The sequence below is a fragment of the Mesorhizobium sp. WSM4844 genome (assembly GCF_055811775.1).
Map to the genome: position 1 here is coordinate 132,745 of NZ_JBVVQB010000001.1, position 42,722 is coordinate 175,466.

The following is a 42,722-nucleotide window of genomic DNA, read 5'->3' on the forward strand; positions in this document are numbered from 1 at the left end:
CCTACTATTTTTCGATCAAGACCGACAAGGCTCCGTGGGACAACGTCGAACTGCGCAATGCCATCTCCATGGCAGTCGACCGCGATTTCCTTGCCGAAAAGGTCTGGCAGAACTCAATGCTGCCCGGCTATTCGATGGTGCCTCCGGGCATTGAGGGCTATACGCCGGCAATGGCCAAATACGCCGACATGTCGCAGATCGACCGCGAGGATGAGGCCAAGAAGGTACTCGAGAAGCTTGGCTATACGCCCGAGAAACCGCTGAAGATGGAAATCCGCTACAACACGTCGGAAAACCACAAGAACACTGCAGTCGCCATCCAGGAGCAGTTGAAGCCGCTCGGCGTCGAAATCACGCTGCTCAACACCGACACCAAGACCCACTACTCCTTCCTTGAGCAGAAGGGCGACTACGACGTGGCGCGTGCCGGCTGGATTGCGGATTACAAGGATCCGGAAACCTTCCTCGGCATCTCCCGCAAGGCAAGCGGCAACAACTATTCGAGCTACAACAGCCCGGAATTCGAGAAGGCCATGGACGAGGCGGCCGCCGCGGGCGGCAAGCCTGAAGAGCGGATGAAAGAACTCGCCGAGGCCGAGCGCATCCTCGTCGATGACGTCGGCAACATCCCGCTTCTCTACTATAGTTACAAGGATATCGTTTCTCCGAAGGTTCATGGCTTCGAGGACAACGTCATGGATGTGCATCCGTCCCGCTTCATCTCCAAGGACTGATCTCCTTGGCCGGACTGCCGCTCCTTTACAGCGCCGCGCGTCCTTTGGGGCGCGCACAGGGCGCTGTAACGCCTTGATTTTGCACGTGATCCTCTCCGGACCTTCGGCTCGGGTCATGCGTTAGGGGCGGCGGTCCCGGTTTGCTAGCAAAGCGGGGAACCGATGCTGCGTTACGTATTCCGGCGGCTTCTGACCGCCATTCCGACGCTGTTGGTCATCGTGACCATGGCGTTCTTCCTGATACGCGTCGCGCCTGGCGGCCCGTTCAATCAGGAGCGGGGCCTGAGCCCCGAGATCAAGGCCAATCTCGAAGCGCAGTTCGGTCTCAACGACCCGCTCTGGCTGCAATATGTCCACTATCTCGGCAATCTGCTGCGCGGCAATTTCGGTCCGAGCTACAACATGCCGGATTTCACTGTCGGCGAATTGTTTGCCAGGGGCCTGCCCGTTTCGATCCAGATCGGCGCCTCGGCCCTGATCCTGGCGCTGCTGCTCGGCGGCCTCCTCGGCACCATTGCCGCGCTCAACCAGAACAAGCTTGCCGACTATTCGGTGATCGCTCTGGCAACCGCCGGCAGCACCATTCCGACCTTCGTCATCGCGCCGGTTATCCAGCTTCTGTTCGGTCTGACCTGGAAACTGCTGCCGATCGGCGGCTGGGGCGATGGCGCCCTGCTCAACAAGATCGGCCCTGTGCTGACCCTCGCCTTGCCGCAGATCGCCATCGTCGCCCGCCTGATGCGCGGCTCGATGATCGAATCGTTGCGCTCGCACCACATTCGCACCGCACGTGCGCTCGGCCTGTCGGACTGGTCGGTGGTCGTCAAGCATGCGCTGCGCGGTGCCATATTGCCGATTGTCTCCTTCACCGGCCCGGCGGCGGCGGCACTGCTCACCGGCTCGATCATCGTCGAGACGATCTTTTCCATTCCCGGCATCGGCCGCTATTTCGTCGAGGCCGCGCTCAACCGTGACTACACGCTGGTCATGGGCACCGTGGTGGTCATCGCGCTGTTCACCATCGTCTTCAACCTGATCGTCGACGTCATGTATGCCTTCGTCGATCCGAGGGTGCGCTATGACTGACATCGCAGCCACCGCTCCGGCCATCGTCGGCCGTTCCCTGTGGGGCGATGCCTGGGCGCGCCTCAAGGCCAACCGCGCCGCCATGTTCAGCCTGTATTATCTTGCCTTCATCGCGATCCTCAGCGTGTTCGGACCCTCTTTGGTGCCGCATCGATACACCACCATCTACGCCGACTATGTGCGCATGCCGCCGAGCTTGTCGGCCTATCCGAAGCCCGACAAGATAGAAACCGCGCTCAACGAAGCGATCAAGCGCATGCGTGTCGACATCAAGCAGTGGCGGCAGGAAGACAATCGCATCTTCGTTACCGTCACATCGCGCAAGCCGATCGACGACCGCAATGTCCGCTACCTCGACCGTTCCGATGCCTTCGACAACACCAAGATAGAGAGCAAATCGGCTGACGGCCTTGAAGCGGTGATGAGCGCTTCAATCAGGCAGCAGTATTTCCTGTTCGGCACCGACAATACTGGCCGCGATCTCCTGTCGCGGACGCTGATGGCCGGGCGCATCTCGCTGGCCATCGGCTTGCTCGCCGGGGTCGTTGCGGGCGTCATCGGCGTGCTCTATGGCGCTGCGTCCGGCCTTGCCGGCGGCAGGATAGACGAGGTGATGATGCGCATTGTCGATGTGCTCTATTCGCTGCCGTTCATTTTCTTCGTCATTATGCTGGTGGTGTTTTTCGGCCGGAACTTCGTGCTGATGTTCCTGGCGGTCGGTGCCGTGCTGTGGCTCGACATGGCGCGCATCGTGCGCGGACAGGCGCTGTCGATCCGGCGGCAGGAATATGTCCAGGCGGCGGAGGCGATGGGCATAGGCCAGCGCGGCATTCTGATCCGCCACGTCATTCCCAACCTGCTTGGCCCGGTGGTCATCTATATGACGCTGCTGGTGCCGCAAGTCATCATCCTGGAGAGTTTCCTGTCGTTCCTCGGGCTCGGCGTGCAGGAACCGATGACCAGCTGGGGCGTGCTGATCTCGACTGGCGCCAAGAACATCGGCACCGCCAACTGGCTGCTTTTGTTCCCAGCATTTTTCCTTGTCTCGACGCTGTTCGCACTGAATTTCGTCGGCGACGGCCTGCGCGACGCGCTCGACCCGAGGGATCGTTGAGATGGACACCTCCGAAACCATCCTCAGCGTCAAGGACCTTCGCGTCCGCTTCCGCACGCTTGACGGTGTGGTCGAGGCGGTCAAGGGCATCAACATCCACGTCAATGCAGGCGAAACCGTTGCCGTGGTCGGCGAATCCGGTTCCGGCAAAAGCCAGACGATGATGGCGGCGATGAGCCTGCTGGCCTCGAACGGCGAGGCGACGGGCGTCGTCGACTATCGCGGCCGCAACCTTTTGGCCCTGCACAAGTCCGAGCTCAACCAAGTCCGCGGCCGCAAGATCAGCATGATCTTCCAGGAGCCGATGACCTCGCTCGATCCGCTCTATTCGGTCGGCAACCAGCTGATCGAACCGATCCGCCGGCATCGTGGGCTTGGCGCGGCGCAAGCACGCGAAGAGGCGCTCAAGCTCTTGCGGCTGGTCCATATTCCCGATCCCGAGCGGCGGATGAAATCCTATCCGCACGAATTGTCGGGTGGCCAGCGACAGCGGGTCATGATCGCCATGGCGCTGGCCAACGATCCCGACATACTGATCGCAGACGAACCGACGACCGCGCTCGACGTGACCATCCAGGCGCAGATCCTCATGCTGCTCGCCGAACTTCAGCGCAAGCTTGGCATGGCGATCGTCTTCATCACCCACGATCTCGGCATTGTCCGGCGCTTTGCCGACCGGGTCTATGTCATGCGCTACGGCGAAGTCGTCGAGGAGGGCGAGGCGGAAGCGATCTTCGTCAATCCGCAGCATGCCTATACCAAGATGCTGTTGGCCGCCGAGCCGACCGGAACCAAGGCGCCGCCACCGCCAAATGCGCCCGTCCTGCTCGAAGGCAGGAATGTCGAGGTGACCTTCAAGATCGGCGGCGGGTTCTTGCCGGAGAGCCGCTGATCCTGCGCGCAGTCGATCACATTTCGATCCGGCTCAAACGCAACCAGACCATCGGCATCGTCGGCGAATCCGGTTCAGGAAAATCGACGCTCGGCCGAGCCCTGCTGCGGCTCCTGCCAAGCGATGGGCTCATCCGCTTTGGCGATCGCGATATTTCTGCCGCCGACCGCCAGGCCATGCGGCCGCTGCGGCGCGAATTGCAGCTGGTCTTTCAGGACCCGTTCGGTTCGCTGTCGCCGCGCATGACCGTCGGCCAGGTCATCACCGAAGGGCTTCTGGTGCATGAGCCGACCCTGTCGGGCAGGCAACGCGACCTCCGCGCCGTCGAGGCCTTGCGTGAGGTCGGGCTCGACCCGAATGCGCGCAATCGCTACCCGCACGAATTCTCCGGCGGCCAGCGCCAGCGCATCGCCATCGCGCGGGCGATGATCCTCAAGCCCAAGGTGGTCGTCCTCGACGAGCCCACGTCGGCGCTCGATCGCTCCGTCCAGAAGCAGATCGTCGAATTGCTGCGTAAGCTGCAGGCCGACCATGAACTGTCTTACCTGTTCATCAGCCACGATCTCGCCGTCGTGCGTGCCATGGCCGACTACATCATCGTCATGAAGCAGGGCAAGATCGTCGAGGAAGGGCCGACCGAGGCGATCTTCAGCAATCCGCAGGCATCCTACACGCAGACACTGATGGCCGCGGCCATCGACGTCACACGGTTTCGCTTGAGTGCATAGCGCGACCGGTCAGCAGCGGATGGTCGTTGAAAGGTCCGGAGGCGAATAGACCGTCGTCTGCAGCCACGGCTGCTATGGCTTCGATCTCGATCATCGCCTCGGGCGTTTAGAGCGCTATCATCTCGACGATCGTCTCCGCCGACAGGGCTTGAAAAAACTGCTTCCGGCGGAGTTCAGCGACCTCCTTGAACTTGCTCATGTCCTGCGCTGGATTCAACATAACGCCCGAAGTTGTCCAGGATCGCCTGCCAGCCGTCACGCTGCATGTCGATGGAGTTCTGCGTCTCGGCATCGAATATGGTCGTCACCTTCGTACCGTTGCCTGCAGCTTCGAAGGTCGTACGCGCCTTGCGCCCGTCGCTCATGGCGAATGCGATCGCCTTGTACGGCTCGACCTCTTCGTACACTGCCTCGAAATCGAAGCCGAAGCTGCCGTCCTTGGCTTCCATGCGCGCCTTGTAGCCGCCGCCCACCTTTAGGTCGGCTTCCGCGCTTGGGCAGCACCAGTCGTCGGAAGCGAAGTTCCACTGTGTGATATCGCCGGGCGTCGTGTAGGCCTCCCAGACGCGTTCGATCGGCGCGGCGATCGTGGTGGCAATGGTGATCTGCTGGTTGGTCATTTTGGTTTCCTTGTTGTCGCAGCCGGATGAGATCACGCAGACGGTTTATTGCGTGATTTCGGGCTCGACGAGGTGAGCAAGCTTGCGCAGCGACTCTTGCCAACCGAGATAACATGCCTCGACCGGGATCAGATCGGGCACGTTCTCCTGAACCACCGTCATCTCCGTTCCGACTGAAACGGCCGTCAACGTGACGGTCACTTTCATCTCGCCCGGAAGGTTCGGATCATCGAACACGTCGCTGTAGACGAGCGTCTCGCCGGGGACGAGTTTCAGATAGGTGCCGCCGAAGGAATGGCTTTGCCCGGTCGTGAAGTTTCGAAACGACATTCTGTGCTTGCCGCCTTCCGTCGCCTCAAGCTCATGCACAGTACAGGTAAAACCGAAGGGCGGGAGCCAACTCGCGACCGCGTCAGGTTCCAGAAATGCGCGGTAGACCTTTTCGGGTTTGGTGGCGAGAACCCGGTGCAGTTTAACTGTGTTGGGCATGATCATCTCCATTCGTTGAGTTCACCAGGGCGTCGTTGCTTTGGATCGGGTTAGCCTGCTGCTGCGGCTTCCAGCGCCGCGATATCGATTTTCTTCATCGTCATCATCGCCTCCATCGCGCGCTTGGCCTTGGCGCGGTCGGGACTGGTCGTCAGTTCCATCAGCCGCTTCGGCGTGATCTGCCAGGAGAAGCCCCACCGGTCCTTGCACCATCCGCAGGCGCTCTCGCTGCCGCCGTTTCCAACGATCGCCTTCCAGTAGCGGTCGGTCTCTTCCTGATCTTCGGTCAGCACCATCAGGCTGACGGATTCGTTCGCCTTGAAATTCGGGCCGCCGTTCAGGCCTATAAAAGACTGGCCGAGCACTGTGAACTCGACCGTCAGTTCATTGCCTTCCTTGCCGCCGGGATAGTCCGACGCGGCCGCATTCAGCCGATCCACATGGCTGTCGGGAAAGGTGGCGGCATAGAACTCTGCCGCCTTGCGTGCTTCGCCGTGGTCGAACCACAGGCAGGTCACGAGTTTCGTCATATCTAATCTCCTCGGTTCTTGGGGGTATTTGTTCGCGCCGCGACTGCCAGATCTCAGTCGAACCGGCCCTTGGGCGCCTCGCCAGCCAGAACGGGACCGATGAACACCATTATAAGGTCGGCCTTGATCACATCGTCCGCAGATGTGTCCGATGATCTAAGCTCTCTCACGGTTTTTTCACCTGGTCTCGTTGCTTCCTGTCCAAAGGACGAACAAGTGGTGCGCCTCCCGACAGCCAACCTGTTATTTTTTTGCCACGCGGCAAGGCCCACCTAACCCGAGTCGATCCATCCAACCGCCGGCTGGTAAGAGCGGGTCGGCGTAGGGCCGGGCCGTTTGCTTCAGCACCGGTTGTCCATATCACGAGGCGTTCGTGGAGAAGGCGCTTGAGATCCTCGGCGCGTTGATGCCCGCCGTTTTCGCGGAAACAAGCAACAACCTAAAGCGCGCCGCATGAGGCCGGTCAAACGCGACGCGCTTTAGTCGCCCGCCGTCGTCGAAGGTGCTGGTGCACGCTGATCGGATGCATCGCCTTCCCGAACAGGCCGGTTCACGGCAAGCACCGACAATTCATGCCGGCGCCCATCTCGCGCGGTCCACATGATCGACTGTCCGGCCGAGAGGCCGATCAGGGCCGTGCCGATCGGCGTAAGGATTGAAACCTTGCCTTCGGAGATGTCCGCATCGCCAGGAAAAACCAGCGTCACCGTTTTCGCATCACCGGTATCGGGCTTGAACGTCACCGTCGAACCCATCTGGACGGCGCCCGCGGAGATCAAACCATCGGAAACGATGCGCGCTCGCTCGAGTTCGGCGAGCAGGTCATCGGAAGCCTGCGGATTTCGTGCGGCCACGGTGCTCGCAAGCGCCGATAAACGCGCATGGTCCGATTTCGAGATGCGGATGGTCGGCTTGCGCCGCGCCTTGATGTTATCTTGCATTTTCGAATACTCGTATTCTCAGTTGAGCGGGCTGCCTCAAGCATGGTTTAACTGGCCAATTCGAGGCAGATCTTGCTCAAAACCGATGCCCCAGAGCCGGTGCTGGCCTGCCTACGTTCGATGTCGATTTTTAGTGGTTGCCCCGCGGCCCGGGGCATATGGCAGCCGAGCCGGGGGTTACGATCCCGCGATGGGGCAAACCCGGAAAAGAAAATCGCGACGGATCTTTTTTGTGGCGTTCATATAACCGTAGTTGGTGCCGAGATCGGGGAAGTCAAGACGACCCTGTAGCAAGGCGCGGCCTTCAGCCCTCTTCGGCAGATGCCCTAAGTTCGGGTAGACTAAGTTTCGTGGACTAAGGCACGGAGTTCGTAATGCGCATCGTCAACATCCACGAGGCCAAGACGCATCTGTCCCGCCTTGTCGACAGGGCAGCCAAGGGCGAGTCCTTCATCATCGCCAAATCCGGAAAGCCGATGGTGAAGGTCATCGCCATTGACGCTCCTGCGGCCGGCGAAACGCGTCGCGTCGGGTTTATGGCCGGGCAGTTTTCCGTTCCGGACGATTTTGATCGCATGGCCGGTGAGGAAATCGAGAAGCTGTTTGGCGGCGACGCGTGAAAGTTCTGCTCTATAGCCATCTTCTGCTCTGGGCGGCGGGCGAGCCCGACAACAGCGCTGCAAGTCTTGCGATTCGCCACTGACGCCACGTTCGCTGCCGATCGCCGGGCTGGGCCGGGGCAGGCTTTACAGTCGATGTGCGATTTTTGCGTCGGGACCCCGCTGCGCACGGCGGTCGTGATCTGGTTCGCCGACCTCATGAAGCAACTCTGATGTTGTTTCCGGTACCATCGTGGTGGTGCCAAGCCGGAACAATTCGACAGCCGGCGAGTTTTCAGGATGAAGGGCGATCTGTTTCGGAGGAAACTGCGATGAAACGCGTCCTTGCCCAAAACGCTGTACGGCTGATGCTGGGCGGCGTAACCGCCGGCTTGTTCACGATCGTCGAGATACCCAACCCGATGGCGCCCCCGGTGGCGCAATCGTTGCTTGTGTCCGAGGCGAGGGCTGCCACCGACGTTTCCATTTCGATCAGCACATTCTACGATGAACTGTCTGCCCACGGTGATTGGGTTTCGTACCGGGGAGCGACCGTTTTCGTCCCGGTTGATGTAGCTGACGACTGGCGTCCGTATACAATTGGGCATTGGGTCTATACCGAGCAGCATGGCTGGCTCTGGGTGTCCGACGAGCCGTTCGGCTGGGCGACCTATCATTACGGCCGCTGGGGCTATGCCGACGACATCGGCTGGTACTGGGTTCCCGGCACTCGTTGGGCGCCGGCATGGGTGAGCTGGCGGCGCGAAAGGGAGCACGTCATCTGGGCTCCGCTGCCGCCGCGCCGCGATCCCGATCTGATTTCAATCGAGGTGACCGTCGACACCACGCCGGATTTTTACTGGGTCGTGGTTCCCACCCGCGAATTCCTGGCTGACGACATTTCCGTCGTCGTTATCCGTGATGAGCCGGAGTTTGTGCGCATTGTCGAGGCGGCCGAGCCGGCCGGTGAGGTGACGATCCAGAACGAGGTTGTGATCAACAAAGTCATTGATGTTGATGTGATCGAGAAGGAGACGAACCAGCAGGTGACCGTCGTCGAGGTCAGCGAGACCGAGACGCCCGAGCAGGCCGGCAAAGTGGAAAACAATACGGTCACGGTCTTTGAAGCTGAAGTGAAAGCCGATCCCGAGGCCAAACCAGCTGAGCTCAAAGACATTGAGGAGGTGAAGCAGGTTCAGGCAGCCCGGAAGTCGAAGCCGACCGAAGGCGCAGCAACGACCGAACAGGCGCCGGCGACCGACGAAGAGGCTACGCCGGAAGAGACCGCCAAGCCTGAGGAGCCGACGAGCGAGGAGCAACCGGCCGCCGAGCAGGAGCAGGCCGAGCCCGAACAGGCGCCGGATGAAGAGGTCAAGCCGGAAGAGACCGCCAAGCCTGAGAAGCCGACGACCGAGGAGAAGCCCGCTGCCGAGCAGGAGCAGGCCAAGCCCGAGAAGCCGAAGGCCGAGGAGCAGCCCGCCGCCGAGCAGGAGCAGGCCGAGCCGAAAAAGAGGGCCAAGCCTGAGAAGCAGAAGGCCGAGGAGCAGCCCGCCGCCGAACAGCAGCAGGCCGAGCCCGAACAGGCGGCCGAGCCCGAGAAGCCGAAGGCCGAGGAGGAGCAGCCCGCCGCCGAGCAGCAGCAGACCGAGCCCGAACAGGCGGCCGAGCCTGAGAAGCCGAAGGCCGAGGAGCAGCCCGCCGCCGAACAGCAGCAGATCGAGCCGGAACAGGCCGAGCCCAAACCACAGCAGCAAGAAAACAAGGCGTGCGATCCGCAGACTGGGGCGAACTGCTAGGTGGGTGGGTACAGACTACAGGCACCGCGATCGTTCCACCGCGGTGCCTGCTGCGAGCCGAGCCTTCATTGGTCGCGGTTTTTGGCAACCCCGCCACCCGCCGTAAGCCATTTTGCATCGAACCAGCGGTCCGCTGGCCCGTCATAGGGCAGACGCGTGATATCCCAATGGCTGACGAAGCGCGCATAGGCGTCCCACACTGGTGGACCGCCGCCGATGAAGACGACGCGGCCGGCAAAGCGCTGGAGTGTGTCCTCGGGATCCATGCTGGAGCGAACGACGACAAGGTCCCGATCAGCGCGAGCAAAATCCGGAACGCTCGCGATCGTCTTGGGACCGGCGAGCAAGACATGTCCTCTGGTGAGGTCGAAAAATCGTGCAACGTCGGCGACGAACTCCGGCGACCGGTTGCCTTCCCAGGGAAGGCCCCCTTTGAGGCCGAGCTGCCCCGCTTGGCCAATGGCACAGACAACTCTAACGACAGTCTTCTTCATGCGTACTCCACCGATAGCCGGTCTGGTCGCATTCGCAACGCTTGCACGTCATGCTGCGCCACGCGCTTTTTGTATCAGACCCAAACAGCCTCGAACGCGCAGCCTTACTCCGCTGCGGCTGGCTGGTCCACCGCCTCGTTGAAGAGGTGGTTTTGAATGTCGTCGGCCGGACTATGGAACTCCTTCTCACAAGTCCATCCCGACACTGAAACAAACGAAACACTTCGAGTTCGGCGCGGAAAAACGCCTGAAACAGCGATGGTTTAAATCCAATGGCACCGCTGCATCCCGCGGCGCCAATCAATGGAGTATTGCGATGTTGAGAATGCGAGCAGCTTACCGCTCATTTCGGAATTACCGGATTCACCGCATGGCGGAACGGACCCTTGCGGCAATGGACGATGGCCTCCTGAAGGACATCGGGATCAGCCGGTCCGAGATTGGCTTGGTGGTCCGCGGCTTGCAGCGTGGCCAAGAAGACAAGACGGGCTGAGTCCATCGCCACCTTCTGGCGGCGTCGGCCGCCAATGCCCCATCTGGCGGCCTCCGCCGCCAATGCCCATGAGACGGGCGATCCGCGTTGCCAGGCCAAGGCGGCAGCGCTCAGGAATAGAGGTAACCCATGCCGCGGATCGTCCTGATCACCTCCGGCTTGGAGGGATCGGCCTCGATTTTCTTGCGCAGGCGCGAAACGCGAATGTCGATGCTGCGATCGAAGGGATCCCATCCGCGGTCATGGGCGAGTTCGAGCAGTTGATCGCGGTTGAGTACGCGTCCGCGATGTTCGCTGAATACTTTCAGAAGCCGGAATTCCATCGGGGTGATCGCTATTTCGACCCCGTCGGCGTTGTATAATTTGTGTGCGTCCGGGTCGAAGCGGCACTTGCCGAACTGGACCTGGTGAGGGCCCGAAGTACTCGCTTTCCCCGCAGCGCGTTCGCTCGCCGATGTTCGGCGCAGCACCGCCTTGACCCGCGCCAGCAGCTCCCGCAGGTCCACGGGCTTGGCGACATAGTCGTCGGCGCCAATCTCCAATCCGACAACGCGGTCGACGATTTCCGCCGATCCGGTCAGCATGATAATGGCGACGTCTGAGTGCTCTCGTAGATATCGCGCCAGGGAGAGGCCATCCTCACCTGGCATTCGGATATCCAATATGACCACATCGACGTGCTGGCTCTCAATAAGTTCACGCAGGGCAGGCCCCGCGTTGGCGGGCGTCACGGCATAGCCATGGTGCTCCAGATATTCCGCTACCGTGTAGCGGATATCCGGTTCGTCATCGCAGACCACTACATGTGCGTGCGTCGTCAAAATCGACCACCGAGCAACCAGCCTAATGGATAAGCTGCCTCTAAAGTGACGTGCAAATCAACGGGTCTGTCAAGCATTGTTGTTGACCAGATTTGAGACAAACGAACGGAGCTCGTTCGGTTTGATCGGTTTCTCAAGGTAGGGCCGTTTCGCGGCGCGCAGGAACATCTGCGCGTCCGGACTGATCGTGTCCCCTGTCAGGAAGGCTAACCTGTCGAGTTCGGCCGGATGGAGCTTGGCAATCTGGTTGAACAATCCCCGTCCGTCCATATCAGGCATTTTCAGATCGCTCAGGATCACCGCGAAAGTGCGGTTCTTGAGGTGCAGCAGCGCTTCTTCGCCGGATTTGGCAATGGTGACGTTGAAACCATCTCGCCTGAGCACCTCAGCAACCAGCTCACCCACTTCCTCTTCGTCGTCCACCACCAGACAGGCAATGCCGGTTGAATTCGGGAGCTCGTCTTCGGCCGTTTCGGTTCCTTCGTCGAGACGGTCCGAAGCAGGCAGCGAAAGTATGAAGATCGAGCCACCCCCCTCGGGGGATTCGACCTCGATGGTTCCGCCATGGGATTGAACGATCCGATGACAGAAGGACAGCCCGATCCCAGTCCCTGCCCCAATCTCCTTGGTCGTGAAGAACGGCTCGAAAATGCGGGGACGTATCTCTTTGGGAATTCCCGGACCCGTGTCGGCAACGCTGACGACTATGTTGCCGGTTGTGGGATGAAGCCGCGTTGAAACCGTGATTGTCCGTCGTGCTTCCCAGCCGTGCAACGCCTGTTCTGCATTGACAAGCAAGTTGATCAGCACCTGGCCAAGCTGATCGGGATCCGCCCAGATCGGCGGAAGACCAGGTTCAAGATGAACTGAAAGCCCGATGTCCGACGATCGAATCGAATAGCTCGCCACTTCGACCGCTTCGGAAATAATGTCATCGATCGCAACGTTTGAGGTTCGCGTCGGCTGCTGTCTGGCCATAGCCAGGAAAGTCTTGACGATCCTGGCGCAGCGTTCGGCTGCCTTGCTTATCTTGTCGGCGCGTTCCACGACCTTGGCGTCGGCAGCGGTCTCCTTCAACAGCGATGACAGGCCAAGCACCACCGAGAGCGGGTTGTTGAGCTCATGCGCCACGCCGGCCAGCAATCCACCGAGCGCCGACATTTTTTCGTTCTGGTGCAGCGTCTCGCGCTGCCGCTCCAATTCCTGCTGCATTTCGATACGGTCGGTGAGATCGTAGGCGTGGGAAACGATCACTTTCTCACCATGGTAATCGATCAGTCGAGACGAAATCGAGCACCAGCAGGTTCCACCGCCCTTGCGTTTGAGCTGGGTTTCGAAATCGTCGACCAATCCCGTCGCGAGCAGCCGCTCAACGTATCGCCTCCGCTCTGAAGGGTCGACATAATAGTCGACGGCGCTGGTGACGTCGCCGAGCAGATCAACGGTGGCGGGGCTGCGGTAAAGCAGCTTCCCGTCATGCGCACGGGTCATCTGGATGTTGACGGGGCAGGCTTCGAGGACTTTACGGACCAGTTCGTCCGCTTCCTTGGCGGCCTCCTCGGCCCGCTTGCGCTCTGTAATGTCGACACGGGTGACCACGAACCCGCCTTCGCGGGTCGGACAGTTCGAGACGAAAAACCAACGCCCGTCCGTATGACGGAATTCCTGTTGCCGGAATTCGCGGCGGTCCCTTGCCCTCTCGGCAAGCCAGTCGTCGATCTTGTCGCGTGGAACCGGAAACTGGTTGCGCTCTGCGGTCACGCGGAGGAAATCGAACCAGTTCACCCCGGGAACGAGCACATCCGCGCTTATCGCGTGCATCTGGCGGTACCTGCTGTTGGCCAGCACCAGGCAATCGTTCCTGTCGTAGAGGGCAAACCCTTCGGCCAGAGATTCGATGGCGTCGATCAGCCGCTCGTTGGCCTTGCGCGTTTCTTGCTGGGCGGTGATCATGTCGGTGATATCAGTCGTGTTCGACACTATCACCTGCCTTCCCTGGAAATCGATCAAGCGAGCGGAAATCGAAGCCCAGAAGGCCTTGTTCTCGGTGTCGTACTGCTGGACCCGAAAATCATCGATCCTGCCCTTTTCGATCAGGGTGCGCTCCAATATCGCGCTATTGTCTGGATCGACATACTGGTCGGTTATCCGAGGACGGTCGGCGTAGAGATCTCTGGTAGCAGGATTGCGGTAGAGCGTTTCTCCCTCGAACGTGGTCATGCGTATCGGCGAAGGGCAGGCATCGAGCACCTTTTGCAGCAGTGTCGTGGCGTCGCGCTCGAAAGCCTCGGCCTTCTTGCGCTCGCTGATGTCGGTGCGCGTTACGACGAAGCCGCCAAGATCGGTAGGATGTATCGATACCGAGTGCCATTTGCCGTCGGAGAGGGGGACCTCGAAATGGGAGTGGAACTCGATCCGGCTTTGGAGCCGCTCGTCGAGCCACTCATCCTCGCGCCCAACCGCATTGCGGTACACGCCGCGCCTGGCGGATTCGCGAAGGAGTTCGTTCCATTCCACGCCCGGTTCGACGAGATCCCGAACCGGGCGGTTCAGCTCGCGGTAAAGGCTGTTGCACATGACCAGGCGGTGGTCTTCGTCGTACAGCGCGAATCCCTCGGAGAGTGATTCAACGGCGTCCGCGAGCATCTCCCGCGCCGCGGCGACTTCGCCGTCACGCTTCTTCTGCTTGGTCACATCGGCGATGCCGGCGAGAACCACTCGCCGGCCCTGGAATTCGACGATCCTGAGATTGCCCGTGGCCCAGAACTCCTGGCCATCGGGTCTTTTGAGGAGCACCTCGCAATTTTCGACGACGCCCTTTTGCATGAGTTCCCGATTGATTTCCCGGTGCTTCTCGGGATCGACAAAGTAATCGCCAAGCCGCACCGTCTCGCGTTGCGCCTTCTTGCTCCATCCAAGCAGCCGTTCGGCAGCATTGCTCTGGTAGATGAGTTCCCCCGAACTTGCGTCGTTCATCCATACCGGCAACGGATGATGCTTGATCAGGAAACCGAACAGATCCTCGCGCTGCTTGCGTTCCGTGATGTCCAATACGCCGATGATGAGCGAGGGGCGCCCGCCGTAGACGCCGCGACGGCAGTTGGTCGAACACCAGACGGCCGATCCGCTTGTGTTTCTAAGCTGGATTTCGTGATCCCGGACGATCTCGCTGTTGCTGGCGAGAGAACTGATTTCATCGAATTCGCCAGAATTCACGAAATGATCCGTCAGGAACTGCGGCTCGTTCGGCGTCCATTTTCGGCCAAGCAGGTTGGACGCATCGAGGCTTTCGTAAAGGATCTGCCCGCTTCCCGCGTCCACCACCCAAACCGGCAGCGGGTGACTGTCCGTGATGCAGCGGAATATCTCAGCGTTCTCCTGGTGCGCGATCTGCGCCCGCTTCATCTCGGTAATGTCGACGCTTACCAGGGCCATGCCGCCATCCGGCCGAGGATGTGCGGTGAGCAACTTCCACCGGCCATCCAATGTCTCAGCTTCAACTGGAGCGTCGTCGATTTGCGTCCATCGCGCCGCGGCGCTTTCAACAAATGCGTTGCCCGGCTCGATGGGGCGGCCGTCGAAACTCTTTAGACGTGAGAGGGCTTCGGCGACTGCGGCAATGGCGTCCGTCGGCTGCATCTCGCCGCGGTCGAGCCACCGGCTTCCAAATATCTGCGGATTGCTGTCGACGAGAACATGGTTGGCGTCAAAAAGGGCATAGCCTGTGTGTGTGGATGGCACCGGATTATCAGGCCGCATGGTCGTTCCCTTTGTTCGCGTGATCCCGCGAGGGCGGATAATAGCCCCTCTTTGTTTCAGCACGCGTTCGGCCGACGCGTGATTTGTTTCAACTGTTTCGGCGCGTGGGAGACATCGCCGGCGCTGACGTGTCGCCTGTCATCCCCGTGGGGCGCGCGCTGAAACAAACGAAACACTCCCACCACACCACAGAAAAACGCCTGAAACGAAGGCGGTGTAGGACAAGAACAGCCGCAGATGCGGCAGATTCAACCGGCGAAGCGCAAATGTCCAGCGCCCAGGATGAACAATCTAGTCTTGGCGAGTGTCGACGCGTCTTGCTCTGAAACCTGAGGGTTCAATATGGATAAGCCAGTTACTTCCCACGATTTCCCCGACCGGCTCCTCGCGAGCCTTATTGACCAAAACCATCCGGCCTATGAAGAGGCTCGCGGGCTCTACAACGCCATGATCGACAAGCGGCCGCGCTGGATCATCCCCTGCGCCGAGGTCGCCGATGTCGTCGCGGCAGTCAATCATGCCCGGGAGAAGCAGTTGCTTCTTGCCATTCGCGGCGGCGGCCACAGCGGTCCGGGCTTCGGCAGTTGCGACGGCGGAATGGTCATCGACATGTCGTCGATGAATCGGGTCGATATTGATCTCGGGACCAGCACGGTCCGCGTCGAGGCCGGCTGCACCCAAGGCGATGTCGACCGCGCCACCAGCGCTCATGGGCTGGCGGTGCCGGCTGGCCTCGTCTCGTCCACAGGCATCGCCGGACTGACGCTGGGTGGCGGCACTGGCCATCTAACGCGCAAACACGGCCTCACCATCGACAATCTGCTTGCGGCCGAGGTCGTGCTGGCCGACGGCAGCGTCGTGACGGCAAGCGAGGACGAACACCCGGAGCTGTTCTGGGCGCTGCGCGGCGGCGGTGGCAACTTCGGCGTCGTGACGCGTTTCACATTTCAGGCGCATCCGGCGAAGGATGTCTATGCCGGGCCGATCTTCTTCGACATCGAGCATACCGCAGAGATCATGCGCTGGTACCGCGGCTTCCTGCCCGGAGCGCCGCGAGAGCTCGGGATATTCTTCGGCATCAAGACGGTGCCCTCCTGCGACCCTTTCCCGCGCGAGATCTGGGGAAGGCGCGTCTGCGCGCTGATCAGCTGCTACAACGGCGCGGAGGAGGACGGCATCCGGGCGATGCAGCCCGTGCGCGACGCGCTTCCCGGGCCACTGATGGACGGTATGATGCAAATGCTCTTCGTTGATCTGCAGGCGCTGTTTGATCCGCTGCTGCCGAAGGGCTTGCAGTGGTATTGGAAGGGCGATTATGTCGACGAGCTGTCCGATGCGGCCATCGCAGCCCATGCCGAGCACGGCTCGAAGACGCCGAGCGAACTGTCGCTGATGCATCTCTACCCCATCGACGGAGCGGCCCAGGAAGTGCCTCCGGACGCTACCGCCTGGGGAGCGCGGCGAGCGCGTTGGTCCATGGTTATCGCCGGCATCGACCCCGACCCGACGAAGGCGCCCGCGCTGAGGCGCTGGGCAAGCGAGTATTGGGCCGCGGTGCACAAGCACAACCCGCATGGTGGCGCCTATATCAACTTCATGATGGATGATGAAGGCGAGGCGCGTGTACGCGCCGCCTACGGCGCCAACTATGAGCGGCTCGTCGCGGCCAAGCGCCAATACGATCCGGCGAACCTCTTCCGCGTCAACCACAACATCCGGCCGTAAGCCGAGGCTGAGCCTGTCCGTCCTTGGGTCGAGCCGAGGCGGACAGGCCTGTGGCATGCGCAAGCCGGTGTCGCGCCATCGAGGACGACCATCCACAAAATGCGTCCCGCCCCGTCGCGCGTGCCTCTGAAACAAACGAAACACTCCCACCGCGATGCAGAAAAACGCCTGAAACGAAAGCGGTGTATGACAGTAAGATCCGAAGACGTGGAAGAATAAACCGACGAAACGAAAATATCCAGAGCCTAAGACCGAACATCTAGGCTTAGCGAGGGTCGACATTTTTTGCTCCGAAACCTGAGGTTCAAAATGCATAGGCCAGTTGCTTCATACGATTTCCCCGACCGGCTCCGCGCGAGCCTTGTTGGCCAAAACTACCCGGCCCATGAAGCGGCTCGCCGGCTCTTGCAACGCCATGATAGACAAGGGGCAGACGTCAACCCCGCTACGCGACGGCTGATCGGGAACAGCCGCCATTCGTACGGCCGCGCTGACACTGCCGATTGGTGATGATCTCGGCTGCCATTGGGCAGCCCACCGAACAGCGCACGAACGCAACAAGCGACCGTGCGCTGAACAACCTGCCGCCGCACATCCAGGAGGATAGCGGTTGGTCGGTTTGGCATGAAAAGACGGCCTCATCGATGCGGTGCGGGGCACGGCGCGTCGAGGCCAAACGCTAACCCTCAAAATGGAGAATTGAAATGCTCAAGATCGTTCTTGCCACTGCCACCTTGCTGTTTGCCTCCGGCATGGCTTTTGCCGGCAGCGACCACTATGGCTCCGACTACAGCCATGGCTCCTTCTATCCGAAGACCGGTGACCATTCGATGGCGTCCGACAACGGCTACGCGCTCGACCCGAGCGGCACAGCGAGTGTCGACACGACCGACAGCGCACCGACCTCGGCAGGAAAATCGATCTTCGATAAGCCCGCACCGGGTTACGGACAGGGGATGTGGGGCAGCCGATAACAGCGTTCGGCCACACGGTCGGGGTTCGACTTCCAGGCGGCGGGCTCGCCCGCCGCTTGGAATCACCTCACGCCCAGCGCAGGGAAGATCCTTTTCGATCTCGCACCGTGGGCTGGAGCGGGTTTGGTTGCGCAGCCCGATCGGGTGCGTTTCAGGAGAACTCTCCTCGGCCCAAGCTTTGAGAGCTGCATCATCATTTAATCTGAAGCCGCGCCCAGTCGTGAGTAAGCGCCGCCGCGCGCCACCAGTTCATCATGCGGACCTTGTTCGACAATGCCTGTATCGGCGACCACCACGATGCGATCGGCATTGCGGATCGTCGCCAGCCGGTGCGCGATCACCAGCGTCGTTCGGCCCTGCGCAAGCTCTGCCAGCGACTGCTGGATCTCCCGCTCGGTCTGCGTGTCGAGTGCCGAAGTCGCCTCGTCCAGGATGAGGATCGTCGGGTTCTTCAGGAACATACGCGCGATTGCCAGGCGCTGCTTCTGACCGCCCGAAAGCTTTACGCCGCGCTCGCCAATGATCGTATCGAGGCCCTCCGGCAGCGAGGCGATGAGTTCGTCGAGGCGCGCACGGCGCGCGGCCTCGACGATCTCGCTCTCGACCGCGTCCAGCCGCCCATAGGCGATGTTCTCGCGGATCGTGCCGCCGAACAGGAACACGTCCTGCTGCACGATACCGATCTGGCCGCGTAACGAGGCCAGCGTCATATCGCGGATATCCAGACCGTCGATGGTGATGGCGCCGCTGTCGACCTCGTAAAAACGCGGCAGCAGCGAGCACAGGGTCGTCTTGCCGGCGCCGGATGGCCCGACGAAGGCGATGGTCTGTCCTGCTGCGATGTCGAGATCGATGTTCTTCAAGACCGGCCGTTCGCCGCTATAGCCGAAAGTGACATCCCGGTAGCTGATGTCACCCCGGAGCGTCGGTGGGTCAAATGCACCGGGCCGATCCGCGATGTCCGGCTCAGTGTCGAGGAGGGCCGCATAGCGGCGAAATCCGGCGATGCCTTTCGGATAGGTCTCGATCACCGAATTGATCTTGTCGATCGGCCGGAAGAACACATTGACCAGGAGCAGGAAGCCAACGAAGCCGCCACTGGAGAGTTCGCCGCGCAGCACGAGGTAGCTTCCGGCGATCATCACCACCAGTTGGATCAACCGCATGCTCATGTAGCTCAGCGACGTGCTTGCGGCCATGATGCGATAGGCATCGAGCTTGGTTTTGCGGTAGCTGGCGTTGTCGCGCGCGAACAGGTTGCGCTCGTGGTCTTCGTTGGCGAAAGCCTGCACCACCCGCATGCCGCCGACATTCTCCTCGATGCGAACGTTGAAATCGCCGACCCGCCCGTAAAGCGCCTGCCAGTTGCGCGTCATGCGCGCGCCATAGCGGCTTGTCACCCAGGCGACCAGCGGCACAATTGCCGCCGTAATCAGCGCAAGCTGCGGGTTGACCAGGAACATCAGCGCGAAGGCGCCGATGAACGTCATGATCGCGATGAACAGGTCTTCCGGGCCATGATGGGCAACCTCGCCAATTTCCTCCAGGTCCTTGGTGACCCGGGCGATGAGGTGACCGGTCTTGTGATTGTCATAGAAGCGGAACGAGAGCTTCTGCAGGTGATCGAAGCTCTTCCGGCGCATCTCGGTCTCGATGTTGATACCGAGCATATGGCCCCAATAGACCACGACCGCCATCAGTCCGGTGTTCACGACGTAGATGGCAAGCAGGCCGGCCGACGCAGCAAGGATCAGCAGCCACTGCTGAGTCGGCAACAGCTCGTCGACAAACAGCTTGACGGCCATCGGAAACCCGAGTTCCAGCAGGCCAGACAGAACCGCGCAGCAGAAATCCAGGATGAACAGACCTCTCCAGGGGCGGTAGTAGGCGAAAAATCTGCGCAGCATGGGGACGCTTTTTCTGTTCGAAGGTCTGGCCTGCCAGGAAGCATGGCTATGCGAGGGCTGTCGTTAAAGGCATTTCTTGCGGCGACTGCTCAGCGCCGCCGAACTTGTCCGAACGGATAGCTTACGATAAGTGGAGTGTAAACATCATATTATGAGGTCTCCATGCTGACTGCGATCACGCGCTGCGAAACGCCGAATGCGGGCAAATATCTCCAGCAGCTTTGCAAGCATTTCGCGCACAAGGTCGAGGTCGCCTATGGCGATGGGCATGGGCAGTGCCGGTTCTCCTGCGGCACGGCTACCATGAATGCCGGTCTTGAACGGCTGGACATAGTGGTGGAAGCGGCCGACACCAAGGCGTTGACCGAGACCAAGCAGGTCATTGAGTCGCATCTCGTCCGGTTCGCCTTCCGCGAAAATCTCCAGCCGCTGGCCTGGCGCGATTGAAGCGTCGTTTGCGACACGGAGCATGCTCATGAGATGGCTCAAGTCGGTCCTGGCCTTGCCGGCATTGGCGCTTTTCCTCGTTCAGGCGTTCGCAACCGAGATCGAGACCGCGAAGGGCCCGGTAACGGTCGGCAAGACGCCGCAAACGCTCGCGGTGTTCGACATTGCGGCGGTCGATACGTTGAACAGCCTGGGCGTGAAGATCGCCGGCTTGCCCGATAAGCTCTATGTGCCCGAACTCGCCGGGTTGAAGGACGACGCGGAAATCGTCGGCACCATCTTCGAGCCCGATCTGGAGGCGCTGAGCGCGCTGGCGCCGGACCTCGTCATTGTCGGCGGGCGCTCCTCGCCGCAACTGGCGGCGACCAGCCGGATTGCGCAGAGCATCGATATGACGATGAATGGCGATGATCTGTTCGCGCAGGCGAAGCAGCGCCTGACGGCCTACGGCGCTCTCGTCGGCAAGCCGGCCGAGGCGGCGGCGCTTGCTTCGGAACTCGATGAGGCGCTTTCGTCGACACGTGCCGCCGTCAAGGGCAAGGGCACGGCACTGATCCTGATGACCAGCGGCCCGAAGGTGACCGCCTATGGCAAGGAGTCCCGCTTCGGTTGGCTGCATTCGGCGCTCCAGCTCACGCCGGCGGTCGAGGGTGTCGAGGCCGCGACCCACGGCGAAGCGATCTCCTTCGAGTTCCTCCGCGAGGCCAATCCGGACTGGCTTATCGTGCTCGATCGCGCCGCGGCGATCGGCTCGGGGGAGCAGAACGCCAAAGCGACGCTGGACAATGAACTGGTGGCCGAAACCACAGCCTGGAAGAAAGGGCAGGTGGTCTACATGCCGGCAGCCGATTTCTACATCGCCGCAGGCGGCGTCCAGTCGACGAAGCGCGTGCTTGAGATCATTCGAGACGCTTTCTCGCGGACCCAATGACCGCCGGATCGCTTGGCTCTCAAGGCTTCGCCTATCAGGCAATCGGCGCCGCAACCCTGCTGGCGCTGTTTGTGGCCAGCCTGTTCGTCGGCGTCGGAGAGCTTGCCATAGGCAGTCTGGCCTCCGATCCGGAAGCCTTGCGGCTGATCATGATCAGCCGCTTGCCGAGGACGTTGGCGGCACTTCTGGCCGGCAGCGCCCTGGCCATCGCAGGGCTTGTTATGCAGACGCTTGCCCGCAACCGTTTCGTCGAGCCTTCGACGGCTGGAACCGCGCAATCCGCGGCACTCGGCATACTGGTGGTGACGCTGGTTTGGCCCGATGCATCGCTTGGCTGGAAGGCAGCCGGCGCGGCGGTGACCGCTCTCGCCGGGACATCCGTTTTCCTTATGCTCGCGCATAGGTTGCCGCCGACACAACCTTTTCTCGTTCCGCTGTTCGGATTGGTCTATGGCGGCGTCATTGGCGCTGCCGCGATCTTTGCTGCTTGGCACCTGGACCTTCTGCAGTATCTCGAAGTGTGGATGACGGGGGAGTTTTCCGGCATCCTGCGCGGGCGCTATGAACTGTTGTGGGTTGCGGGCGCACTGGTCGTATTGGCCTGGTGGACGGCCGACCGCCTGACGATGCTTTCGCTGGGCAGGGACGTCAGCATAGGGCTCGGCCTGAATTATGCCGCTATGCTTCGGCTCGGCCTTGTCATCGTCTCGGCCATCACCGCGCTGACCGTGGTCGTCGTCGGTACGATCCCGTTCGTCGGCCTTGTCGCGCCCAACATCGTATCGCGCTTCGCCGGCGAAAACCTGCGCCACACCTTGCCGTGGGTCGCCGGCGGTGGCGCGGCGCTGGTGCTTGCCTGCGATATCATGGGCAGGCTCATCCGTTTCCCCTACGAGGTTCCGGTCGGCACGATCCTCGGCGTCGTCGGGGCGGTGCTGTTCCTCGTCCTGCTGCTTGGCCGAAACAGCAATGACTGAAGTTTTGATGCAACGCGGCCTGGTGCGGCACGAGGGCCGCCTCGCGATGATGGCGGCGGTCGCAGTGCTGGTCGGGGTGGCGTTCATGACGATCGGCCTGCGCGGCAATCTCGCCTTCGTGGTCGAACTGCGCGCAGCGCGGCTGGCTGCGATGGTTCTGGTCGGCGTGGCGGTGGCGGTTTCGACGGTGGTGTTCCAGACCGTTTGCGCTAACCGCATCATCACGCCATCGATCATGGGCCTGGATGCGCTCTACGTCTTCTGCCAGACGGCGCTGGTTTTTGCGCTGAGTGGTTTCGGCGTTGCCGGCATCGATCCGCGCCTGCACTTCCTCGGGAATTTCACGGCAATGACCAGCCTCGCACTGGCGCTGTTCCTGCCGATGCTTCGCCAGCGGTTCGACCTGACGCTGATGCTGCTGACTGGCGTCGTGCTGGGCGTGCTGTTCCGATCGCTGACGACGTTGCTGGCGCGGCTGCTGGATCCGAACGATTTCGCCGTACTGCAGGGTACGGTCTTCGCTAGCTTCAACGCGGTGGAACCCGATCTCCTGCTGTTGGCCGGCGCGATCACCGTGGCGGGTGTCGCCATCGCCTGGCGGGCGCGACATGTTCTCGATGTGCTCGCGCTGGGCACCGACACAGCCATTGGGCTCGGCTTGGCGTGGCGCGGCACGGCTGCCGGGCTGCTGGTTGTTGTCGCCGCGCTGGTGTCGGCGTCGACGGCGCTGGTTGGACCGATGGCGTTTCTGGGGCTGCTGGTGGTTTCGCTCACTGAGCGCATCGTCGGCACCAACCGGCACGCCATCCTTCTGCCGGCAGCCGCGCTCACGGCGATAATCGTGCTCGTCGGCGGCCAGACAATCCTCCAGCATGCTCTGGGCGGGGAAGGCAGCCTCGGCATCGTCGTGGAGTTTGTCGGCGGCATCGTGTTCCTCGCCATACTGTTTGCCGGGGGCCGGCAATGATCGAGATTGCAGGCGTCTCCCTGGCTCTTGGCGGCAGCCGCATTCTGGATAATGTCAGCCTGACCGTGCCGAAGGGCGGCGTCACGGCGCTTGTCGGACCGAATGGCGCTGGCAAGTCCAGCCTGTTGTCGTTGATCGCCCGCCTGCGGCCCCTGCAAAGCGGCCGCATCACCATCGACGGGCTGCCGGTCGATACGACGCCGAGCCGGCAGTTGGCCACGATCATGGCCATCCTGCGACAGGATCCCGGCGTCGCAAGCCGCCTGCGTGTCGCCGAACTGGTGGGGTTCGGTCGTTTCCCGCACAATCGCGGGCGGCTGACCGCGAAAGACCGCGAAATCATCGCGGCGTCCCTCGAACAGTTCGATCTCAGCGACCTGGCGCTGCGCTTCATCGACACCTTGTCAGGCGGGCAACGGCAGCGCGCCCTCGTCGCCATGACCTTCTGCCAGGGGACGGATTACATCCTTCTCGACGAGCCACTGAACAACCTCGACATGTTTCATGCAAGAAACCTGATGCGGACGCTGAGACGCATCGCCGACGAGCACGGCAAGACGGTGCTCATCGTGCTGCACGACATCAATCATGCAGCCTCGTACGCCGACCGCATCGTCGCGATGAAGGACGGCGCCGTCATCGCATCGGGCGAAACCGGCGACATCATCCGGCCCGATATACTGGAGAGCATTTTTGGCTTCGCGATGCGGGTCGAAAACATCGCCGGTCGGCTGACCGTCCTGCACCACGCCTGAGAATCTGCACCACGCTGAGAATGCTTCCGCGACTGCAGCGCTCGAAGAGCGCAGCAGTTACAACGGCTTGCATAACTGGATTTTTATTATCAAGTTTATTGCCGCAGCGCAACCGATGGGTTATGGCAGTCCCAACAGGCGCGGTTCGCGCCAGCCGGGGCTACCGTATTCGAGGGGATTTAGCCGATGTCATCAGATCTGTTGCGAGCGCTGACCGTCAGCACCGCGATGTCTATTTTCTTGTGTCCCGAAGCGCTGGCGCAGTCTGCCCCCGCCCCGGAAGCGGAAGCCGGGACGACCATGTCCGAAGAAAATGAAGAAGCCCAGGCTCCGGCCGGGGGCACGCAACTCGACACCATTCTCGTCGTCGACGTGGGGGCGGGCGCCAACGCGACGGCCGGCGCCAACCTGATCACCATCGACCAGCAGGAGATCGACCGCAAGAAACCGCAGGATTTGAGGGAGGTGTTCTCCGGTGAGCCGCAGATCGCCGTCGGCGGCGCGATCCCCAGCACGCAGAAGATCTACGTCAACGGCGTCGATGAGAACAATCTGGCCGTGACCGTCGACGGGTCGCGACAGAACAACAAGGTGTTCCACCACAACGGCACCTATCTGCTCGACCCGGCACTTCTAAAGGCCGCGTCGGTGCAGGCAGGCGTCGCGCCGGCCGACGCCGGTCCGGGCGCGCTCGCGGGCTCGCTTGGATTCGAGACCAAGGATGCGGTCGATCTGCTCGAACCCGGCCGCAATTTTGGCGGTTTCGTCACCGGCATATGGGACACCAACAGCGAGACGTTCACCACCGGGGTGAGCGGCTTCGGCCAGCAGGACGGCTTCGAGTATCTCGGCTACATCAATTACGGCCGTGGCGGCAATTTTACCGCCGGCAACGGCCAGGAGATGCCGGGGACCGGAACCGATCTGATCAGCGGGTTGGCCAAGATCGCCTATGAGAGCGTCGAGGGCCATCGTTTCGAGCTCAGCCACGAGCAGGTCCGCGACGATGCGCTGCGCCCCTATCGCGCCAACGTCTATATCGACCGAGGCGCCGAGCCTGAACTCCGGAACTATGATCTGCGACGCCAGAACACGGTCTTTACCTATACGGATACGTCGCCGGAAGGCTGGTGGGACCCCAAGATCGTACTCGCTTACAGCCGCACCCAGATCGGGACACTGGAAACGGACCGCACCGACGCCAATATCGTGTCGCCGACCGACGGCGCGACCAGCAGCTTCAACGGCAAGGTGGAGAACCGCTTCGCGCTCGACATCGGCAGCGTCACTGCCGGCTTCGATTTCTACAACGACAGGGCGGAGCTGGATTATCTCAACTCGACCGAGCCGTTCTTCACGGACGAGCGCGCCACCAATATCGGCGCCTATGCCCAGGCGCGCCTGGAGCCTTTCGACCGCACCAGGATTTCCTTCGGCGGGCGCGCCGATCACCAATGGTTCACCGGCGTAGACGACTCGGACTGGAACAACGCCGGTATCAGCGGCAACATTTCGGGCGAGTATGACCTTGTGCCGGAGTTCCTGACCGTAAAGGCCGGCACCTCGCATGTCTGGGGTGGCGTTCCGCTGGCGGAAAACTATCTGCAGAACCCGCTGTGGACCTATGGCGACGGCCCGGAGCCGGTGACCTCAAACAACTATACGGCCGGTCTGGAGGCGCGCTACAACGGTTTCACCTTCGAGGCGAACGTGTTTCGCACCGACATCAACGACGCGCGCCTGCCGGTGTTCGGACGTGGCGCGCCAGTACCTGCCTTCACATCGATCCGAACGCTCGATCTCGTTTCCAAGGGCTGGGAGATCGGCGGCCGCTATGATTGGGACGCCGGCTTTGTCAGTGTGAAATATGCCGATATCAATGCCGACGTCGACGGCAAACCGGCCGATACGGAGATCGGCCGCTATTTGACGACACCTCTCGGCCAGATCGTGATGATCGGCGCTGGCTACACATTCGACGATTGGGGCGTCAAAGTCGGTGGCGACATCGAGATCGCCTTGAAGACCGACAGGACGCTGGTGCGGCATCCAACCGATCCGACAAGCGAGAAGAAGGAACTGCCGGGCTATGAGGTGGTGAATGCCTATGTCGAGTGGACGCCGCCTTCGAAGCCGAACTTCACGCTGCGCGCCGACGCCCTCAACATTTTTGACGAAGCCTACACCGACCGCGCGGCCTACGGGCAGGATTTCGTCGGGGTGGCGCCGCACTACGATCCTGGCCGCTCGTTCCGGCTGAGCGCCACCGCGCGCTTCTGACGGCTGGTCCATCAAGATCGCGGCCTCGAAAGCCGACCGGCGCGCCGGCAACGCGAGCGGACGTACTCAACGGCTGTGAGGCTGATAGCGCCGAACATGGCTACCGTGTTCGGTTTACTGCCTTGAGGGATTTCCGGCGGGCCACGAACTCGCGAGCCAAGGGCAGGAAGAATGCCTTGCTGAATCGCCCGATCGGCGGATCGGGTTCAAGATAGAACGATTGGCCGACGATGTCGGTGTTGTACTCGTCGAAAATGATCCACAGTCGCAGCGCGGCATCAAGGCCGCCCCGTCGCTTCTCGATATCAGGCACCTCCACAGCAAAGCGGCCCGGTTCGGGTTGTTTGGTGGTGATCGGGAAAAACAGGATCAGATCGCCACCGGCGCGGACGAGGCGGACACCAACGACAACCGGACGACTTTTGCGACCCTCTGTTTCACCGCTCACGGCTTCCCGCGCCCAAAGATAGGGATAGCGGATAACGCTGGCTGTCTGGATGTCTTCGAAGCTCAACGCTGAACTGTCTCATCTGAATCTGCGTAGGCTTCGATGGCGTCCTCGAATTCCCCCAGCAGGCTATCGGGCATGGTGTCGATTGTGCCGACAGCGCGCTTGTCCGCGCTGTCGCGCAGGCGTCGATAGTCTTCGATGTTGAGAAGCACCAGGCGCGGCTTGTTGCGCTGCGTTATGGTGACGGGATGGCGCATGGCCTCAGCGATGATATCGCCGGATTTGCGTGACAGGTCGCTGGTCGAGTACGTGCCACTGGATTTCGGCATCACCCGTCTCCTGCATTTGCTGACATTGCTGTATAATACAGCACTGCGGTAGAATCTCAAGGAGCTGAATGTCCCCCGCCTTGCAGCAATACCGGGTTTGAGCGATGGAGCTTCGGGCGATACCGCCTTGCGCCTGTCATGTCATTGTTCGCGGTCGCTTACGCTACGCCGGCGCGAACCGGTGCTTCGCGGTCCGCCCGCAGCAGGCGCATGTTGCGGGCGTCGTTGGCGAGGATGTTGAAGCAGTCGCCGCCGAACCATTCCAGCGAGGCATCCACCTCCTCGCGCTCGAACAACTCGTCGAGGAATTGCAAATAATCCACCGCGCCGTCGAAAAGCGCGGTCATGCCCGTCCGCTTTCCGGACGCGGCATAGACGTTTGCCGGCTCGAAGACGGCGAGGTCGGCACGCGAGCGGACATTCTTCAGATGATAGTGCCGGATATGCGGCAACAAGGCGCGATGCGCGGCGACCGGATCGGCGCCGCCTTCCCAGACGTGCAAGGTGTCGAAATTGATGCCCAGCGCCGGATGGTCGACCTCCTCGAGCAGGCGCTGCGTCGACGACAGTGTATCGGCAAGCGTTCCCGGATGTGTCTCCACCAGGATCTCGCAGCCCTGGTCCTGCGCCATCATGCAGGCGTCCTTGAGCCGCGCCGACAGTCGCCAGCGCGCTTCGGGCGAGGTGTCCCGGCTTGCCGACTTGCCGGCGAACGTGCGCACCTTGCGGGCGCCCCAGCGGCCGGCCAGACGGCAGAGGTTCGACGTGGCGTGACGCAGCGACGCCAGATCCTCATCGAGAGGCAGATAGTCGCTGAGCATCGGCACCGAAAGGCCGAATGCCGCCATCCAGTCGGCGTTGCGGTCGGTCAAATGCTGCATGTTGCGCGCGTGTGCGCCCCAGAGCTCGATGCCCTGGAAGTCGTTCGCCTCTGCCCATCGCGCGATGTCCTCCAGCGACAGCAGATGATGGCGGAAGGTGATCGTGCAGAGCGACAGCCTCATGCGACGGCGTCCTCGACATCGTGGCGCGGCGCGTGCAGGAGGCCGCGCGTGTCGCACCACACCCGATAGGTTTGGGCAAGGCGGCGCTTCAGCGAGCGCTCCATCGCGTCCAGCATATCGAGTTTCTCGAACACCCGCGACGCGAGGGCTTCGTCGCCTGTCTGGCTGAGTTTCATGATGGCGTAGTGAAGCGTCTTGAATTCCTGGATCAGGGATTCGATGTCGTCGCAGATCGGGTCGAACTCGGCGTTGGAAAGCTGCAGCGATCGCCAGAAAAAGGCGAAGCCGTGCTCCAGCGCGTATTTGCGGATCGAGATGACCGGCAGCTCGCGCAGCGCCATCGACAAATCGGGCAGTTTCACGCCGTCGCGGCCTTCCAGATGCGCCCGAACGACTTCGCGCGTTGCGCGCGTCAGCAGATTGTCGTCTTCATGGAAACAGGCAAGGAAATAGTCGCGCAGGTCGACGGCGGACGGTTTCCTGATGTCGGCAGCGTCGAAAATGAAGCCGCCGGCAACGGTCGGCTGCATGATCGCATTGATGACTTTCTGCTTCTCGATCCTGCCTTCCCAGCGGAAATCCGGATCGAGGACCATCCACACCGCCGGATCCTCGGTGTGTTCCAACATCAGATAGTGCGGGAACGGGTTCTGGTTGAACTTGTTCTCGCGCTCCGGCAGGTGGAAGAGATCGAGCATGACCATCAGGTACTCGCTCTGCTTCTTGCACTCCAGAAGCTCCAGCATCGTCGCCAGGTTCTCTACCTTGGCGGAGTCCGGCCGATACCATTGGCGGACCTTGGCGCCGTACAGGCGCTCGAACCAATCGCGGAAGAAGTCGTGGTTGATTTCAGGCGCGTGATACGCCAGCCGCCAGCTTTTATCGACGGCGAAACCCGCATCCCAGACGCCGAAGAAGAAAGGTCGATGATCGAGCTGCCTTTGCTTCACCGCGTGGCAGACATTGCTGACGAAGCAATGGACCTTGATGTCGACGAAGTCCTCGCCATGCACGCCGATCCGCTCAGCCGCTTCTTGTTCCGCGCGAGCGAGAACAAGTTCATTAGCCGGCTTAATCAGTGTTCCATTCTGTTCCGAGGCGTTGACGAACAGCCGCGCCAGGTCGCCCACCGTGTCCAGATCCTGACGGCTGACCACCTCCTCGGGAAGCGCGACACCGTGGTCGAGTTCAAGCGCCAGCATGAGTTCGAGAATGAGCACGGAATCGAGATACAGATCCTCGTTCAGCCTGGCTTGCGGTGCGAAGCTATCCATGTGCTGGTTGTCGAGCTTGTCGCACAGGATCGTCCCGATCGCGTCGACTATTTGATCGTAGGTCATCAGGCTGCCTCCGTCCGTACCGGCGCGAATTCGCCCGTGCTATAGCGCGCAGCCACGTCACGCCGGCTGATCTTGCCGTTCGCTTGGCGCGGGATCCGCTCCACCTGAACGATCTCGGTCGGCATCTGGTGTGCTGCAAGCCGCTCGGCGCACCATTGCCGAAGCTGCGCCCGGTCGACCGCATGTTCGGCGCTGAACAGAAGCGCGACGCGCTCGCCCGCGAATGCATCCTGCTTGCGGAACACGACCGCGTCGCCAATGCCGGCGAACGTCATGACCACGTCCTCGACTTCCTTCGGATAGACGTTGAGGCCCGAGACGTTGATCAGGTCGTCGAGACGCGACAGGAAGACCAGCATGCCGTCGTCGCGGCGGTAGCCCAGGTCGCGCGTCTCGACGACCACGCCTTTGCGCTCGACGGCAATTTCCTTCGGCTCAATGGCCGTGCCGGCGTCGCGCAACGCGAAGCGCGGCAGCACACGGCCGATTTCATTAGCCGCCTGCACATCAGGGTTGATCGCTATGCAGCCGGCTTCCGAGCAGCCGTACTGCTGGAACATGTATTTCGATTTGGCTCTGATCTGCCCGAACCAGGGGTCGGGCAAGAGGGTACCGGATGTCATCGTAGCGTGGATCTGCTCGCCGGCCGGCAAGAGCCTGGCGAGCGTGTGAAGGATGGCCGGCGACGAGATCAGGTAGGGTCGCTCCGTTTCGCGCAGCTTGCGCAGCAGGAATTTTGGGTTCCCTGTGTCCAGTATGGCGGGCGACTGGCCGCGCTTCAGCGCCACCATTACGCCGCAGATCAAGCCATAGGAATGAGTGGTTGGGCCGGCGATCAACGGCGTCATGTCCTGTGGCTCGACAAACGCCGAGGTGTAGCTGTCGATCTCGTCGTCTATGTCGCTCCAGGCGCGCGCGATGCATTTCGGCTCGCCGGTCGTGCCGGAACTCATCTGCAGCAGCTGTCCAGCTTCGCTGGCGCGCTCCTCGCAGATCGGCTCGCCATCCAGCCGGTTGTAGAAAAGCCAGTTGCACTTCGCCGTCTCCGCCTGCCGGCGCGCCGCGGCATATGGCGTCGAGGGATGCAGCGGCAGCACGCTGGCGCCGGCCGCGCGCGCGGCAAAGAAGAACGCCAGCCAATCCTGCGCCTCGGAGAAACAGACCGCAAAACGGTCGCCTGCGCGCTTGTCGAGTTGCACCGCAGCCGCAATGCGGTGCGCCGCTTCGCGGAAATAGGGCTGATCAAAGACCGTGTCGTTGATTGCGATCATGTTTTCTGTCTCCTTACGCGACTGCAAGGCTGTTTGGGATTTCGTGAGCGCATTCGGTGCCCGGTGGCGCGAGCTTGCGTCGAAGCAGCGATTCCGTGCGGATGCGTGGCTGGAACAGGCCAAGCGCGGCCTGCCGGTGTGTCAGTCCGAACTGCCGGCAATGGTCCTGCAACCGCCTGCCGACGTCTGACCAGAAGCTGTCTTCGTCGAGACCGTAACAATGCCGCAGCAGATGCGAGATCTCGGCGAGGTTGTAGACGAACAAGGCGTCCAGGCAGAGCTCGCCGAGCAAATCGGCGCTCTCCATCCAGTAGTACTGGTTCGGCGCGGCGTCACGATAGGCGGGGTTCAAGGCGAGGAAGTCGGGAACAGTGGAGGGATCGCGCAGGAAGCCCGGCACATATTCGACGCTGTCGTGGAAGTCGCGCATCGCCAGTCTCACGGGCCAGCCATCGCGATGGATCAGGATCAAGTTCTGGCCATGCGCTTCCGTGGCGATGCCATGGCCGACGAGCAGGTGAAACACCGGCATCACCACCGTAGCCACAAGCTTGTCGAGCCAGGCGTCCAGCCCGTACTGCTCGACCCAGTCCGCGACGAACGGCTGGCCGTCACTCTCCAAGGCCATCAGCGCGTTGAGCGGCACCGCGGTTTCGCCGGGCTGGAGGCTGCTCGTAACGTCCTCCCGCCAGATCGCGGCGATCTGTCCTGCCAGCGGTCCTTCCCGATCTGCGATCGTGCCGGCATATTCGGCGAGGATCGTGAGCGGATAGCGCGCCTCGAACAGCGTATCGCTGGCGACAATGTCCTTGAGCCAGCGGCTGATCGACGGCGCGCTGCACACCGAATGCGGCTCGATGATGCGCCTGGCCGACGAGTTGACGAGATTCATCGGCAGTTTGAGATTGGCGCGTCGCGGGTGATCGCGATTGAACAGCGTCCGCACGGATTGGCTGGCGCTATAGCGATCGCCGGCATGGCCGAGGAAACCGGCGGAGCCCTCCGCCAGCCAGCGCGACAGCTCCGAGCCCTGTAACGCTTTCCATTGCCAGGGATGCAGCGGCATCAGGCCGAACCGCCTTGCATTGTCGCCGAGCCGGGCACGGCGCTCGTCCAGCAGCGCGTAGGTTTCGGTGCCGAGTTCGTGCATCCAGAAAGCCTGCTCGTCCGTGGGAAACGCCGAGTGCAGACGTTCGGGCGCGACCGCCAGCCAGGCCAGTTGGAAGGCGTTGCCTGCTTCCGGGCCGTACGCCGCGTGGTCGGCGTAGTCGAAGCCGGTGCGCGCCTTGAAACACGGATGATAGGGATGACCCTCATCGATCGCGCTGTCGAGTTGCGCAAATGGCAGATCGCGGCGCGGTCTGGGCCGGAGATTGAGCTGGTTCCAGGCGCTGAAATCGAGCGTCCGATCCAGTTCGGACGTGAGTTGCGCGCGCCGTTCGGGGCAGGTGTCTATGCTCGCAAGCAGATCGCCGAGCGTCGCCGGGCGCCATTGGTCGGCGCAGCCCCGCTCGATCGTCTCGGCGACAACCCTGACCCGGCCGAAGGCGCCGATCGATCCCTCGCAGCGTATCGAGGCGCCGCCGCAGCGCCATTCGAAGCGGGCTTTCCCGCCGTCGCGCGACACCGCGCAATCGACCAGGCCCTCATAGACCAGGGCTTCCGCGAGCTGGCGCATCACACGCAGCTCGGGGATGCCGTGGAGATCAAGAGGCAATGGCATGTGCCTGCTCCGCGGCGACAAATAGCCCGACACGGCTGAGTGGATTGGGAAAATGCGTGTAGACGGCGCTGCCGCCCTCGGCCAGCTCATCGACATCCCCGAGTCGGATTGCCAGGTTGGCCTTCGCGGTGATGTGCGGCTTGTCCAGCAGGCTGGTCGCGAATTCCCCGCCCGCGCCAGTGAGCTCTTGCGCCAGCTTCTTGAGCCGCGCACGCAGCATGGCGAGCAGTTCGGCCTCGCTTGCCAGGCCGTCATGCCCGGCGCGAGCGACGACCGAGAAGATCTGATTGACGATGAGGTAGTAGGAGAGCCGCTCGCGAATCTCACGGTCGTCGAAGAAAAGACTGCGGATCTGGACAATGTCGGGCATCAGGCCATACCACCGGGCCCTGAAACTGTTCGAGAGGTAGAACCCCTGGCTGTCGCGATAGAGGTATCGGCTGGGCAGCCCCTGCTGCGACAGGTCAAGCAAGCTGTTTTGCTGGTGCGCTTCCAGCGCGACGCCGAACCGATCGTAGAGTTTGACCAGGGGATCGAGCGCACAGTCGAGATAGCATTCGAACCAGCGACGGCACGCCTGCCGCACCGAGATATCATGATCCTGCGCGACGCGCCGGACGACGGTTTCGAACAATGAGCTGTGCCCGAGACGTGGTTCGGCCGTCAGTGCCGAAACGGTGATCACCGGGTGGTCGGCGCGGCCCCGGAACGGGTTTTCGCGGAAGATGACTTCGAAACCGCTCTCGGCCTGCCCGGAAAAATCCAGCGTCACGTATGCGCTGTCGTGGAGAAAGCCGAGGCGCGGCTCGAACATGTCGATCCCGGCGCGCTCGAACAGGCGCGCCACCGCAACGCCCGCCTCCAGCTCGTGCCGCCTGTTGACGCGCTTCGAGTTGGTGATGCGGACGGGCAGCGAGAATTTCGGCATCCAGGCGGCATCATCGCTGTACACCGTGCGCACCGAAGAAGTCGCCGTGAACACCGGCCCTGCCGGGCCGAGATACCGGATTTGCCCTGAATCCATGAGCGCGCGCACCGCCGGGTCGAGCATCAACGCTTGCGCCTGAAGCGGATGCATGGGCAGGAGCATCTCGCCGTTACCTGCGGCGACCTTGCCGGCGTCATTCCCCAGCAGTGAGCTGACGATCGCGGTCACCGCGATGCCGGCGGAATCCTCGCGGACGAGGTCGGCAGCGGCGGCGAAATAGGCCAGCTGGAAACCGCCGCGCAATTCGGGGGCATAGACATCCTGCTGCCAGTTCGACATGCCCTGCAGGCTCTTGGGCGTCGGATGCAGCGGATGTCCAAAATACAGGGATTGTTCCGCGGCTATAAAGCCGACCGGTGGCGGCGCCCGATCGGCGGCATCGAGGTAACGCTTCGTCGCCTGACAGCTCTGAAGAATCCGTTCGAGGAGTTCCACATCGGCTTGTCGGTGCGTGGCCGATCCGGCTTCTCTGGCTCCCAGCACAAGCAGATGCACGGCCAGGATCGGTTCTATCTCGTGCCAGTTCGGACCTGCATCCTGACGAATCCAGATCTGTCCAAACAGGTGCATTCCGCAAAGCGATCGGGATTTCATTTCGATGCGCAGCACGGCATGCCGCGACGGCAGGGAAATCTCCACGCAATCGAGGTTCCGTTCTCCGATGCGGTGGAACACCGGAATCCCGGAATTCAGCTCACGCAAATAGCTGTTTGCGAAGGCTCGGAACGTTGCCTGTTCTGCTGCAATCTGATTCTTGTCGATCATTCGTTGCGGACGCCATGTCGCACAGACGCCGGGCAGGCGCTCTGTGCTGAGTTTCAAAGGTTTTGATGGCGCCGCGCGTGAAGGGCCAGCCTTGCTGCGGCCGCGGCTAAAACTAAACTACGATTGTCATGTTATCCTAGTCAGCTGCGCGGATCAACCTCCGAAGGCGGTCATCTGGGCAATGCCACCGCGGCTCATCTGGACAATTCGATCTCGGCCGCGATTGCCCTTTTAGCCGAAACGGTTGGCGCGGAAGGTTGCAAGCATGGGATGCGGATTGCCGGAGGCGATTTCTTTGGCCAGCAATTCGCCGACGATCAGTCCAAGCGTGGCGCCGCTGTGGCTAAAAGCGATGTGAAGGTCGGCGACGGTCTCGACGGAGCCAAGCACCGGCTCGCCATCGCCGGGGATAGGCTTCGGGCCAACGGCGTAGGTTGCGAGTTGGAGCCGCGGATTGCCGTCGAGCACGGCGGTAGCTTCGTCGAGCAGTCCCTTTACGGTTTTGTCGTGCACGGTGTAAGTGCCGTCTGAGTTGACCACGACTTCTTCCTCCGACCATGCCGAATCCAAAACAAGTGCGCCATCCGGCGTCGGGCGCACCGCAACACGCGGCGTATTCAGCACGGCACGGAGGTCGGCCTTGATCGGTTTGGTCTTCAAGAGAAGTGAAATCGGGGTGGCGTCGGGGACATGGACTCCGATCTCCGCAAGCATGCAAGGCGTCGCTGGTCCTACGGCAAGGACGACTGCATCCGCCTCGACCGGCGTACCGCCAGCAGTGATGACGCCACGTGCGCGACCGCCTGTGGCAACTATCCGCACGCGTCCAGCGTCCTGAACAAGCTTGCCGCCGCGGGAGCGGAATTCATTGAGCAGCCGATCGATCAAAGACGGCAGGTCAACCCATCCTTCGCCAGGATTGAAGATGGCGCCCTGCGGGGCGATCGCGTTTGCATCGATGCCGGGCGTCACTGCGCCAACTTCGGCAGGGTCGAGCAGAAGCGAGTCATAACCAATATCCTGCTCCAACTGCCACATCGACGCGATCTGGTTCGCCTCGTCATCCGCATCCCAGGTGAGGCCGCCGTCAAAGCGAAGCCACGATGCGGTTTCCGGCCTTGTGGCGGCCAGGGTCCGATAACGATCGATGCCTGCAAGCCTCAAGCGGTGATAGGCAGTGTCCGCGCGTCGCGCTGAGTTCAGCCAGGAAAGTGAACGGCCGGATGCACCATTGGACGGCGCGCCGTCGTTGACAATGGTCACATCAAGGCCAAGGCGGGCGAGGTGCAGCGCGGTCGATGTGCCAAAGATGCCTGCGCCGACAACGACGACATGACGCGGCTTAGGGGATGCAGTCATAGAGAAATCCTTCTACGCGGAAGATGGGCTGAGTGTGAGATCGCCACACGCGCGGCGGGACTAGTAGTCCGACAGCTTCTTCATGTAGCGCCGGCCCTCGAGCATTGGCCGATCGCGCAAACCGGCCAGCTTGTAGGCAAAACGCCATAGAGTGTCGAAGAAGACCAAAGGCACGAGATAGGGTTTGATGTGTTCGGACATACCGCTGAGGTCGAGTTCGGCTCCATCGAGCACCAGGATGTTTTCCCGGCTGCCGTACTCGATAAGGAAATCGCGGGCGCGTTCGGAAAGGCTCCGCGTCTCATCCAAACCCAGCAAGACAATGAAGCAAGCATCCTTATCCACGACTTCGAATGGGCCATGAAAGAACTCGTTCGCGTGTATTGCCTGCGAGTCGTACCACTGCATTTCCATGAGCACGCAGATGGCGTAGGAATAGGCCGCACCGTAGCTGGCACCGCTGGCTAGTGTGTAGATTGCCTCTCGAGGTGCGAAGCGAGGGGCAAACGCCTCGAACCGGTCTGCGTAGGCCCGGTGCGCGCGCTCGATGGCCGGTTGAAGATGGCCCAGGGAGATCAGCAGGTCACCGGTTAGCCCGCCATCCTCCCGAGCATCGATCAAACCGGCGAGCAGCATGTAGAGCACGCCGTAATTGCTGTAGGCTGCATCGATTGCTTTGCCCGTCGTGTACGAAGCCTGGTAGGCAATCGGGTGGTCGACCGCCCGCGCGAGGGGCGATGTCTGGTCGAGCGTCATGCCGATTGTCGTTGCGCCTCGCGTCCTGGCATGATTGGCCGCCCGCACTGTCTCGTTGGTGGTTCCTGTCTGCGAGCAAAGGACAACGAGCGTGTCAGGTCCCAACCGCCGCGGATCTCGGCAGACGAATTCATCCGCGTTGTAGCTGTCACAGGCGAATGTCCCATTGTGGCGGTCGAGGAAGTATTTGCCTGCCATCATGATCGAGAGCGAGCCGCCGCACCCCACGAGAAAGAGGTGCGAAAACTGCCTGCCCGCGGTGGCGTTCAGAGCGCGTTCTACGTCGGCAGGCAGGGCGGAAATCATGAGTATCCTCGTCTCGCTGACAGAGTTGGGGTCGGCGCGCAATTGACAGGCAGCAGTCATTGTGCGAACGTTATCACATCCTATAAGCTGAAAGTCCTGCTATGGTCAAGATTGCCGCGATGGGCGATAACGTGGTCGATTGCTATCTTGATCGCGGCGAGATGTATCCTGGCGGAAACTGCCTCAATGTCGCAGTCCACCTGAGCCGCTTCGGCGGGCAGTCGGCCTATGTTGGAGCGATCGGAAAAGACCGGGCCGGGGACCTGATCTGCACGGCACTGGCGTCGGAGCGCGTTGACATCACCCGATTGCGGCGCCTCGAAGGGCCGACCGCTTACTGCCTCATAGGTCACCACAACGCCGATCGGATTTTCCTGGATTTCGACCTCGGTGTTTCGATGTTCACGCCGACGCATGAAGATCTGGATTTTCTCTCAGGCTTTCAGGCCGTGCATATCGGCCAGTCCAGCGGATTAGACCCGTGGATTGCCTCAGTGTCAGGTAACTCTCTATTATCTTACGATTTTTCTACGCGACGGGAACCGGAGCATCGGCGAAAGATTGGACCTTATTGCTATCTGGCTTCCGTCTCAGGGGATGGTCTCGACGACAAGGAATTGGCCGCAGTCGTATCCGAGCTGCTTGCATGTGGTTCAAAGTGGGTTTTGGTGACTCGCGGTCGAGCCGGCGCTGTGCTTCACAGAGACTCTGTCTCCTACCACACTCCGGCGCGGCTGGTCGAACCCGTCGACACCTTGGGCGCGGGCGACACCTTCATCGCCCGAACGCTACTCGGCCTGCTTAACGAAGAGGCGCCTCACGACATTCTCCGCCATGCCGCGGAGGCGGCGGCTGCAACCTGCCAGTACTACGGCGGCATCGGCCATGCGTCAGCAATCGATATCGGCAACATAACGCCCGAGATCCTCCGCGCCGCCCGGCACGCTCCACCCGGGAAGCCGTCTAGCCGCGAAATTCTCCGAAACAATTGACCCGATGATCGGACAGTGCTAGGAAAAGTGATAACGTTCTCATCCGCTCAACGAAACGCCGCTTAAGAGCATTTTTGATGGATCAGACGTCGAGTGGGACCGCAAGGCCGGGTTCGGCCGATTAAGAGGAGAAGACACATGCAAACAAATTCGAGCAGGCGCCACCTGGTGAAATGCGGTCTGGCGCTGACCGTCGCGCTGGTGACAGGACTTGGCACACTGGCCTGGTCAACGCAGGCAAAAGCGAGCGACAACCCCTACAATCTCATCGACCCGACGGTGATCAGCGTCGGAACGATGGGCGATGCGAAACCCTACGTCTTCACCGACGCCAATGGAAACTTCACCGGCTTCGATGCTGAACTCTTCCGCGACGTGGCGCGCCGGCTTGGGTTCAAGGAGGAGCAGGTCGTCTTCACCGGCCAGGAATTCTCGGCCTTGCTGCCATCCGTCGCCAACGGCCGATTCGACGTCGCTGTCGCCGCCATTGGCACGACCGCGGAGCGCAAGAAGACCGTGGATTTTGGCGATGGCTATCTCGCGGGTTACCTTTCGATCATTTCGGCCGATCCGGCTCTGACGAGCAATGAGAGCACCGCCGGAAAGCGCATCGGCGTCATCCAGGGGACGCTGCAGGAAATCTATGCCGAGAAGAACCTGAAGGGCGACATCGTCAAGTTCCCCGACAACAACACCGCGGTGGCGGCGCTGAACAACGGGACGATCGATGGCCATTTCACCGACTATGAGTCGGCCAAGCAGTATGTAGAACGCTATAAAAACCTGAAGATAACCATGAACGTGCCGTCCTTCGATGCGCCAGCCGGGTTCGTCGTGAGGAAAGGCAACGATGCCTTCCGCGAGGCACTGAACAAGGCACTGCGCGAGGCCATGGAGGATGGCACTTGGAAACGGCTGCACGAAAAATGGTTCGCGGGCACCCCCATGCCGGATCAATATCTGCCCAAGATGTGAATTCGAGCGACTTCGCTGTGTTTTCCGGCCGGGCCCGTGAGCAACGGTGCCCGGCCGAGTTATAGATGGACTTGATATGAGCTGGTTCGACACCTTCTCCCGCAGCTTCCTTGATTTCCAGGCGATGGCAGAAGTTCTGCCAAACATGGTGAGGGTCGGCCTCAAGAACACCCTGATCCTGGCCGTCGCCTCGACGTTTTTCGGGACGCTGATCGGTATCGTTCTCGCGGTGATGGGGATCTCCGAGAACCGGCCGCTGAAGCTCCTCGCGCGGGTCTACACCGATGTCTTCCGTGGACTTCCCGCCATTGTCACTATTCTGATCATTGGCCAGGGCTTCGCACGGTTGGGCCGCGACCTGTTCGGTCCATCGCCTTATCCGCTGGGCATTCTGGCACTCAGCCTTATTGCCGGCGCCTACATCGGAGAAATTTTCCGAGCCGGCATTCAGAGCGTCGAGCGCGGTCAGATCGACGCCACCCGCACGCTCGGGATGACGTATGGCCAAGGCATGCGCCTGGTGGTGATCCCGCAAGGCATCCGCCGCGTCCTGCCGGCACTGGTCAACCAGTTCATCGGCAACGTCAAAGACTCCAGCCTGGTCTATTTCCTTGGCCTGCTCGCCTCCGAACGCGAACTGTTCCGTGTCGGCCAAGACCAGGCCGTGCTGACCGGCAATTTGTCACCACTCTTGCTGGCCGGCGTGTTCTATCTCGTGATCACGGTCCCGCTAACCCACCTCGTCAACTACATCGACGCGCGCATGCGCGTCGGCAAGCGTATCAGCGGCGTGCAGAGCGGCCTCAAGGAAGTCGCCGAGCTGGCTGACGCCGGTCTGCCGGGTGCAGCGAAGTCGCCCGCACGCTTCAAGGGTGGCAGCATCGAGGTCAAGAATATCGACATGGCCTACGGCGCCGTCCAGGTGCTCCATGACGTCAGTCTGAAAGTGGAGCCCGGGACGGTCACCTGCCTGATCGGCCCATCCGGCTCAGGCAAGTCGACCTTGCTGCGTTGCCTCAACCGCCTCGTCGAGTGTCGAGCCGGGGACATCCTGCTCGATGGCGAAAGCATCTACAGCCAGACCCCTGACCAGCTTCGGCGGCGTGTCGGCATGGTTTTCCAGCAATTCAACTTGTTCCCCGACCGCAGTGCGCTCGCCAACATCACCCTGGCGCTGCGCAAGGTAAAAGGCATGTCACGCGAGGCGGCTGAGCGCGCGGCCTTGGCGAGGCTGCATGAAGTCGGACTTTTGGAGCGAAAAGACCATCGGCCGGCAAATCTTTCGGGCGGACAGCAGCAGCGGGTGGCCATCGCGCGAGCCCTGGCCCTCGAACCCGAAATTATGCTGTTCGACGAAGTCACCAGCGCCCTCGATCCGGAATTGGTGAAGGGTGTCCTGAACTTGATGGCCGACCTCGGACGGGGCGGGATGACGATGGTCGTCGTTACGCACGAGATGAACTTCGCTCGCAAGGTTGCAAACCAGGTCGTATTCATGGACGAGGGACGGATTGTCGAGGCAGGGCGACCAGCGGACCTTTTCGACAATCCGCAAAGCCCACGTCTTCGGCGCTTTCTGTCTGAGGTGCTCTGATTGCAATAGTGTGTGCAACGGCGAGTGCTGCTGAGTTCGGGCTTGCGGGGCGGGCCTAACTGCCACTAGCTCGTCTTTGCGACGCACGAATGGGCGGCGGGGCTTGCTGAGTGATTCAAAGATCATCAAAAAACGCAACCATCATAGAGGTTGCTCGCCGGGCCGGGGTCAGTTCCGCCACGGCGGGGCGTGTGCTTGGCGACTATGGCTACAGCAGCCCCGAGGTTCAGGAGAAGGTGCGCGCCGCCGCAACTGCGCTCGGCTATCGCCCCAATCGCCTGGCAAAAGGTCTGATCACCGGTAAGACGCAGACTATCGGAGTTGTGGTCGGCGACATCGAAAGCCCATTCTACGCGAGCGTCTTGCGTGGGATAGGGGATGTTGCGCGCCGTGGCGGCTTCGGGGTTATCGTTACGAATAGTGACGAAAATGCCGAACTCGAGCGTGAGGCAGTGCAACTGCTGCTGGAAAAACAGGTCGACGGTTTGATCGTCTCATCGACCTTCGCGGATCAGCCGGATCATCTTCGTGAGGCAGTCGCGGCCCGCTGTCCCGTGGTGCAGTTCGACCGCATCGTGGCGGGCCTGGAAACCGATACCGTGGTGGTCGACAACGTGTCTGTAACGCGCAGCAGCATCGCTGCAATGATTGAGGCCGGACACAGCCGCATCGGCATACTGGCCGAACTAGGTCCGGGCCAGCGCGATGATGTCGGCTCGTTCGTGGCGAACGCTGACCTCTCCAGCGCCGAGGTTCGCTACCATCATCCAAGCTGGCAACGGCTGTTGGGTTATCTGGAAGCCCATCGTGCCGCAGGAATCGAGCCGGATCTGAAGTTGATCCGCCGCGTGACGGTCTATTCCAGCGAGGCGGCCCGCAAAGAGGCGCTCGATCTGCTGACGATGCGCAATGCGCCGTCCGCTCTATTCACCGCCGACGGTGTGATGTCGACAGGCGTTCTGGAGGCGACTTCCGCACTGAGGCTTGCGATTCCAGGAGACGTTTCGCTGCTTTGCTTTGACGATCTCGACTGGATGCAGTTCGTGGCACAAGGTATCACAGCCATCGCGCAACCCGCCCATTTGATCGGAGCGGCGGCGGCGGAGCTTCTCTTGAAAAGGCTGGCGGAGGCCACCTTACCTTTCGAGCATCGTGTCCTGGCGGCCCGCTTGGTGGAGCGCAATTCGATTGCCGTGCATGTCTAAGGCTGGACGATCTGAAGTCCCCTGAGAGGGGAAGAAGGCCCGTCCCTGACATTCAATCCCTGCCTGCCTTGACCTACAACGGTCGTAGGTCATTCAGGAAAGCAGTTGAAACTGCTGACCTAAGCTTGCCTGGCTGTTCACTCACCAACACTGGCGACCCTAACGGCTTCGGCGCCGGTCCTCGTGAACGGGGACAGCCGCTGCGATGGCGGCGCTTGTCGCCTCGGCCGGGCGGGTGCACGAGCGGTTGTGAAATATATTTCTGTATGTGAATTTTATTGACACTCGAGCCAACTGCTGCGAATGATCAACCGCTGGGCCTCGGGAGGAGGTTCGGCCTCATCAACCACAAGCGGCGGCACGCAAGTGTCCGACCGCCCAATTGACCAGGCTTCGGCCGAGGGAGGACTCTTGCGCAAATTTTTGAGCATGCTCGCCATTTCGGCAGCCGCCACCACAGTGTTGGGGGCAAGCCACGCCGCTGCCCAGGCCGCTAACCCGTTCAAGTGCGAGCCGGGTGAAAAATACGTCATGAACGTCATGGTTTCCGGCGTCGAATATTGGTTCCCGGTCTACGAGATGTTCAAGCAGGCTGGAAAACAGTTCGGCTGCGAGACCGAATATACCGGGACCCCCGAATACGACGTGAACAAGCAAATAGCGACGTTCGACCAGGCGCTGGCTCAGAAGCCGGCTGGCATCCTGGTCCATCCGATGAACTCCGATCCCTTCATCGAGCCAATCAATCGGGCCATTGAGCAGGGAACGGCAGTCGTCACATTCGCCGCAGACTCGCCCAACTCTAAACGAGTATCCTACATCACCTCCGACAACGTCGCCGAAGGCACCTATGCTGCCGATGCAGTCGCCAAGGCGATGGACGGCAAGGGCGAATACGCGGTCCTCGAAAACCCCGGACAGGACAATCACGACAAGCGCATTGCCGCGTTCATCGCCCGCATGGAAGCCAAATGGCCGGATATGAAGCTCGTCGGCCGCGCTGCGTCGAACCAGGATGCGACGAAGGCCTATCAGGCCGTGCTCAGCCTTGCTCAGGCGCATCCCGATCTGGGCGCGGTGTTCATGCCGGAAGCCAACTCGGCAATCGGCGCAGCTCAGGCCGCCAAGGAAGGCGGCGGCAAGATCCGGGTCATGCTGGCCGACGTCAACGCCAAGATCCTCGACATGATCAAGGCCGGCGAAATCTTTGGCTCAGTCAACCCGAACCAGGGCATGCAGGGCTATATGGGGTTCATGCTGCTGTGGCTGGCCAAGCATCCTGAACTGATCGATCCGATGAACGACGCCCGGCGGTCGGGCTTCAACGGCATGAGCGTGCCCTTCGTCGACAACGGCTTTTCCATCGTCACCGCGGAAAATGCCGACGATTTCTATTGGGACGCCTACCTCAAGCGGCGCGGCACCAAGGGCATCGAGGAATAAGGCCCGCCGCTCTCGGAGCTCCTTCGGAATGCTCGACCGGACGGGGGGGGGGGGGGGCCCCCCCCCCCCCCCCCCCAAAAAAAAAAAAAAAAAATTTTTTTGGGGGGGGTTGTAGACCGGCGAGAAAATGAAATAGCAACAAACAAAAAAAAGATTCGAGAG

General features: G+C 61.4%; 36 protein-coding genes and 1 pseudogene (1 of these 37 running past the window's edge). 20 read left to right on the top strand and 17 right to left on the bottom strand.

The features are described 5' to 3' along the window. The 4 genes and pseudogenes from AC0L2A_RS00620 to AC0L2A_RS00635 all read left to right on the top strand — a co-directional run. Positions 1-734 carry the end of a peptide ABC transporter substrate-binding protein gene (locus AC0L2A_RS00620; RefSeq protein ID WP_473519745.1) on the top strand. Its footprint begins 859 nt before the window's first position, so only the last 734 of its 1,593 coding nucleotides appear in the window; its start codon lies off the left edge, out of view; it ends in the stop codon at positions 732-734. Positions 735-896: 162 nt separating this feature from the next. Continuing rightward, positions 897-1,820 (top strand): ABC transporter permease subunit, encoded by a 924-nt coding sequence (locus AC0L2A_RS00625; protein WP_023799733.1) that lies wholly within the window; start codon positions 897-899, stop codon positions 1,818-1,820. Beyond that, positions 1,813-2,934, top strand: coding sequence for an ABC transporter permease (locus AC0L2A_RS00630; protein WP_023799732.1), 1,122 nt, complete (start codon positions 1,813-1,815; stop codon positions 2,932-2,934). Before AC0L2A_RS00625 ends, AC0L2A_RS00630 begins: the two co-directional genes overlap by 8 nt. Position 2,935: 1 nt before the next feature. After that, positions 2,936-4,554, top strand: a pseudogene (locus tag AC0L2A_RS00635) (ABC transporter ATP-binding protein). Between the two features lie 173 nt (positions 4,555-4,727). Here AC0L2A_RS00635 and AC0L2A_RS00640 read toward each other — a convergent pair. From AC0L2A_RS00640 to rnk, 4 genes are all read right to left on the bottom strand, one after another. After that, positions 4,728-5,174, bottom strand: a complete 447-nt coding sequence (locus AC0L2A_RS00640; protein ID WP_091590742.1) for an SRPBCC family protein — start codon at positions 5,172-5,174, stop codon at positions 4,728-4,730. Between the two features lie 45 nt (positions 5,175-5,219). Beyond that, positions 5,220-5,663: an SRPBCC family protein gene (locus AC0L2A_RS00645; protein WP_091590744.1), complete on the bottom strand. Its 444-nt coding sequence runs from the start codon at positions 5,661-5,663 to the stop codon at positions 5,220-5,222. A 50-nt stretch (positions 5,664-5,713) separates the two neighbouring features. Continuing rightward, complete coding sequence (locus AC0L2A_RS00650) at positions 5,714-6,193, bottom strand: VOC family protein (protein WP_091589871.1); 480 nt, start codon at positions 6,191-6,193, stop codon at positions 5,714-5,716. 479 nt (positions 6,194-6,672) lie between these two features. Beyond that, positions 6,673-7,134, bottom strand: coding sequence for a nucleoside diphosphate kinase regulator (gene rnk / locus AC0L2A_RS00655; RefSeq protein WP_473519747.1), 462 nt, complete (start codon positions 7,132-7,134; stop codon positions 6,673-6,675). Positions 7,135-7,508: 374 nt separating this feature from the next. Here rnk and AC0L2A_RS00660 point away from each other — a divergent pair, with 374 nt between their 5' ends. Both AC0L2A_RS00660 and AC0L2A_RS00665 read left to right on the top strand, forming a co-directional pair. Further along, positions 7,509-7,754, top strand: a complete 246-nt coding sequence (locus AC0L2A_RS00660; RefSeq protein ID WP_473491643.1) for a type II toxin-antitoxin system Phd/YefM family antitoxin — start codon at positions 7,509-7,511, stop codon at positions 7,752-7,754. 311 nt (positions 7,755-8,065) lie between these two features. Beyond that, positions 8,066-9,529, top strand: a complete 1,464-nt coding sequence (locus tag AC0L2A_RS00665; RefSeq protein WP_473607126.1) for a DUF6600 domain-containing protein — start codon at positions 8,066-8,068, stop codon at positions 9,527-9,529. Positions 9,530-9,594: 65 nt separating this feature from the next. Here the strand turns inward: AC0L2A_RS00665 and AC0L2A_RS00670 are convergent, their stop codons facing one another. Continuing rightward, positions 9,595-10,023, bottom strand: a complete 429-nt coding sequence (locus AC0L2A_RS00670; protein WP_473607127.1) for a diacylglycerol kinase — start codon at positions 10,021-10,023, stop codon at positions 9,595-9,597. 325 nt (positions 10,024-10,348) lie between these two features. Here AC0L2A_RS00670 and AC0L2A_RS00675 point away from each other — a divergent pair, with 325 nt between their 5' ends. Beyond that, entirely contained in the window at positions 10,349-10,516 is a 168-nt protein-coding gene (locus AC0L2A_RS00675) for a DUF1127 domain-containing protein (RefSeq protein ID WP_473607309.1), read from the top strand. Between the two features lie 110 nt (positions 10,517-10,626). Here the strand turns inward: AC0L2A_RS00675 and AC0L2A_RS00680 are convergent, their stop codons facing one another. Continuing rightward, entirely contained in the window at positions 10,627-11,337 is a 711-nt protein-coding gene (locus AC0L2A_RS00680; RefSeq protein ID WP_287217395.1) for a response regulator, read from the bottom strand. Positions 11,338-11,406: 69 nt separating this feature from the next. Continuing rightward, the gene (locus tag AC0L2A_RS00685) at positions 11,407-15,096 is read right to left on the bottom strand and encodes a PAS-domain containing protein (RefSeq protein ID WP_473607128.1); all 3,690 of its coding nucleotides are present in this window, start codon (positions 15,094-15,096) and stop codon (positions 11,407-11,409) included. A 342-nt stretch (positions 15,097-15,438) separates the two neighbouring features. On the opposite strand from AC0L2A_RS00685, the gene AC0L2A_RS00690 reads away from it, so the two are divergent. Further along, positions 15,439-16,821, top strand: coding sequence for an FAD-binding oxidoreductase (locus tag AC0L2A_RS00690; protein WP_473607129.1), 1,383 nt, complete (start codon positions 15,439-15,441; stop codon positions 16,819-16,821). Positions 16,822-17,525: 704 nt separating this feature from the next. Continuing rightward, on the top strand, positions 17,526-17,795 hold the full coding sequence (locus AC0L2A_RS00695) for a hypothetical protein (protein ID WP_091589880.1): 270 nt from the start codon (positions 17,526-17,528) through the stop codon (positions 17,793-17,795). Positions 17,796-17,992: 197 nt separating this feature from the next. Here AC0L2A_RS00695 and AC0L2A_RS00700 read toward each other — a convergent pair whose 3' ends face one another. Then, positions 17,993-19,702 (bottom strand): ABC transporter ATP-binding protein, encoded by a 1,710-nt coding sequence (locus AC0L2A_RS00700; protein WP_473607130.1) that lies wholly within the window; start codon positions 19,700-19,702, stop codon positions 17,993-17,995. A 162-nt stretch (positions 19,703-19,864) separates the two neighbouring features. Between AC0L2A_RS00700 and AC0L2A_RS00705 the strand changes: the two genes are divergently transcribed. From AC0L2A_RS00705 to AC0L2A_RS00730, 6 genes are all read left to right on the top strand, one after another. Continuing rightward, positions 19,865-20,149, top strand: coding sequence for a DUF2218 domain-containing protein (locus tag AC0L2A_RS00705; protein ID WP_091589882.1), 285 nt, complete (start codon positions 19,865-19,867; stop codon positions 20,147-20,149). 28 nt (positions 20,150-20,177) lie between these two features. Then, positions 20,178-21,080: a siderophore ABC transporter substrate-binding protein gene (locus AC0L2A_RS00710; RefSeq protein WP_473607131.1), complete on the top strand. Its 903-nt coding sequence runs from the start codon at positions 20,178-20,180 to the stop codon at positions 21,078-21,080. Continuing rightward, the gene (locus AC0L2A_RS00715) at positions 21,077-22,057 is read left to right on the top strand and encodes an ABC transporter permease (protein ID WP_287301443.1); all 981 of its coding nucleotides are present in this window, start codon (positions 21,077-21,079) and stop codon (positions 22,055-22,057) included. Before AC0L2A_RS00710 ends, AC0L2A_RS00715 begins: the two co-directional genes overlap by 4 nt. Continuing rightward, positions 22,050-23,024: an iron chelate uptake ABC transporter family permease subunit gene (locus AC0L2A_RS00720; RefSeq protein WP_473607132.1), complete on the top strand. Its 975-nt coding sequence runs from the start codon at positions 22,050-22,052 to the stop codon at positions 23,022-23,024. The genes AC0L2A_RS00715 and AC0L2A_RS00720 overlap by 8 nt, the downstream gene beginning before the upstream one ends. Then, entirely contained in the window at positions 23,021-23,779 is a 759-nt protein-coding gene (locus tag AC0L2A_RS00725) for an iron ABC transporter ATP-binding protein (RefSeq protein WP_473607133.1), read from the top strand. The genes AC0L2A_RS00720 and AC0L2A_RS00725 overlap by 4 nt, the downstream gene beginning before the upstream one ends. 300 nt (positions 23,780-24,079) lie before the next feature. Next, positions 24,080-26,059, top strand: coding sequence for a TonB-dependent receptor domain-containing protein (locus AC0L2A_RS00730; RefSeq protein ID WP_473607134.1), 1,980 nt, complete (start codon positions 24,080-24,082; stop codon positions 26,057-26,059). Positions 26,060-26,159: 100 nt separating this feature from the next. Here the strand turns inward: AC0L2A_RS00730 and AC0L2A_RS00735 are convergent, their stop codons facing one another. The 9 genes from AC0L2A_RS00735 to AC0L2A_RS00775 all read right to left on the bottom strand — a co-directional run bounded on the left by AC0L2A_RS00735 (position 26,160) and on the right by AC0L2A_RS00775 (position 36,351). Beyond that, positions 26,160-26,573: a hypothetical protein gene (locus AC0L2A_RS00735; protein ID WP_473607135.1), complete on the bottom strand. Its 414-nt coding sequence runs from the start codon at positions 26,571-26,573 to the stop codon at positions 26,160-26,162. Beyond that, a complete protein-coding gene (locus AC0L2A_RS00740; protein ID WP_473491624.1) occupies positions 26,570-26,839 on the bottom strand; it encodes a type II toxin-antitoxin system prevent-host-death family antitoxin in 270 nt (89 codons plus the stop codon). Before AC0L2A_RS00740 ends, AC0L2A_RS00735 begins: the two co-directional genes overlap by 4 nt. A 158-nt stretch (positions 26,840-26,997) precedes the next feature. Continuing rightward, entirely contained in the window at positions 26,998-27,843 is an 846-nt protein-coding gene (locus AC0L2A_RS00745; RefSeq protein ID WP_091589890.1) for a sugar phosphate isomerase/epimerase family protein, read from the bottom strand. Beyond that, on the bottom strand, positions 27,840-29,183 hold the full coding sequence (locus AC0L2A_RS00750; protein ID WP_473607136.1) for a DUF6005 family protein: 1,344 nt from the start codon (positions 29,181-29,183) through the stop codon (positions 27,840-27,842). Before AC0L2A_RS00750 ends, AC0L2A_RS00745 begins: the two co-directional genes overlap by 4 nt. After that, the gene (locus tag AC0L2A_RS00755; protein WP_473607137.1) at positions 29,183-30,454 is read right to left on the bottom strand and encodes an AMP-binding protein; all 1,272 of its coding nucleotides are present in this window, start codon (positions 30,452-30,454) and stop codon (positions 29,183-29,185) included. The genes AC0L2A_RS00750 and AC0L2A_RS00755 overlap by 1 nt, the downstream gene beginning before the upstream one ends. Positions 30,455-30,467: 13 nt before the next feature. After that, positions 30,468-32,177, bottom strand: coding sequence for an IucA/IucC family protein (locus tag AC0L2A_RS00760; RefSeq protein ID WP_473607138.1), 1,710 nt, complete (start codon positions 32,175-32,177; stop codon positions 30,468-30,470). Next, positions 32,161-33,930, bottom strand: coding sequence for an IucA/IucC family protein (locus AC0L2A_RS00765; RefSeq protein ID WP_473607139.1), 1,770 nt, complete (start codon positions 33,928-33,930; stop codon positions 32,161-32,163). The genes AC0L2A_RS00760 and AC0L2A_RS00765 overlap by 17 nt, the downstream gene beginning before the upstream one ends. A gap of 231 nt (positions 33,931-34,161) precedes the next feature. Beyond that, entirely contained in the window at positions 34,162-35,289 is a 1,128-nt protein-coding gene (locus tag AC0L2A_RS00770; protein WP_473607140.1) for an NAD(P)/FAD-dependent oxidoreductase, read from the bottom strand. 60 nt (positions 35,290-35,349) lie between these two features. Continuing rightward, positions 35,350-36,351: an SIS domain-containing protein gene (locus tag AC0L2A_RS00775; RefSeq protein WP_473607141.1), complete on the bottom strand. Its 1,002-nt coding sequence runs from the start codon at positions 36,349-36,351 to the stop codon at positions 35,350-35,352. Between the two features lie 101 nt (positions 36,352-36,452). On the opposite strand from AC0L2A_RS00775, the gene AC0L2A_RS00780 reads away from it, so the two are divergent. The 5 genes from AC0L2A_RS00780 to AC0L2A_RS00800 all read left to right on the top strand — a co-directional run bounded on the left by AC0L2A_RS00780 (position 36,453) and on the right by AC0L2A_RS00800 (position 42,560). After that, entirely contained in the window at positions 36,453-37,343 is an 891-nt protein-coding gene (locus AC0L2A_RS00780) for a PfkB family carbohydrate kinase (RefSeq protein WP_473607142.1), read from the top strand. 138 nt (positions 37,344-37,481) lie between these two features. Next, positions 37,482-38,318 carry an ABC transporter substrate-binding protein gene (locus AC0L2A_RS00785; protein ID WP_473607143.1) on the top strand — a complete coding sequence of 279 codons (837 nt, stop codon included), beginning with the start codon at positions 37,482-37,484 and terminating at the stop codon, positions 38,316-38,318. A gap of 76 nt (positions 38,319-38,394) precedes the next feature. Further along, complete coding sequence (locus AC0L2A_RS00790) at positions 38,395-39,912, top strand: amino acid ABC transporter permease/ATP-binding protein (RefSeq protein WP_473607144.1); 1,518 nt, start codon at positions 38,395-38,397, stop codon at positions 39,910-39,912. A gap of 110 nt (positions 39,913-40,022) precedes the next feature. Further along, complete coding sequence (locus AC0L2A_RS00795) at positions 40,023-41,117, top strand: LacI family DNA-binding transcriptional regulator (protein ID WP_473607145.1); 1,095 nt, start codon at positions 40,023-40,025, stop codon at positions 41,115-41,117. Positions 41,118-41,528: 411 nt separating this feature from the next. Then, the gene (locus AC0L2A_RS00800) at positions 41,529-42,560 is read left to right on the top strand and encodes a substrate-binding domain-containing protein (RefSeq protein ID WP_027156384.1); all 1,032 of its coding nucleotides are present in this window, start codon (positions 41,529-41,531) and stop codon (positions 42,558-42,560) included. Positions 42,561-42,722 lie beyond the last annotated feature (162 nt).

Excerpts from the sequence above, each read along its gene's own strand:
- AC0L2A_RS00625 (WP_023799733.1), top strand. The coding sequence starts at position 897 with ATGCTGCGTTACGTATTCCGGCGGCTTCTGACCGCCATTCCGACGCTG.
- AC0L2A_RS00630 (WP_023799732.1), top strand. The coding sequence starts at position 1,813 with ATGACTGACATCGCAGCCACCGCTCCGGCCATCGTCGGCCGTTCCCTG.
- AC0L2A_RS00640 (WP_091590742.1), bottom strand. The coding sequence starts at position 5,174 with ATGACCAACCAGCAGATCACCATTGCCACCACGATCGCCGCGCCGATC.
- AC0L2A_RS00645 (WP_091590744.1), bottom strand. The coding sequence starts at position 5,663 with ATGCCCAACACAGTTAAACTGCACCGGGTTCTCGCCACCAAACCCGAA.
- AC0L2A_RS00650 (WP_091589871.1), bottom strand. The coding sequence starts at position 6,193 with ATGACGAAACTCGTGACCTGCCTGTGGTTCGACCACGGCGAAGCACGC.
- rnk (WP_473519747.1), bottom strand. The coding sequence starts at position 7,134 with ATGCAAGATAACATCAAGGCGCGGCGCAAGCCGACCATCCGCATCTCG.
- AC0L2A_RS00660 (WP_473491643.1), top strand. The coding sequence starts at position 7,509 with ATGCGCATCGTCAACATCCACGAGGCCAAGACGCATCTGTCCCGCCTT.
- AC0L2A_RS00665 (WP_473607126.1), top strand. The coding sequence starts at position 8,066 with ATGAAACGCGTCCTTGCCCAAAACGCTGTACGGCTGATGCTGGGCGGC.
- AC0L2A_RS00670 (WP_473607127.1), bottom strand. The coding sequence starts at position 10,023 with ATGAAGAAGACTGTCGTTAGAGTTGTCTGTGCCATTGGCCAAGCGGGG.
- AC0L2A_RS00675 (WP_473607309.1), top strand. The coding sequence starts at position 10,349 with ATGCGAGCAGCTTACCGCTCATTTCGGAATTACCGGATTCACCGCATG.
- AC0L2A_RS00685 (WP_473607128.1), bottom strand. The coding sequence starts at position 15,096 with ATGCGGCCTGATAATCCGGTGCCATCCACACACACAGGCTATGCCCTT.
- AC0L2A_RS00690 (WP_473607129.1), top strand. The coding sequence starts at position 15,439 with ATGGATAAGCCAGTTACTTCCCACGATTTCCCCGACCGGCTCCTCGCG.
- AC0L2A_RS00695 (WP_091589880.1), top strand. The coding sequence starts at position 17,526 with ATGCTCAAGATCGTTCTTGCCACTGCCACCTTGCTGTTTGCCTCCGGC.
- AC0L2A_RS00700 (WP_473607130.1), bottom strand. The coding sequence starts at position 19,702 with ATGCTGCGCAGATTTTTCGCCTACTACCGCCCCTGGAGAGGTCTGTTC.
- AC0L2A_RS00705 (WP_091589882.1), top strand. The coding sequence starts at position 19,865 with ATGCTGACTGCGATCACGCGCTGCGAAACGCCGAATGCGGGCAAATAT.
- AC0L2A_RS00710 (WP_473607131.1), top strand. The coding sequence starts at position 20,178 with ATGAGATGGCTCAAGTCGGTCCTGGCCTTGCCGGCATTGGCGCTTTTC.
- AC0L2A_RS00715 (WP_287301443.1), top strand. The coding sequence starts at position 21,077 with ATGACCGCCGGATCGCTTGGCTCTCAAGGCTTCGCCTATCAGGCAATC.
- AC0L2A_RS00720 (WP_473607132.1), top strand. The coding sequence starts at position 22,050 with ATGACTGAAGTTTTGATGCAACGCGGCCTGGTGCGGCACGAGGGCCGC.
- AC0L2A_RS00725 (WP_473607133.1), top strand. The coding sequence starts at position 23,021 with ATGATCGAGATTGCAGGCGTCTCCCTGGCTCTTGGCGGCAGCCGCATT.
- AC0L2A_RS00730 (WP_473607134.1), top strand. The coding sequence starts at position 24,080 with ATGTCCGAAGAAAATGAAGAAGCCCAGGCTCCGGCCGGGGGCACGCAA.
- AC0L2A_RS00740 (WP_473491624.1), bottom strand. The coding sequence starts at position 26,839 with ATGCCGAAATCCAGTGGCACGTACTCGACCAGCGACCTGTCACGCAAA.
- AC0L2A_RS00745 (WP_091589890.1), bottom strand. The coding sequence starts at position 27,843 with ATGAGGCTGTCGCTCTGCACGATCACCTTCCGCCATCATCTGCTGTCG.
- AC0L2A_RS00750 (WP_473607136.1), bottom strand. The coding sequence starts at position 29,183 with ATGACCTACGATCAAATAGTCGACGCGATCGGGACGATCCTGTGCGAC.
- AC0L2A_RS00755 (WP_473607137.1), bottom strand. The coding sequence starts at position 30,454 with ATGATCGCAATCAACGACACGGTCTTTGATCAGCCCTATTTCCGCGAA.
- AC0L2A_RS00760 (WP_473607138.1), bottom strand. The coding sequence starts at position 32,177 with ATGCCATTGCCTCTTGATCTCCACGGCATCCCCGAGCTGCGTGTGATG.
- AC0L2A_RS00765 (WP_473607139.1), bottom strand. The coding sequence starts at position 33,930 with ATGATCGACAAGAATCAGATTGCAGCAGAACAGGCAACGTTCCGAGCC.
- AC0L2A_RS00770 (WP_473607140.1), bottom strand. The coding sequence starts at position 35,289 with ATGACTGCATCCCCTAAGCCGCGTCATGTCGTCGTTGTCGGCGCAGGC.
- AC0L2A_RS00775 (WP_473607141.1), bottom strand. The coding sequence starts at position 36,351 with ATGATTTCCGCCCTGCCTGCCGACGTAGAACGCGCTCTGAACGCCACC.
- AC0L2A_RS00780 (WP_473607142.1), top strand. The coding sequence starts at position 36,453 with ATGGTCAAGATTGCCGCGATGGGCGATAACGTGGTCGATTGCTATCTT.
- AC0L2A_RS00785 (WP_473607143.1), top strand. The coding sequence starts at position 37,482 with ATGCAAACAAATTCGAGCAGGCGCCACCTGGTGAAATGCGGTCTGGCG.
- AC0L2A_RS00790 (WP_473607144.1), top strand. The coding sequence starts at position 38,395 with ATGAGCTGGTTCGACACCTTCTCCCGCAGCTTCCTTGATTTCCAGGCG.